This window comes from Kaistia dalseonensis (genome assembly GCF_030814715.1).
Taxonomy (GTDB): domain Bacteria; phylum Pseudomonadota; class Alphaproteobacteria; order Rhizobiales; family Kaistiaceae; genus Kaistia; species Kaistia dalseonensis.
Genome location: NZ_JAUSVO010000003.1, coordinates 445,784 through 503,043, shown reverse-complemented (window position 1 = coordinate 503,043; position 57,260 = coordinate 445,784). Strand labels below are relative to the sequence as shown.

General features: G+C 65.1%; 50 protein-coding genes, 1 tRNA gene and 1 pseudogene (2 of these 52 running past the window's edge). 32 read left to right on the top strand and 20 right to left on the bottom strand.

The window, feature by feature from the left end:
* The 5 genes from QO014_RS12865 to cydB form a co-directional block, all read left to right on the top strand.
* Nucleotides 1–110: the 3' end of a GlcG/HbpS family heme-binding protein gene (locus QO014_RS12865; protein ID WP_370877130.1), read on the top strand. The gene continues 262 nt to the left of window position 1, outside the view; 110 of the gene's 372 nt are visible here — the last part of the coding sequence; the start codon falls outside the window, past its left edge; the stop codon is at nt 108–110.
* Nucleotides 111–139: 29 nt separating this feature from the next.
* Nucleotides 140–1,597, top strand: a complete 1,458-nt coding sequence (locus QO014_RS12860) for an NAD-dependent succinate-semialdehyde dehydrogenase (protein WP_266349099.1) — start codon at nt 140–142, stop codon at nt 1,595–1,597.
* A 493-nt stretch (nt 1,598–2,090) separates the two neighbouring features.
* Nucleotides 2,091–3,827 carry a ubiquinone-dependent pyruvate dehydrogenase gene (gene poxB, locus QO014_RS12855; protein ID WP_266349098.1) on the top strand — a complete coding sequence of 579 codons (1,737 nt, stop codon included), beginning with the start codon at nt 2,091–2,093 and terminating at the stop codon, nt 3,825–3,827.
* 98 nt (nt 3,828–3,925) lie between these two features.
* On the top strand, nt 3,926–5,338 hold the full coding sequence (locus tag QO014_RS12850) for a cytochrome ubiquinol oxidase subunit I (RefSeq protein ID WP_266349097.1): 1,413 nt from the start codon (nt 3,926–3,928) through the stop codon (nt 5,336–5,338).
* A gap of 2 nt (nt 5,339–5,340) precedes the next feature.
* Nucleotides 5,341–6,324, top strand: a complete 984-nt coding sequence (gene cydB / locus QO014_RS12845; protein ID WP_266349096.1) for a cytochrome d ubiquinol oxidase subunit II — start codon at nt 5,341–5,343, stop codon at nt 6,322–6,324.
* Nucleotides 6,325–6,400: 76 nt separating this feature from the next.
* Here the strand turns inward: cydB and QO014_RS12840 are convergent, their stop codons facing one another.
* Nucleotides 6,401–7,117 (bottom strand): sensor histidine kinase, encoded by a 717-nt coding sequence (locus tag QO014_RS12840; RefSeq protein ID WP_266349095.1) that lies wholly within the window; start codon nt 7,115–7,117, stop codon nt 6,401–6,403.
* A 186-nt stretch (nt 7,118–7,303) separates the two neighbouring features.
* Between QO014_RS12840 and QO014_RS12835 the strand changes: the two genes are divergently transcribed.
* The 4 genes from QO014_RS12835 to QO014_RS12820 all read left to right on the top strand — a co-directional run bounded on the left by QO014_RS12835 (nt 7,304) and on the right by QO014_RS12820 (nt 11,695).
* Nucleotides 7,304–8,209 (top strand): helix-turn-helix domain-containing protein, encoded by a 906-nt coding sequence (locus tag QO014_RS12835; protein WP_266349094.1) that lies wholly within the window; start codon nt 7,304–7,306, stop codon nt 8,207–8,209.
* A gap of 331 nt (nt 8,210–8,540) precedes the next feature.
* Complete coding sequence (locus QO014_RS12830; protein ID WP_266349093.1) at nt 8,541–10,553, top strand: FUSC family protein; 2,013 nt, start codon at nt 8,541–8,543, stop codon at nt 10,551–10,553.
* Nucleotides 10,554–10,571: 18 nt separating this feature from the next.
* Nucleotides 10,572–10,778, top strand: a complete 207-nt coding sequence (locus QO014_RS12825; RefSeq protein ID WP_266349092.1) for a DUF1656 domain-containing protein — start codon at nt 10,572–10,574, stop codon at nt 10,776–10,778.
* Nucleotides 10,775–11,695, top strand: a complete 921-nt coding sequence (locus QO014_RS12820) for an efflux RND transporter periplasmic adaptor subunit (RefSeq protein ID WP_266349091.1) — start codon at nt 10,775–10,777, stop codon at nt 11,693–11,695. The genes QO014_RS12825 and QO014_RS12820 overlap by 4 nt, the downstream gene beginning before the upstream one ends.
* Nucleotides 11,696–11,807: 112 nt before the next feature.
* Here QO014_RS12820 and QO014_RS12815 read toward each other — a convergent pair whose 3' ends face one another.
* Nucleotides 11,808–12,539, bottom strand: a complete 732-nt coding sequence (locus tag QO014_RS12815; protein ID WP_266349090.1) for a YoaK family protein — start codon at nt 12,537–12,539, stop codon at nt 11,808–11,810.
* 561 nt (nt 12,540–13,100) lie between these two features.
* Between QO014_RS12815 and QO014_RS12810 the strand changes: the two genes are divergently transcribed.
* The 6 genes and pseudogenes from QO014_RS12810 (at nt 13,101) to QO014_RS12780 (ending at nt 20,116) form a co-directional block, all read left to right on the top strand.
* The gene (locus QO014_RS12810; RefSeq protein ID WP_266349089.1) at nt 13,101–14,234 is read left to right on the top strand and encodes a cupin domain-containing protein; all 1,134 of its coding nucleotides are present in this window, start codon (nt 13,101–13,103) and stop codon (nt 14,232–14,234) included.
* Between the two features lie 412 nt (nt 14,235–14,646).
* The gene (locus QO014_RS12805; RefSeq protein ID WP_266349088.1) at nt 14,647–15,807 is read left to right on the top strand and encodes an NAD-dependent formate dehydrogenase; all 1,161 of its coding nucleotides are present in this window, start codon (nt 14,647–14,649) and stop codon (nt 15,805–15,807) included.
* Between the two features lie 256 nt (nt 15,808–16,063).
* Nucleotides 16,064–16,240 (top strand): hypothetical protein, encoded by a 177-nt coding sequence (locus QO014_RS12800; protein WP_266349087.1) that lies wholly within the window; start codon nt 16,064–16,066, stop codon nt 16,238–16,240.
* Nucleotides 16,241–16,477: 237 nt separating this feature from the next.
* Nucleotides 16,478–18,247, top strand: a complete 1,770-nt coding sequence (locus tag QO014_RS12795; protein WP_266349086.1) for an amidohydrolase — start codon at nt 16,478–16,480, stop codon at nt 18,245–18,247.
* A 159-nt stretch (nt 18,248–18,406) separates the two neighbouring features.
* Nucleotides 18,407–19,135, top strand: a pseudogene (locus tag QO014_RS12790) (energy-coupling factor transporter transmembrane component T family protein); the annotation flags it as partial.
* A 264-nt stretch (nt 19,136–19,399) separates the two neighbouring features.
* The gene (locus QO014_RS12780) at nt 19,400–20,116 is read left to right on the top strand and encodes an energy-coupling factor ABC transporter ATP-binding protein (protein ID WP_266349321.1); all 717 of its coding nucleotides are present in this window, start codon (nt 19,400–19,402) and stop codon (nt 20,114–20,116) included.
* Between the two features lie 93 nt (nt 20,117–20,209).
* Here the strand turns inward: QO014_RS12780 and QO014_RS12775 are convergent.
* Nucleotides 20,210–20,286, bottom strand: a tRNA-Arg gene (locus QO014_RS12775).
* 521 nt (nt 20,287–20,807) lie between these two features.
* Here QO014_RS12775 and QO014_RS12770 point away from each other — a divergent pair.
* The 7 genes from QO014_RS12770 to QO014_RS12740 all read left to right on the top strand — a co-directional run bounded on the left by QO014_RS12770 (nt 20,808) and on the right by QO014_RS12740 (nt 29,137).
* A complete protein-coding gene (locus QO014_RS12770) occupies nt 20,808–21,962 on the top strand; it encodes an ABC transporter ATP-binding protein (RefSeq protein ID WP_266349085.1) in 1,155 nt (384 codons plus the stop codon).
* 29 nt (nt 21,963–21,991) lie between these two features.
* Nucleotides 21,992–23,104 (top strand): ABC transporter substrate-binding protein, encoded by a 1,113-nt coding sequence (locus tag QO014_RS12765; protein WP_266349084.1) that lies wholly within the window; start codon nt 21,992–21,994, stop codon nt 23,102–23,104.
* Between the two features lie 267 nt (nt 23,105–23,371).
* Entirely contained in the window at nt 23,372–24,280 is a 909-nt protein-coding gene (locus QO014_RS12760; RefSeq protein ID WP_266349083.1) for an ABC transporter permease, read from the top strand.
* On the top strand, nt 24,277–25,125 hold the full coding sequence (locus QO014_RS12755; protein ID WP_266349082.1) for an ABC transporter permease: 849 nt from the start codon (nt 24,277–24,279) through the stop codon (nt 25,123–25,125). Before QO014_RS12760 ends, QO014_RS12755 begins: the two co-directional genes overlap by 4 nt.
* 56 nt (nt 25,126–25,181) lie before the next feature.
* Nucleotides 25,182–26,285, top strand: coding sequence for a pyridoxal-phosphate-dependent aminotransferase family protein (locus QO014_RS12750; RefSeq protein ID WP_266349320.1), 1,104 nt, complete (start codon nt 25,182–25,184; stop codon nt 26,283–26,285).
* 27 nt (nt 26,286–26,312) lie between these two features.
* Entirely contained in the window at nt 26,313–27,683 is a 1,371-nt protein-coding gene (locus tag QO014_RS12745; RefSeq protein WP_266349081.1) for an LLM class flavin-dependent oxidoreductase, read from the top strand.
* Nucleotides 27,684–27,958: 275 nt separating this feature from the next.
* Entirely contained in the window at nt 27,959–29,137 is a 1,179-nt protein-coding gene (locus QO014_RS12740; RefSeq protein WP_266349080.1) for a M24 family metallopeptidase, read from the top strand.
* A gap of 23 nt (nt 29,138–29,160) precedes the next feature.
* Here QO014_RS12740 and QO014_RS12735 read toward each other — a convergent pair whose 3' ends face one another.
* The 3 genes from QO014_RS12735 to QO014_RS12725 form a co-directional block, all read right to left on the bottom strand.
* Nucleotides 29,161–29,658: a hypothetical protein gene (locus QO014_RS12735; protein ID WP_266349079.1), complete on the bottom strand. Its 498-nt coding sequence runs from the start codon at nt 29,656–29,658 to the stop codon at nt 29,161–29,163.
* A gap of 258 nt (nt 29,659–29,916) precedes the next feature.
* Complete coding sequence (locus tag QO014_RS12730; RefSeq protein ID WP_266349078.1) at nt 29,917–32,382, bottom strand: DNA translocase FtsK; 2,466 nt, start codon at nt 32,380–32,382, stop codon at nt 29,917–29,919.
* A gap of 379 nt (nt 32,383–32,761) precedes the next feature.
* Nucleotides 32,762–34,636, bottom strand: a complete 1,875-nt coding sequence (locus tag QO014_RS12725) for a sigma-54-dependent Fis family transcriptional regulator (protein ID WP_266349077.1) — start codon at nt 34,634–34,636, stop codon at nt 32,762–32,764.
* A 244-nt stretch (nt 34,637–34,880) separates the two neighbouring features.
* On the opposite strand from QO014_RS12725, the gene adh reads away from it, so the two are divergent.
* Both adh and QO014_RS12715 read left to right on the top strand, forming a co-directional pair.
* Nucleotides 34,881–36,401 (top strand): aldehyde dehydrogenase, encoded by a 1,521-nt coding sequence (gene adh, locus QO014_RS12720; RefSeq protein ID WP_266349076.1) that lies wholly within the window; start codon nt 34,881–34,883, stop codon nt 36,399–36,401.
* Between the two features lie 138 nt (nt 36,402–36,539).
* Nucleotides 36,540–36,941 carry a DUF779 domain-containing protein gene (locus QO014_RS12715; protein ID WP_266349075.1) on the top strand — a complete coding sequence of 134 codons (402 nt, stop codon included), beginning with the start codon at nt 36,540–36,542 and terminating at the stop codon, nt 36,939–36,941.
* A 90-nt stretch (nt 36,942–37,031) separates the two neighbouring features.
* Here QO014_RS12715 and QO014_RS12710 read toward each other — a convergent pair whose 3' ends face one another.
* From QO014_RS12710 to QO014_RS12700, 3 genes are read right to left on the bottom strand one after another with little or no spacing between them, the layout of a single operon-like run.
* Nucleotides 37,032–38,093: a DUF2955 domain-containing protein gene (locus QO014_RS12710; RefSeq protein ID WP_266349074.1), complete on the bottom strand. Its 1,062-nt coding sequence runs from the start codon at nt 38,091–38,093 to the stop codon at nt 37,032–37,034.
* Nucleotides 38,083–39,279: an HlyD family secretion protein gene (locus QO014_RS12705; RefSeq protein ID WP_266349073.1), complete on the bottom strand. Its 1,197-nt coding sequence runs from the start codon at nt 39,277–39,279 to the stop codon at nt 38,083–38,085. The genes QO014_RS12710 and QO014_RS12705 overlap by 11 nt, the downstream gene beginning before the upstream one ends.
* A gap of 13 nt (nt 39,280–39,292) precedes the next feature.
* Nucleotides 39,293–39,928: a MarC family protein gene (locus tag QO014_RS12700; protein ID WP_266349072.1), complete on the bottom strand. Its 636-nt coding sequence runs from the start codon at nt 39,926–39,928 to the stop codon at nt 39,293–39,295.
* Between the two features lie 206 nt (nt 39,929–40,134).
* Here QO014_RS12700 and QO014_RS12695 point away from each other — a divergent pair, with 206 nt between their 5' ends.
* Nucleotides 40,135–41,541, top strand: coding sequence for a L,D-transpeptidase family protein (locus tag QO014_RS12695; RefSeq protein ID WP_266349071.1), 1,407 nt, complete (start codon nt 40,135–40,137; stop codon nt 41,539–41,541).
* A gap of 18 nt (nt 41,542–41,559) precedes the next feature.
* On the opposite strand, the gene QO014_RS12690 is transcribed toward QO014_RS12695, so the two are convergent.
* Together QO014_RS12690 and QO014_RS12685 are read right to left on the bottom strand one after the other, a co-directional pair.
* Nucleotides 41,560–41,949: a lysozyme inhibitor LprI family protein gene (locus tag QO014_RS12690; protein ID WP_370877129.1), complete on the bottom strand. Its 390-nt coding sequence runs from the start codon at nt 41,947–41,949 to the stop codon at nt 41,560–41,562.
* Between the two features lie 87 nt (nt 41,950–42,036).
* Nucleotides 42,037–42,228 carry a hypothetical protein gene (locus QO014_RS12685; protein WP_266349070.1) on the bottom strand — a complete coding sequence of 64 codons (192 nt, stop codon included), beginning with the start codon at nt 42,226–42,228 and terminating at the stop codon, nt 42,037–42,039.
* Between the two features lie 291 nt (nt 42,229–42,519).
* Here QO014_RS12685 and QO014_RS12680 point away from each other — a divergent pair, with 291 nt between their 5' ends.
* Together QO014_RS12680 and QO014_RS12675 are read left to right on the top strand one after the other, a co-directional pair.
* Complete coding sequence (locus tag QO014_RS12680) at nt 42,520–43,278, top strand: acetoacetate decarboxylase (protein ID WP_266349069.1); 759 nt, start codon at nt 42,520–42,522, stop codon at nt 43,276–43,278.
* Nucleotides 43,279–43,466: 188 nt separating this feature from the next.
* A complete protein-coding gene (locus QO014_RS12675; protein WP_266349068.1) occupies nt 43,467–43,658 on the top strand; it encodes a hypothetical protein in 192 nt (63 codons plus the stop codon).
* An 84-nt stretch (nt 43,659–43,742) separates the two neighbouring features.
* Here the strand turns inward: QO014_RS12675 and QO014_RS12670 are convergent, their stop codons facing one another.
* From QO014_RS12670 to QO014_RS12655, 4 genes are all read right to left on the bottom strand, one after another.
* Nucleotides 43,743–44,942, bottom strand: coding sequence for an amidohydrolase/deacetylase family metallohydrolase (locus QO014_RS12670; RefSeq protein ID WP_266349067.1), 1,200 nt, complete (start codon nt 44,940–44,942; stop codon nt 43,743–43,745).
* A 268-nt stretch (nt 44,943–45,210) separates the two neighbouring features.
* Complete coding sequence (locus QO014_RS12665; RefSeq protein ID WP_266349066.1) at nt 45,211–45,693, bottom strand: DUF2165 family protein; 483 nt, start codon at nt 45,691–45,693, stop codon at nt 45,211–45,213.
* A 112-nt stretch (nt 45,694–45,805) separates the two neighbouring features.
* Nucleotides 45,806–47,041 carry a DUF763 domain-containing protein gene (locus tag QO014_RS12660; protein WP_266349065.1) on the bottom strand — a complete coding sequence of 412 codons (1,236 nt, stop codon included), beginning with the start codon at nt 47,039–47,041 and terminating at the stop codon, nt 45,806–45,808.
* A 93-nt stretch (nt 47,042–47,134) separates the two neighbouring features.
* Entirely contained in the window at nt 47,135–47,545 is a 411-nt protein-coding gene (locus QO014_RS12655; RefSeq protein ID WP_266349064.1) for a winged helix-turn-helix transcriptional regulator, read from the bottom strand.
* 85 nt (nt 47,546–47,630) lie between these two features.
* On the opposite strand from QO014_RS12655, the gene QO014_RS12650 reads away from it, so the two are divergent.
* Nucleotides 47,631–48,476, top strand: a complete 846-nt coding sequence (locus QO014_RS12650) for an SDR family oxidoreductase (RefSeq protein WP_266349063.1) — start codon at nt 47,631–47,633, stop codon at nt 48,474–48,476.
* 67 nt (nt 48,477–48,543) lie between these two features.
* On the opposite strand, the gene QO014_RS12645 is transcribed toward QO014_RS12650, so the two are convergent.
* The 5 genes from QO014_RS12645 to QO014_RS12625 all read right to left on the bottom strand — a co-directional run bounded on the left by QO014_RS12645 (nt 48,544) and on the right by QO014_RS12625 (nt 52,903).
* Nucleotides 48,544–48,969 carry a VOC family protein gene (locus QO014_RS12645; protein ID WP_266349062.1) on the bottom strand — a complete coding sequence of 142 codons (426 nt, stop codon included), beginning with the start codon at nt 48,967–48,969 and terminating at the stop codon, nt 48,544–48,546.
* Nucleotides 48,969–49,553: an FMN reductase gene (gene msuE, locus QO014_RS12640; RefSeq protein WP_266349061.1), complete on the bottom strand. Its 585-nt coding sequence runs from the start codon at nt 49,551–49,553 to the stop codon at nt 48,969–48,971. Before msuE ends, QO014_RS12645 begins: the two co-directional genes overlap by 1 nt.
* Before the next feature lie 65 nt (nt 49,554–49,618).
* Nucleotides 49,619–50,986, bottom strand: coding sequence for a type III glutamate--ammonia ligase (glnT, locus tag QO014_RS12635; protein ID WP_266349060.1), 1,368 nt, complete (start codon nt 50,984–50,986; stop codon nt 49,619–49,621).
* A 5-nt stretch (nt 50,987–50,991) separates the two neighbouring features.
* Nucleotides 50,992–51,810, bottom strand: a complete 819-nt coding sequence (locus QO014_RS12630) for a creatininase family protein (protein WP_266349059.1) — start codon at nt 51,808–51,810, stop codon at nt 50,992–50,994.
* Between the two features lie 340 nt (nt 51,811–52,150).
* Entirely contained in the window at nt 52,151–52,903 is a 753-nt protein-coding gene (locus tag QO014_RS12625) for an amino acid ABC transporter ATP-binding protein (RefSeq protein ID WP_266349058.1), read from the bottom strand.
* A gap of 464 nt (nt 52,904–53,367) precedes the next feature.
* On the opposite strand from QO014_RS12625, the gene QO014_RS12620 reads away from it, so the two are divergent.
* The 4 genes from QO014_RS12620 to QO014_RS12605 form a co-directional block, all read left to right on the top strand.
* A complete protein-coding gene (locus QO014_RS12620; RefSeq protein ID WP_266349057.1) occupies nt 53,368–54,288 on the top strand; it encodes a transporter substrate-binding domain-containing protein in 921 nt (306 codons plus the stop codon).
* Nucleotides 54,289–54,374: 86 nt separating this feature from the next.
* Nucleotides 54,375–55,367 carry an amino acid ABC transporter permease gene (locus tag QO014_RS12615; RefSeq protein ID WP_266349056.1) on the top strand — a complete coding sequence of 331 codons (993 nt, stop codon included), beginning with the start codon at nt 54,375–54,377 and terminating at the stop codon, nt 55,365–55,367.
* 25 nt (nt 55,368–55,392) lie between these two features.
* Entirely contained in the window at nt 55,393–56,493 is a 1,101-nt protein-coding gene (locus QO014_RS12610) for an LLM class flavin-dependent oxidoreductase (protein ID WP_266349055.1), read from the top strand.
* Nucleotides 56,494–56,580: 87 nt separating this feature from the next.
* On the top strand, nt 56,581–57,260 hold the 5' portion of the coding sequence (locus tag QO014_RS12605; protein WP_266349054.1) for an aromatic ring-hydroxylating oxygenase subunit alpha. It continues 496 nt past the right edge of the window; 680 of the gene's 1,176 nt are visible here — the first part of the coding sequence; it begins with the start codon at nt 56,581–56,583; its stop codon lies beyond the right edge, outside the window.

Here is a 57,260-nt window from a genome sequence, read left to right as displayed (position 1 = left end):
GCATCCCCATCGTCATCGATGGGCAACTGGTCGGCGCGATCGGCGTTTCCGGCTCGATTGAGGCCGATGACATCGCCTGCGCGGAGGCCGGGATCGCCGGCCTCGCCTGAGCGTCCGAAATCCTGAAGTCGAGACCCAGATGACCGAGCACCTTGAACTGCTGCGCCGCGACGCCTTCATCGACGGTGCGTGGATAGGCGCGCCGAAGCGGTTCGCGGTAACCAATCCGGCTGATGGCGCGATCATTGCCGAAGTGGCCGATCTCGAGGTCGAGCAGGTCCGCGAGGCCATCGCGGCGGCGCAGCGCGCGCTGCCCGCCTGGCGCGCAAGGTCCGGCAAGCAGCGATCCCGGATCCTGCGTGTCTGGTACGAACTGATCATGGACAATCAGGAAGCGCTGGCCCGGCTGCTCTCGGCGGAGCAGGGCAAGCCCCTGGCCGAAAGCCGCGGCGAAATCGCCTATGGCGCCTCTTTCATCGAGTGGTTCGCCGAGGAAGCGAAGCGCGTCTATGGCGACGTGATTCCCGCGACGACGCCGGACAAGCGGATCGTCGTGATCAGACAGCCGGTGGGTGTCGTCGCGGCCATCACGCCGTGGAACTTCCCCCATGCGATGATCACTCGCAAGGCCGGGCCGGCTTTGGCGGTCGGCTGCACCATGGTGCTCAAGCCGGCTTCCGCGACCCCGCTCAGCGCGTTGGCTCTGGCTGCGCTGGCCGAACGGGCCGGCGTGCCCGCAGGCGTCTTCAACGTCGTCACTTCGAGCCGCACTGCGGCTGTGGGGACCGAGCTTTCGACCAGCCCGGCGGTCGCCAAACTCACCTTCACGGGTTCGACCCCCGTCGGCAAGATCCTGCTCAAGCAGGCGGCCGACACGGTGAAGCGAACATCAATGGAACTCGGGGGCAATGCGCCGTTCATCGTCTTCGACGACGCCGATCTGGATCGGGCCGTCGAAGGGGCGATCGCGTCGAAGTTCCGCAATACAGGCCAGACCTGCGTCTGTTCCAATCGCATTCTGGTGCAGGCGGGCGTTTACGACGCCTTTGCCGACAGGCTGGCAGCGGCGGTTCGACAGCTAAGGGTCGGGTCTGCGCTCGGCGGCGACAGCGATCAGGGGCCGCTCATCGACGGCAAGGCGGCGAGCAAGGTCGAAGAGCACATCGCCGATGCGATCGGCAAGGGTGCGCGCATCGTGACGGGCGGAAAGCGCCATGCGCTGGGTGGCACGTTCTTCGAGCCGACGGTCCTCGCCGATGCGACGCCGGCGATGATGCTGGCCCAGGAAGAGACCTTCGGGCCGGTCGCGCCGCTTTTCCGCTTCGAAACTGAAGATGAAGCCGTGGCGCTGGCAAACAATACGGAAGTCGGCCTCGCCGGGTATTTCTATACCGAGAATGTCAGCCGAGCCTGGCGTGTGGCCGAAGCGCTCGAGGTCGGCATGGTTGGCATCAATGAAGGGCTGATCTCGACCGAAGTCGCCCCCTTCGGCGGCGTCAAGGAATCCGGTCAGGGCCGCGAGGGCTCCAAATACGGCCTCGATGACTATCTGGAGCTCAAATACATCTGCTTTGGGGCCGGCCGGGACACGCGCTGAAACGGCCTGCCGCACCACGCCGGCGTTGATCTCCGCTTGCGTGGCCCCTCTTCGATGCATTTGGGCTCGCCTCCAGAAACGGCCGGACCAACTCGCCCCGGGAGGCGCCGTTTCCGGCCCGCCCTTACCGACGTCGATGACTGCGTCCGGGAATGCCTCGCCTTTCTGGCGGATGCATCGCTGTCTCGCGGACAGAGGATGAGGCGGGGAGGGGACAGCCTCATCTGGTCCCGCCGCAATGGCGATTATCATCACCGTCTTTGCCAGCGGGCCCGCACATCGCGCCTTGGCAAGACGGCGAAGTCGCAAGGCAGATCCACCGTCAGCGGTACAGGCGGGATCGCAACGCCGACCGGTGCACTGTTCGGCGCGGTCGTTCGGCCCGATCATCCCAAGGTATGATCGTTCGACCGTAAGGTCTGACTGCGTGGCCGCCCGCCCGATCCTATTCTGTCGCCAGTACAACTCGGTACAGGCAGAGAAGGGGAAATTCATGTCTTCAAGGAATGTCGCAGATCTTATCGTAGAAACCCTGGAGCAGGCCGGTGTCGAGCGCATCTATGGCGTTGTCGGCGACAGCCTCAACGGCCTCACGGAAGCGCTGCGCGAGACGGCCACGTTGCGCTGGGTCCATGTCCGGCACGAAGAGGCCGCCGCCTTCGCCGCGGCGGGAGAGGCCCAGATTACCGGCAAGCTCGCCGTCTGCGCCGGCTCCTGCGGGCCGGGCAATCTCCACCTCATCAACGGTCTGTTCGATGCCCAGCGGAGCCGGACGCCGGTGCTCGCGATCGCGGCGCAGATACCATCCGCAGAGATCGGCAGCGGCTATTTCCAGGAGACGCACCCGCAGAACCTGTTCCAGGAATGCAGCGTCTATTGCGAGCTGGTCTCCGATCCGAAGCAGATGCCGTTCGTATTGGAGAACGCCATCAGAGCGGCCGTCGGCAAGCGCGGCGTCGCAGTCGTTGTCATTCCGGGTGACGTCTCGCTGAAGCCTGCTCCTGACCGCGCACCTTCGGCGCCGCAGGGCCTGCTTCCGCCGGCCCCGGTCGTGACCCCCGCCGCAAGTGAACTCGATGCGCTCGCCACGCTGCTCAACGACGCCGAGCGCGTGACGCTGTTTTGCGGCCGGGGATGCGCCGGAGCTCATGCCGAACTCATGCAGCTCGCCGAAGCACTGAAGAGCCCGATCGTGCATGCGCTCGGTGGGAAGGAATATGTCGAATACGACAATCCCTATGATGTCGGGATGACCGGGTTCATCGGCTTTTCCTCCGGCTATGAGGCGATGCACGCTTGCGATGTCCTGCTGATGCTCGGCACCGACTTCCCCTACAAGCAGTTCCTGCCGACCGAGACCAAGATCGCGCAAGTCGACATCCGGCCCGAGAATCTCGGGCGGCGCTGCAAGCTCGATCTCGGCCTGGTGGGCGATGTCGCGTCGACGATCAATGGCCTGCTGCCGCGCCTCGACGTCAAATCGGATCGGCTTCATCTCGACGACAGCCTCACGCGCTATCGCCACGCCCGGAAGGGCCTCGACAGCCTTGCGGAAGGAACGCCTGGGAGGAAGCCGATCCATCCGCAATATCTCGCCCGGATGATCAGCGAGCGCGCAGCGGATGACGCTGCTTTCACCTTCGATGTCGGCACGCCCACGATCTGGGCGGCGCGCTATCTGAAGATGAACGGCCGGCGCCGCCTGGTCGGGTCGCTGGCGCATGGTTCGATGGCCAATGCCCTGCCGCAGGCGATCGGCATTCAGGCGGCCCAGCCCAGCCGCCAAGTCATTTCGATGTCCGGCGACGGCGGCTTCTCCATGCTCATGGGCGATCTGATCACGCTCACGCAGGAAAAGCTCCCCGTGAAGATCGTCATCTTCAACAATGGCGTTCTCGGCTTCGTGGCGCTGGAGATGAAGGCGGCCGGCTTCGTCGAGCTCGGCACGGATCTCCAGAATCCCGATTTTGCGGCGATGGCCAATGCCATGGGCATCCTCGGCGTCCGCGTCGAGGACCCCGGTGATCTGCCGCATGCCCTGGACCGCGTCCTGGCCCATGATGGCCCGGCCGTTCTCGACGTCCTCACCGCAACGCAGGAACTCTCGATGCCGCCGACCATCGGCGTCGAGCAGGCACGCGGCTTTGGCCTCTGGATGCTGCGCGCCGTGCTGAGCGGACATGGGAGCGAGATCATCGACCTCGCCGAGGCCAATCTGTTGCCTCGCTGAAGCCGAACGGTCCGATCGCGGGGTCGGGACGATGACCTTCGTCCCGACCTCGCACTCTGGCTTGCAGACACAATTTCCTAGGAACGCGGGACGCTCTCATGGATCTCACGCCGCTGTTGCTGTCGCGAATACAGTTCGCCTTCACCATCTCCTTCCACATCATCTTTCCGGCCTTCACCATCGGCCTCGCCGCCTGGCTGACCTTCCTTGAAGCCTGCGGCATGATCACGGGAGAGCGCATCTATCGGCGGCTCTCGGACTTCTGGCTGAAGATCTTCGCGGTCGCCTTCGGGCTGGGCGTCGTTTCGGGCATCGTCATGGCCTTCCAGTTCGGCACCAACTGGAGCGAGCTCGCGCGGCGGACGGGTGCTATCCAGGGTCCGCTTCTCGGCTATGAGAGCTTCACCGCCTTCGCGCTCGAGGCGGCCTTCTTCGGCGTGCTCATGTTCGGCCGCGACCGCGTTCCGCCCATCGCGTATCTGCTCGCTTGCCTGATGGTCTCGCTCGGGACGAGCCTTTCGGCCTTCTGGATCATGGTCAACAACAGCTGGATGCAATATCCGACCGGCTACAGTCTCGGCGCGAACGGCATCTTCGTGCCGACGGACTGGTCCGCGATCATCTTCAGTCCTGCGGTGTGGACGCGCTTCCCGCATATGGTGCTTGCGGCCTATGTCACATCCGCATTCTGCGTGGCCGCGACGGGCGCCTGGTACATGCTGCGCGGCAAGGCCGTGCAGGAAGGCCGCGCGATGGCCGTCATGGGACTCCGGCTGGCAGCCATACTGGTACCCGTCCAGCTCGGCTTCGGGCATCTCGTGGGCGATTTCGTGCATGATAAGCAGCCGGCGAAGTTCGCCGCCATCGAAGGCCGCTGGAACAACGAGCAGCCGGCGAGCGAGATCCTCATTGCCTGGCCCGATCCGAAGAATGAACGCAATCTCTTCGAGATCGCGGTGCCCTATCTCGGCAGCATCATCGGTTCCATGAACCTGACGTCGATGGAGCAGGGGATCAAGAGCTTCCCTCCCGCGGATCGCCCGCCCGTCGCAATCCCCTTCTTCTCGTTCCGCATCATGGTGGGCTGCGGATTGCTGATGCTCGCCCTTTCCTGGTTCGGTACATGGCTCAGCTTCAGCGAGCGCATCCTGAAGGCCAAGGTCTTCCTGATCGCGACCTCGCTTTCCTTTCCGCTCGGCTTCATCGCGACGCTGACGGGCTGGTTCACGGCCGAAGTAGGCCGGCAGCCCTGGGTCATCTATGGCCAGTTGCGGACCGCGGACGCCGTGACGCCGTCGCTGACGTCGACCGAGGTCGCGATAACGCTCACGCTGCTCGCGGTGATCTATGCGGTCATATTCGGCTTCGGCGTTCTCTATATCTACAGGCTGCTCCGCGCCGGTCCGATCCCCAACGCTGATATTTCCCTTGGTGGCACCAATCCCAAGCGTCCTCTGTCCCTGCCCGGCGCCAGCCCGGGTGTGACGGGCGCTGCAGGCATAGGAGAATGATCATGGTCGAGTTTTGGGCCTTCGTGCTCGGGCTATCAATCCTGCTCTACATCCTGCTCGACGGCTTCGATCTGGGCGTCGGCATGCTCTCACCCTTCGCCGCAAATGAGGACCAGCGGCGCAGGATGCTCGCATCGATCTCCCCGGTCTGGGATGGCAACGAGACCTGGCTCGTGGTTTCCGCCGCCACCCTGTTCGGCGCCTTTCCGGCGGTCTTCTCCATCGTCCTCGCGGCCTTCTATCTGCCGCTCTTCATCATGCTGGCGGGCCTCATCCTGCGCGGAGTTGCATTCGAGTTCCGCTACAAGGCCACCCGCAGCCGGCCCCTCTGGGACGCCGGATTCGTGGTGGGATCCTATGCGGCAGCCTTCGTGCAAGGAGCGGCCGTCGGCGCCATCGTGCAGGGCCTGCCGATCGAGAACGGCGTCTTCACCGGCAATGCGCTGAGCTGGATCAGCCCCTTCGCACTCTTCTGCGGTGTCGGGCTTTGCCTCGGCTATGCTCTGCTCGGCGCGTGCTGGATCGCGCAAAAATCAGAGGGCTCGCTGCGGGCATTCGGCTTTCGCGCCCTGCCGGGGCTGATGGCCGCGCTGCTGGCCTTTCTCATAGCCGTCTTCGTCTGGTCGCTGGCGATTCGCCTGCCGGTGCTGCATCGCTGGATTGAACGCCCCATCCTTCTGCTCTGCCCCTTGCTCGGCTTCATCGCATTTGCCGGCCTCGTGCAGGCGGTCCGCCGCGGAAGCGATCGTTTCCTGTATCTCGGCGGCGCGACGATCTTCATCGCCGCCTTCGCTGCGCTGGCCGGGTCTTTCCTCCCCTATATGCTGCCGTTCTCGCTAACGATCTGGGAGGCCGCATCGCCGGCTTCCTCGCTCGAGTTCCTCTTCTGGGGCGCGGGTCTCTTCGTTCTTCCGCTTACGCTGGCCTATACGCTGATCGTCTACTTCGTATTCCGCGGGAAGATCGTCGAGGAGCGTCGTTACTGAGCGCCGTGCCAGAGGCTCCACAAACGAAGACAGGCAGACCAAGGGTCTGCCTGTCAATGTTGCAGGAGGATCAATGTCACCTTCGATCGAGGCCAGGTTCCGGCAGAGCCATTGCCCGGCAGGACAAGCCCGGCCTGAAACGTCGCAGGCGCTGGACCAGTTCGCCGGCGCGGCGCGCGGATGCGATCGAGTCGTCGATCGCGGCCCGCGCTTCTGCGAGGTCCGGAACGGGTTTGTCGAGCCAGTTGCGGCAGGCTGCGCTCCCGAGAATGGTCGCTGTCAGCTGTTGAATGGCCTCATCGGCGATCGACACCGTCTCTGCGAGGCGCGCGAACAGGGCGACACGTTCGGGATCGCGCATGGGGATTTCTCGATCTTCCGTTCGTGCTCTTCCGAGGAAGAGCCCCGGCCCATGCGTGTACAGGCCGATGATCAGCAAGGCCGTGATGGCGAGGGCGCCAAGATTGATGACGAGCCTCGCGACGTTCTCTCCCGAAGGTGTCCCGCCTTGGCCGATCACGAAGCCGAGCGCCGACAGCAACATGCATCCTGCTGTTATCCAGGCGATCTGGCGCTTGGATCCGCAAGGGATCATGGCGATCAGCAGGACGATATAGAGAACGTTCAGGCCATAGGCCGGCGCGACAAGCGCATCGATGCTGAAAATCAGGAGGCCGGCGACCACGGCGACAGGTGTGGATACGCCTTTCTCCAGATGTCGGAGGGGCCGGAAGCGCCGTCGGGTGAGCACTTCATTGTCGTTTCCGGACGTGGGGGGCCGGTCCATCTTCATGCTCCACTGCAGGACGTTCAGCGTGGCAATGTCCTGCCAAGCCGGGGGCCCCGTTATGGGCCCGTAAAAAACATAGCGACGTGCAATGGGAAGGGATTGAACGCATTGCGACGGTTTTGAAGAAATGCGAACAGATCGGGTCTGCGGCGCGGACGCTCCTGATCGGACAATCACGGGACGAGGGTCATGGATAAGGGTTCTTATGGCGAGCGCCTCGACCAGCATTGGCACAGCAAGACGATTGTCACGGCGCTCTCGGTTGGTGGATCGCTGGCGCCCGATGTCACCATTGCCCGCATCACCGGCGGCGCCGATTTCGGCTTCGTCGATCCCGTGCCCGCTCAGGAAGGCTATGCGCTCTCGCTCGAATTGATCGACTACGCGAAGGGCGAGCTCTGGCTCGACGGCCGAAGCACGTCGCAGACAGGACTGCTGCGGAACAACTGCGCCTTCTTCGATCTTCGCAACAGCGTCGAGGCGAAGCTCGAAGATCCGTTCGACACGCTGCATTTCCATATACCGAGGCGCTACTTCGACAATCTCGCGCTCGCCGGCGGTCGGCCGCCAATGGGCGACCTTCGCGTTGTGACGGGGCAGGGCTTCCACGACCCCGTGATCACCCATCTGGGACTCGCCATGACGGCGGCGCTCGAGCATTCGGCCGAGCTCAGTCAGCTCTTCCTGGATCAGGCAATGGTCGCGCTGTGCACGCATATCGCGGCTGCCTATGGCACGGAGCTCGAACCTCGCGCCGTCGCAAGAGGGCTCGCGGCCTGGCAATTGAAACGGGCCCAGGAGATGATCGCGAGCAGGCTCGACGGAAACCTCACAATCATGGAGATCGCGGCAGCCTGCGGCCTGACGCCCAGCTATTTCGCACGCCAGTTCGCCCGCGTGACCGGAATGACCCCGCATCGCTGGCTCCTCAAGATGCGCGTCGACAGGGGGCGGCAACTTCTCGTGGAGTCGCGGATGACTATCGCCGAGATCGCGGTGGCCTGCGGATTCGCGGACCAGAGCCATTTCACGAGAGTCTTCTCACGCGAGATGGGGGTGTCGCCGAAGGCGTGGCAGGATGCACAGCGACGCTGATGTCCGGCACCGATGCGACGGGGTGCCACCCGCGTCCCCGCCACGGCCCGATCTGCAAGACGATGGCGGTGGTCGAGAAGCCATCCAGACCGACCCGGACCGGCCGCTCCGCTTCCACCGGCGAGCTGCGGCGACCGTGCATCCGATGAGGCCTGTCGTCGGCGTGTCGGCGCGGGCGATGGGTCGGCCTTTGGTGTGACGTGCTGATCGCCTGATTGGCATCAGGCGGGGCAAACCAAGGTGCTATCGCCTGTTCCCATCGTATGATTTCGCTTGCGGGCCAAACGCCTAGTCTCACGCCATTTCCACGTGCATAGGAGATGGCGCATCAATGAGCGTGACGTCCCGCCTCGGTCTGCCGATGGGCTCGCAGGCCCATCGCCCGCTGAAAGTGATCCTGTATCTGCGGGGTTCGCTCGGCCAGCGCCTATTCTTCGCATTTCGCCTCGCGATATCAGTGTGCCTGGCACTTGCGATCACCTATTATCTCGAACTCCAGAACTCGTTCTGGGCCGCGACGACTGCGGCCATCGTCTGTCAGGCCAATTTCGGCGCCTCGCTGCAGAAAGGGCGCTACCGGATCCTCGGCACGCTGACGGGCGCTCTGGTCATGGTGGCGCTGCTCGGTCTTTTCGCCCAGGAACGCGACATGCTCATTCTCAGCATGGCGCTCTTTTGTGGGCTTTGCGGTTTCGCCGCGGTCGCCCTGCAGGGCTTTGCGGCCTATGCGGCGGCGCTGGCTGGCATCACGGCAACGATCATCTTCGCCGATACGCTCACCGATCCGACCAACGCCTTTTTCCTGTCCCTCATTCGCGTCAGCGAAATCGGCATTGGCATCGGGGCGGCGACGCTCGTGATGCTCGTCACCGATCTCGACCAGGCCGGCCGCCAGCTCGCTGGCCTTTTGGAGCGCAGCGCCGGCGAGGTCGCATCCGGCTTCGTCGCTTCGATGGCCAGCGCAACCGAAACCGACGACATGCGCGCGGCAAGGCGCGAGGCTACGCACGCGCTCGCGCCGCTGAATGCGGCCATCGAAGCGACGATAGCGGGCTCGCCGCATCGTCACGCGAGGCGCGGCAATCTCAACGCCGTTCGCGACGCCCTGCTTGCCGCTCTGGTAGGCTGGCGCAATGTGGGGCACCACCCCGGCCGCCCTGGCGCAGACGGAGCCGCGACACGGGCGCATCTCGCGGAACTGGTGAGGTCTCTCGCCGCCGCGACGATCGGGCGTGATCCCGCCACACTCAAAGCGGCGAGCGTCAGGACACTGCGCGACCTCGACGCCATGCCGGGCGCCGGATCGCTCGACGGCCTGTTGAAGAGCGCGACCCGCGATGTCGTCTGCTATCTGGCCACGACGGCGGATGCGCTCCTGGTACTCCGTGGCTGCGCGGCCGAGGTGCGGCCAATCCGAAGGCGTCGCCTCGTCATTGACGATCCGCTCCTCACATTTCTCGCGGGCTTCCGCGCCTTCGCTGCCGTCCTTGCGATCTCGATCTTCGCCATCGTGACGGGCTGGTCGAGCGGCTCCTTCGCCATCGTCTTCACCGCCGTGGTGACGCTCGTCTTCGTTGCACGCGATGATGCGGCGCCGGCGTTTGCCAGGGACAATGCAATCGGCACGACCTTGATGGCCGTCGCGGGGGGATTGATCTATTTCGGGCTTCTGCCAGCCTTCACGACTTTCCCCGCGCTGCTGTGCCTCCTGTTCCTGCTGTTCGCGATGCTCGGTTTCTTGCAGGCCGGCACCTGGCACCCGATCGTCTTCCTCGCCATGACGATCAGCGCGCTGCCGATGCTCGGCCTTGGCAACCCGACCACCTATGACGCGGCCGCCTATTTCAATCTCTGCCTGGCCATCATCGTTGGTAATCTCGCGGGGGTGCTCTTCTTCGTGGTTCTGCCGGTGCCCAGCCCGCAGCTTCGGATGAGGCGCCTCATCACGCACTCGCTGCACGAACTCCGCGCGTGCATGCGCCGCGAGACGCCGGATCGTATCGAGATCTGGACGCAGCGACTTGAAAGACGGCTCGAGACCGCTCCCGCCGGGGCCACCCTCGCCGATGTCAGCGCACTTCTTTCGTTGCTGGCCGTGGGCCAGGCCGTGATTTCACTGAAATCGGCACAGCTCGATGCCGTTGAGCGGCACTTTCTCCGCCAGGGGCTCGATGCTCTTGCAGATGCGCGTCTGGACGCTGCCCGCACTCATCTGGGGGCGATGGCGGGCGCCGCCGCGGCGTCTGCAATGGGCGACCGGATCGGGGCCGCGATCGCCGTGATCATCGACGCCATTGACGGTCATCCGCACCTGCTGACCTCGGGCGGCGCAGCAACCGCTTGAAGGCTAGGAGCATAATCCATGTTTACCGAGGTCAATATTCTCGGCGTCTTTATCTCACCCTTCGTCGTGATGATGTTCGCCGCCTGGCTGATCATCACGCCGGTCACCATGATCACGACGCGCTACCGGCTTTTCAGCCGTATGTGGCACCCGGGCCTGTTCAATCTCTGCCTCTACGTGATCACCCTTTCGCTTATCGTGATCTATTTTGGAGAATATCCATGAGTGCGTCCAATACTTCAGTCGAGCCGATGTCCCCACGGGGTGGGCGGCTGATCTCGTTGCTTCGGTCGCTGTCTGCTTTTCTCGTGACGATCGCGGCCGTCGCGCTGGCCGGCTATCTCGGCTGGCGCATGTGGCAGATCTACATGTCCACGCCTTGGACTCGGGACGGAACCGTGCGCGCCTATGTCGTGACCGTGACGCCGCAGGTCTCGGGGCGGATTACGGCGCTTCCCGTGAAGGCGGATCAGTTCGTGCACAAAGGCGATCTGCTCATGGCGATCGACCAGAGCGACTATGAGATCGCACTGGCCAATGCGGAAGCCGCGGTCACCGGCGCGCAGGCCGATCTCGACAACAAGAATCTGGAGGCGCAAAGGCGCGCCGCGCTCAACGCGCTCGTCGTCTCCAAGGAGGAACAGCAGAGCTTCGCCGCGTCGGCGGCCGTGGCTGCCGCCGCACTGCAGCAGGCGATCGCCGTGCGCGACAAGGCCAAGCTCGACCTCGAGCGCACGCGGATCGTCTCCCCCGTGAATGGCTATGTCACGAATCTGCAGACGCAGCCCGGCGACTATGCGACGAGCGGCCAGCGGGCGCTTTCCGTCGTCGACAGCGACAGCTTCTGGGTCGACGGCTATTTCGAGGAGACACTGCTCTCCGGCATCCGCGTCGGAGATGCCGCGAGGGTGTCGCTCATGGCGCATCCTGAACCGTTGCCGGGCCGTGTTGTCGGCATCGGACGCGGCATCGCCGTCGCCAATGCCGAGCCGGACGGCTCGGGTCTCGCCACGGTGAACCCGGTCTTCACCTGGGTTCGTCTCGCCCAGCGCGTGCCGGTCCGCGTCGTGCTCGACGCCGTGCCGCCCTCGCTTGAGCTGGTGGCCGGGCTCACGGCAACGGTGTCCATCGTTCCCGACTGAGGCGGCGATGACGTCGAGGGGCCCGGCCAATGAGGACGAGCTCATGAAAAGGGGGGCCGCGATCTTCGCGGCCCCCTTGCTCATCGAGATGCCGGCTACTCCGGGAGGGGCGTCACCGATGGCGCAACGGCACGACGACGAGCATGGCGACGATCAGACAGAAACCGATGACAAGGCATGCGGTGAAGTCGAGTAGCCGAATGGCCACCGCGCCCAAGGCCGCGCCGCCGACAAAGGCCAGCCAGTTCAAGAGCGAGGTCGATGCATTGGGCCATGTCACCTTGGCCTCCGATATGCGCGCGATCGACTGCCCGAAGCGGAAGAGCATGCCGGTCACGAAGCCCTTGCCGACATCGACCCCGCCAACCGCCTGATGCAGGACGTTCTGGATGCCCATCGTCAGGGCGACGATCATCACGCAGAAAAGCGAAAGCGAAGCGAGCGATGCCAGGATCGCGGCAGCGAACAGTCCAGCCTCGAGCGCGAGTACGCGAACGATCAGCCGGGCGCCGAAATGGTCGGCGACCCATGTGCCGACGGCAGAGCCCGCGACGAAAGCGGAGATGACGCCGAGAACGGCGACGAGGTCGGGCACCGCCCAGTCGGCGACGGAGATGCCGAGATGGGTGCTGTTGCCGCTCATGAACGAGACATAGAGGTGGTTGAAGCGGACATAGGCAGCCGCATCGAGAAAGCCGGCGAGACCCGTCAGCGTGAGGGCGAAAGCAAACGGGTAGCGCGCCGCCGAGCCTCCTTGAGGGGCGGTGGACGGCAGCGGCGCGCTGGCCGTCGGGGCCTTGAGGTCGGCAGCAACTGGGATTTGCAGGGGGATATTTGCGGTCATATCGATACGTCGCCTCGGGAGGTTGGGACAATGCGAAGCAAGCGCTTCGGCTCGGCTGGCACCGCCCACCTCTGGGACAGACATGTCGGGAAGACGGACCCGAATCCTGTCGGCCATGACGTCGACCACGACGTCGGTCATCCGGCGGCATGAGTGCCGCCGCGGCGGACCGACCCGCTGCGACGAGATGGCAGGAATTGGCCGAGAGCGTTCGGCCGTCACGCGGCGTCGTTTGACGATCGACGCTTCGAAACGGAAGCGGCGCGGTGCCTTGCCGAAGGTCGCACTCTGTGCCGACCGCTGCCATCATACTGATGTTGACGCGATCACCGGACAGTCAGATCGCAGTCATACGATCGTATAGGTAATTCATACCGCCATTCAATGGAGCCCTATATCCGGCCAGGGCTATCTTTATTGGGCAGAAACACCAGAGACATCCGACTGGGATTTCGCAAAATATCCAGATATAGGCGAAATCTATATTTGATACACGCTGTATCATCGGACGATCTGCTTGGAATTGCCATCAAATCTAGTCCCAATAGCGAGGATCTCTCGATGACTATCCTGAAGCAACCGATCGTTGGCACCAAAGGTGCGGACATCGTCGGGCCGCGCAATCCGGAAGTCGAGGCGCAGAACCCCGACATCCTGATCCCGCCGCTTTCCGACCATGGCGGCATCCCGAACCTCAAATTTCCCTTTGCCATGGCGCACAATCGTCTGGAGGACGGCGGCTGGGCACGCGAGGTGACACAGCGGGAGCTCGGCTCGCTCAAGGAACTCGCGATGGTCAACATGCGCCTGCCGGCTGGCGTGGTGCGTGAACTGCACTGGCATAAGGAGGCCGAATGGGCCTATGTGCTCAAGGGCCGCGTGCGCTTCTATCTCGTCGACGACCAGCGCCAGACGCTCATCGAGGATCTCGGTCCTGGTGATCTGTGGCTGGCTCCGGCCGGCTTCCCGCATGCGATCCAGGGCCTCGAGGAAGGCACGGAGTTCGTGCTCGTTTTCAACGACGGCAATTTCTCCGAGAATCAGACGCTGCTCGTGACGGAACTGTTCGCCCATACGCCGCGCGAGGTGCTGGCCAAGAACTTCGGCGTTCCCCCCGAGGCCTTCGAGGGCACCCCGGCTCAGGAGAAGTACATCTTCCGCCAGCCGGTCCCGCCGCCGCTCGACGAAGTGCGCAAGCAGCTCGGTGCCGTCACATTCACCGACAAATATGTCTTCCGCGCCTCCGAAGTCGCCGCGACGCCGTTCCCGGGGGGCGCCACGAAGGTGATCGACTCGAAGACCTTCGGCGTCACCAATCTCGCAGCCCTCTTCATCGATCTCGAGCCGGGCGGCCTGCGCGAGATCCACTGGCACCCGGATGCCGATGAGATTCAGTATTACGTCAGTGGCAAGGCCCGCATGACGGTCTTCGATGCGGTCGCCAATGCTCGCACGTTCGACTTCGTCGCCGGCGATGTCGGTTACGTTCCCAAGACGCTCGCCCACTATATCGAGAATATCGGCGACGAGCCGATGCGCGTCCTGAATGTCTTCCATACCGGCGAGTACAAGGATGTCTCGCTCAATAACTGGCTGGCGCTGACGCCGAAGCATCTCGTCGAGGGCCATCTCGATGTCGGTGATCCGCTGATGTCGTCACTCCGTTCCACGCGTCAGCCTGTGGTGAAGGGCTGACCCGAAGCGTCCGTGCCGGCGCAGAGGATACTCGGCCGGCACAATAACGCCCATGGCAAGCGGCGATGATCGGACGGTCCGGATACCGCTCCGCTCTGCCGCTTCGCCTCGGCGACGCCGTCTCCAGCGGATCGCCCGCCTGCCGAAGCCGCTCGATCAGCTTCGCGCGACGCGGCGGCTTTCGATCAGGAAACGACGCCGGATATTCGAGATATGCAGGGATCCGGCCCTGAAAATCCCCTCGCGCCCGGGATGCCACCGTCGTCCGCGTTCGGTTGGCCCGTCCTTCCCGGGGGGGCAACCGCCAGCGAAGCAAAGCCCTTCGCCGAGCCCTCCGCGTCCACCGCGCCGCCCCCGTCTCGGGCCATCCCGGTCGCGCCCCATTTTTCGTCCTCCCCGAAAGGAGCCCATCATGGCCAAGGTTCTCTGCGTTCTCTATCCCGATCCCGTCACCGGCTATCCGCCGGCCTATGCCCGGGACACAATCCCCGCGATCACCGCCTATCCCGGCGGCCAGACGACCCCGACCCCGGTCGGGCCGCTCGGCTTCAAGCCGGGCGAACTCGTCGGCTGCGTTTCGGGCGAGCTCGGCCTGCGCTCCTATCTGGAGAAGCTCGGCCACGAATTGATCGTCACCAGCGACAAGGACGGCGCCGATTCGGAGTTCGATCGCCATCTGCCGGATGCGGATGTCGTGATCTCGCAGCCCTTCTGGCCCGCCTATCTGACGGCGGAGCGGATCGCCAAGGCCAAGAAGCTGAAGTTGGCGCTGACCGCCGGCATCGGCTCCGACCATGTCGATCTGCAGGCCGCCGCCGCCCACGGCGTCACCGTCGCCGAGGAGACCTATTCCAACAGCATCAGCGTCGCCGAGCATGTCGTGATGATGGTGCTGTCGCTGGTCCGCAACTACCTGCCGGCGCATCAGATTGCGGCCAATGGCGGCTGGAACATCGCCGATTGCGTCAGCCGCAGCTATGATCTCGAAGGCATGCATTTCGGCACGATCGCGGCCGGCCGCATCGGCCTCGCCGTGCTGAGGCGCCTGAAGCCCTTCGATGTTCATCTGCACTATATGGACCAGCATCGTCTGCCCGAGGCGGTCGAGAAGGAACTGGGACTGACCTTCCACGAGACGCCGGAATCGCTCGTCGCGGCCTGCGACGTGATCAACCTTCAGACGCCGCTCTATCCCTCGACCGAGAACATGTTCGACGACCGCATGTTCGAGCATGTGAAGCGCGGCTCCTATCTGATCAATACTGCGCGCGGCAAGCTCTGCGATCGCGACGCGGTGGTGCGGGCGCTGAACTCGGGCAAGCTCGCGGGCTATGCTGGCGATGTGTGGTTCCCGCAGCCGGCCCCGGCCGATCATCCCTGGCGGACGATGCCTTTCAATGGCATGACGCCGCATATGTCCGGCAGCTCGCTATCGGCCCAGGCACGCTATGCCGCCGGCACGCTCGAGATCCTCGAATGCTTCTTCGAGGGCCGTCCGATCCGTCCGGAATATCTGATCGTCGATGGCGGCAAGCTCGCGGGCACCGGCGCGCAATCATACAAGCTGCGTTGAGGGCCGCGGATTACGACCGCCAAGAGGCGGCGGGATTGTCACGGCGCCGCGCATCTCGCTCTGGTGCTTGTCGTCTCCGCTGTCGTGAGCGCCTGGATCGGCCGGCTCCTGCTTTTTGTCGTGTCACCTCGGGGTCGATGCCATCAGCATCGATCCCGATACGCGGTCGACAACGGCCTCCAGCGGAAGGACGCAGCCGGGCTGCGGTGCACTCAAGACTCTCAACAGCCGCGTCATACGCTTGAGCGGGCTGGGCGTGTTTGACCGTATCTTCGTCGGACGCGCCGACGAGCGGCCGACGCCCGAGCGCATCATGATCGATGCGGCGCATCTGAAGGCTCACGACACTGCAGTGAGCGGCCAAGGGCGTCGACTCATGAACCTTCCCGCCCGTGCTTCAGCCGAGGGTTTCCACCCCATCCCGCTGCCATGATGATCTCGACCGTCGTCCGAGGCGTATCAGAAGTGGAAGCTCTTTGAAGAGCCGTGAGTGAGCCTTTTGGTGGCTCGGCCCCAACGTCTCCGATATTGATGCAAGTCAAAGTGGCAAAATGGTTCCGGTGCTAGCGTTCGCTGTCGAAGAGGGCATTTGATGCCGTGATGGGTCGCTCTATCCCGACCGGAGGATCGACTAGCGCGACACGAGAAATTCTTGGGGAGCGATCAATCCATGTGTATCGCTTGCAGTCCGTTCGCCGGCGCCCTCGCCAAAGCCATCTCGCGCCGAAGAGTTCTGAAACAAACGATCGCTGGCATCGCCCTTGCCGGCACGGCGCGTAGCTTCCTTTGCAGCCCGGCGCAGGCGGCGACTGAGAGCGTCGATACGCTCTATGTTGGCGGCCCGATCGTCACGATCAATGATTCTCAGCCGTCCGCCGAGGCGGTGCTCGTGCGTGGCGGCAGAATTGTCGCCGTGGGCTCCCGTGCCGAGGTCGAAAGCCAAGCGACAGGTCTGATCACGACCGTCAACCTCATGGGCAAGACGATGCTCCCCGGCTTCGTCGATCCGCACGGCCATGTCGTGATGGTCGGGCTGCAGGCCCTCGCAGCGAACCTTCTGCCGGCGCCTGACGGCGAGGGCAACAGCATTCCTGCGTTGCAGCGCATCCTGCGCGACTGGATCGCCAGGAACAGCGAGGTCATCAATCGCTACGGCGTCATCGTCGGCTTCGGCTACGATGACTCACAGCTTGAGGAGCAACGCCACCCGACCCGCGCCGACCTCGACGCCGTTTCACCGGCAACTCCGATCCTGATCGTCCACCAGTCGGGCCACCTCGGGGTCCTGAACAGCAAAGCCCTCGAGGATGCAGGTCTGATGAAGGGGGCGCCCAATCCGCCCGGCGGCGCGCTGCGTCGCGAAGCCGATGGAGAGACGCCAAACGGCGTTTGCGAGGAGGCGGCCTTCTTCGGTGCCGCCGGCAAGCTTCTCGGCCGTCTCGACGCGCAAGCCTATCTTGAAATGATCAAGGCGGGCGCCGCGTTCTATGCTTCTTTCGGCTACACGACCGTCCAGGAGGGTCGTGCCATGCCCGGCAGCGCGACCATGCTGGCGAGGGCAGGCGAGGCCGGGCTGCTCGATGTCGATGTCGTCGTTTATCCCGACATCTTTCAGTCAATTGGGGAGATTGCGCCGTCGCGCGACTACAAGAACCGCGTCCGGATCGGCGGCGCGAAGGCGACCATCGATGGTTCGCCCCAGGGCAAGACGGCGTTTCTCTCGCAGCCCTACTACAAGCCGCCGGAGGGGCAGCGCCCCGACTATCGCGGCTACGCGGCGATCACCAAGGAGCAAATCGTCGACGCCGTCGATCTCGCCTTCGCCAATGGGTGGCAGATCCTCACCCATGCCAACGGCGACGCGGCGGTCGACTGGTTGATCGAGGCGGTCGGGACGGCGACCGCGAAGCACGGTCCCGGCGATCGGCGCGCTGTCCTGGTACACGGCCAGACTGCGAGGCTCGACCAGTTGCCGAAGCTGAAAGAACTCGCTGTCCTGCCCTCCTTCTTCCCGATGCATACCTACTATTGGGGCGACTGGCATCGCAGTTCGGTCTTGGGACCAGAGCGGGCTGAACGCATCTCGCCCTGCAACTCGGCGCGGAAACTCGGCATGATCTTTACGAGCCATCACGACGCGCCGGTCGCGAACCCGGACGCGATCCGCGTGCTGTCGGCGACGGTTACCCGCGTGACGCGCTCAGGCTATGTGCTCGGGCCCGAGGAAAGGGTTGATACGCTGACCGCGCTCAAAGCCATGACGATCTGGCCGGCCATTCAGTACTTCGAGGAGGCGAGCAAGGGCACGATCGAGACCGGCAAGCTCGCCGACTTCGTGATCCTGAGCGCCAACCCGCTCGCCGTGAAACCCGAGGAGTTGATCACACTCAAAGTCGTCGAGACGATCAAGGAGGGAAAGAGCGTCTACCGCGCGGCCTGAGGGATCGGAGCAGAGCGTACGATCTCGGGCCGCAGGGCACGAGCATCTTGCTGAAAAGGACGCGGACGAAGGACAATCCCCAGCGCGATTGCAGCCGCTGAGGTCAAGGCCAGCCACGTGACGCCGAGGGAAGCCTGGAGCGCGGGCGGAACCGCACCGATGCTCGCGATAAGCTGCCTGCTTGACTGTGCCGCCGTGCGGGAGAACGCCTACAGTATCGCCGATATGCGCGCGAACACCTGGCTCGCGGGGCCGCCCGGCTGCGGCCACGACATGATAAACGAACAGCCCGAAGAACTGCGCTGCGCTGGTCGACGCTGCCGTCCAGCGACAGGTCGAGCCGCTGATGGAGCAGATCGACCAGATGGATTTGCGGCTGCGCCTCACCGATGCGGTCTCCGGCGTCTTCCTGATTCTCGGCTTGGCCGGCATGGCGAACTGGGTCTTGGGTCGTCGCAAGCGATGGCGGCGCACGATCTCAGACTGCAGATCGTCGCCGCCTTCATCCTCATCCTTTGCATCTCGCAGGTCCATCTGCTGCCTGTGGCGGCGATCGTCCTTGCCGTGTCTGTGACGGTCGCCTGGCTCATGCGACTGGAAAGGCACCTTTGGCATCGGCTGCAGCATGTCGAGGGCTTCATGGCGCTGCTCTTCCTGATGCTGCCGCTGACGACGCCGGCACAGCCGATCGCCTCGATCGGCGTCGTCACGGCCAGCCTCGAAGGGCTGGAGCGGGCCGCGCTGATAGCCTGCAAGGCTTCCGCCTGCGTTCTCGTGCTGATGGTGATGCTCGGGCAGGTCGAAGCGTCTCGCCTCGGCGCGGCGTTGCGCGATCTTGGATTGCCGGAGCCGGTAGCACGCCTCATCGCCATGACGGCGCGCTATCTCCAGTTGGTCCGCGACGAGGCCCGCCGGCTTCACGACGCGATGCGCGCGCGGCTTTCGACCCCGCTCCAGCCGTCACACATGGCGGAGCCACGGCAATCTGATCGGCATGCTGCAGGTGTGCGCGCTCGACAGGTCGCGCCGCATCGAGGAGGCGATGCTGTGCCGTGGCTATGGCGGGCGCTTCCCACGTCGTGCACACTCGCCGCCGACGGGGCCGGACTGGATGCGTTTCGCCGCCGTCGCCGTCGTCGGGGCAGACAGATTTTGAGCGCGCTCATCGCGTTGGAGGATGTCGGCGTCACGCGCGATGGCATCGCCGTATTGCACGGCGCCACCCTCAGCCTTGTCGCCGGCCAGCGCCTCGCGATCGTCGGCCCCAACGGCGCGGGCAAGACGACGCTGCTGCGCACGATCGTCGGCCTCGAAAAGCCTGCGAGCGGCACAGTGCGGCTGTTCGGAGCCGCCTGCGGCGAAGAGCGCCCGTTCCGGCAGTACCGGCCGCGGATCGGCTATCTCTTCCAGGACAGCGACGATCAGCTCTTCTGCCCGACGGTGATCGAAGACGTCGCCTTCGGCCCGCTCAATACTGGCTGCGATGAGACGGAGGCGGAACGACGCGGTGTGGCCGCACTGGCAGATCTCGGCATCGGCCATCTTGCGGAGCGCATTAGCCATCGCCTGTCAGGCGGTGAGAAACGCCTCGTCTGCTTCGCCGGACTCCTCGCCATGAAGCCGGATGTGCTCATGCTCGACGAGCCCACCAACGGCGTCGACAATAAGAACGGCCGCCGTCTGAGGTACGCACTCCGCGCCTTCCCGGGCGCGATGCTGCCCGTCTCGCACGACGCGGCCTTCGTGGCAGACTTCGCGACCCGCGCCATGATCATCGACGGCGGCACGCTTCAGCCTGCGGAGATCCACGCCCATGCCCATACGCACAGCCATCTCCATCTACATCCGGCCCCGCCATCCGCCCGGTGAGGCGTCGCTTCGCGCGGGCATGAGCCCACAGAGACTGTACGCTTCGAGCGGGAAAACGGCAGCGTTTGCGGTTCACAGTTCTGAATTGAAGTATGGTGCACCCGAAGGGATTCGAACCCCTGGCCTCTGCCTTCGGAGGGCAGCGCTCTATCCAGCTGAGCTACGGGTGCGGCCGGTCGCGCCAAGGCGCGTCGCGGTCTTCATAGCCGAACGATCTCGCCGCTTCAATGGTGAATGGCGATGGATCGCGCGCTATCCCCGGATCGCAGGCGGGGCGATGCGATGCATCCCAGAGGTGATCGCCTGGGGCGGGATCGCGCGGTACGGGCGGGGCGCGAGCCTCGGGAAGGGGCTTTTCATGCCTGCCGCAGACGGCCTGATCGCCGGCTCTCCATGAGGTTGGAACGCATTTGCGAGTTTCGCGACAAAATCGCGGTGAAAATTGAAATTCGGGGGCCGAATTGAAATCATACCCCTGTCAACTTTATGATTTTGAACAATAATGCTCGAAAGGTTTGCGAGGCTGGGCTGTCCTTGGGGCTGTTGATGCGTTCTGGTTGTCGTGATCGACCCGGGGCGCGTCCCTGTTCGATCGATCCCGGCCGACGGTTCTGGCCGATGGCGCGGCGGTGTCGAGGTCTTCGCCGAAGAATGGTCGCGGCGCCTGTTCGCGGCCTGGATATGGAACGACATGACTCTCGCGGCATCGAAGCCCCTCACCGACGCGGTCTCGCTTTCCGGGATCAGCAAGAGCTATGACGGCCGCCTGGTACTGAGCGAGCTGTCCCTCGATGTCGCGCCCGGCGAATTTCTCGCCATTGTCGGCCCGAGTGGCAGCGGCAAGACGACCGTCATGCGGATCATCGGCGGCTTCGAGACGCCGGATGCGGGCACGGTCGCGATTGCGGGCGAGGATGTGACCTTCCTCCCGGCCGAAAGGCGCAAGGTCAATACGGTCTTCCAGTCCTATGCGCTGTTTCCCCATATGAGCGTGCTCGAGAACGTCGCCTATGGGCCGCGCATGCAGGGCGCTTCGCGCGCGGCGCGGCGGGCCAAGGCGCGGGAATTGCTCGATCTCGTGCGCCTCTCCGAGGCGGCCGAGCGGCGGCCGCACGAACTGTCCGGCGGCATGCAGCAGCGCGTGGCGCTCGCCCGCGCGCTCGCCAACGGGCCGGCGGTGCTGCTGCTCGACGAGCCGCTCGGCGCGCTCGACCGCAAGCTGCGCGACGAGATGCAGCGCGAGCTGCGCCGGGTCCAGACCGAACTCGGCGCCACCTTCATCTATGTGACGCACGACCAGGACGAGGCCTTCGGCATGGCCGACCGGCTCGCCGTCATGCGCGATGGCCGCTTCGAGCAGATCGGTGCCCCGGCCGCAGTCTATGACGAGCCGGCCAATGCCTGGGTCGCGCTCTTCGTCGGCAGCGCCAATGTCTTTCGCGCGCGCGTCGAGCGGGCAGGGGGGGCACTGGTCTCCGATTACGGGCCGATCGCGGCTGGCTATGTCGCGCCGGAGCTTGGCGTCGGCGATGTCGCGCTGGTCGTCGTCCGGCCGGAGGCGACGCATTTTCTGCCGGCCGATGCCGGCGCGGCCACAGGCCCGAACCGCATTGCGGCGCGGATCGTCGACAGTGTCGCAATCGGGCCATCGCTGCGCCTGCGCGCGGTGACGGCGGGCGGCACGGCCTTCGAGGCGGTGGTGCAGCGTCAGTCCGATCGTCCTGGAGCCGATTTCGCGCCCGGTTCCGCCTCTTCTTCGCCCGAGGCGCTGGCGCCCGGCGATCCCGTTCTCGTCACCTTCGGCGCGGCGTCGGTCCGCGCCTATCGCGACGAGCCCACAGCCTGATTTTCGTTTTCAATAGAGGAATAACGCCGATGGTCGATCGCTCATCTCCTCCGAAATCCCTGCTCAGCCGGCGCACCATGCTCGGCCTGCTCGGTGCGGCCCCCGCAACGGCGGCGCTCTCCGCGGCCTTTCCCGGCTCGCTCCGGGCGAATGCGGCCGGCACGGGCCAGCTCAACATCTATAGCTGGCCGGACTATTTCTCGGCCGACAACCTCGCCACCTACGCCAAGAAGTCGGGCGTGACGCCGAACATCACGACCTATGATTCCAACGAGACGCTGTTTGCCAAGCTGAACAGCCCGGCCGGCGCCGGCTTCGATATCGTCATCCCGTCGTCGAGCTGGATCAAGCAGCTGGCCGATAAAGGCCTCTTGGCCGAGCTCGACCACACCCGGCTGAACCTCGCCTCGCTCGACCAGGACCTGCTCGATCGCGACTATGATCGCGGCAACAAATATTCGATCCCGAAGGATTGGGGCCTGCTCGGCGTCGTCTACGATCCTGAAGCGACCGGCGGCGAGATCAAGACCTGGGAGGATTTCTTCAAGGCCGGCGAGCGGCCCGAGGTCTCCGGCAAGATCCGCCTGTCGGATTCGGGCTGGGAGACGATCGGCACCGAGCTCTGGCTGCAGGGCAAGGACTGGAACACCGCGACCGTCGAGGAGATCAAGGCGGCCGGCGAGCGGCTGAAGAGCTTCGCCAAGCATGTGAAATCCTTCTCGGGCCTCGATCCGAACGCGGTCGCAAACGGCTCGATCGTGATGGCACAGACCAACCAGGGTACGGCGCGGGCCGCGATCGGCCTCAATCCGAAGCTGAAATGGTCGGTTCCGGGTCCGTTCAGCGAGCTCTGGGTCGACAATTACGCGATTCCCAAGAACGCGCCGAATGTCGACCAGGCCTATGATTTCCTGTCGTTCATGCTGCAGCCCGACGTCCAGCTCGCCGAGACGAAATATGTCGGCTTCCCGGCGGCGGTCGCGGGGCTGCGCGAGAAGATCGGCGCCGATACGCCGAATGCCGACCTGATTTTCGGCGGCAAGGATCTCGACTTCAAGAAGCTGACCTCCTTCGTCGTCAATCCCGAGACCATCGGCACCTATCTCCAGGTTCAGACGGAGATCCAGGCGGCCGCCGGCTGAGTTCCCGGAACGGTTCGGCAGCCCGCACAGCCTAACCCTCCCCTCGCGGGAGGGTTCAAGCGGAGTTTGGATCGAGCAGCGATGCTCTCAAGAAAGCTCCGTCATCCCGGGCGAAGCGGAGCTTCGACCCGGGACCCATTCAGCCGTATTGTTTGCCGCAAGGCGACCTTCGCTTCCGCTGAATGGGTCCCGGGTCAAGCCCGGGATGACGGACGCGAAAGGCGTTGGCGTCTGGTTGCAAATGCTGGAATGGAATAGATCTCGGCCGTGTCGACCCTCACCTCAGTACCTCTTGACGTAATCAAGCCTGCTCGCGGCCGGCTCGGTGCGCCCTCCGCCCGGTTGGTCGATCATCTTCTGGCGGGCATCCCGACGCTCTGGCTCGCGCTGTTCTTCCTGGCGCCGCTCGGCTTCACCGTCGTGTTCTCGTTCGGGCGCAATATTTTCGGTGGCGTCGAACTCGCCTTCACCCTCGACAATTACAGGACCGCGCTGTCCGGCTTCTATGGCGCGACGTTCATCCGCACCATCATCTTCGCCGCGTCGGCCTCGGCGCTTTGCCTCGCCGTCGCCTATCCGGTCGCCTATTTCATCGCGCGCCACACCAGCCGCCATCGCGTGCTGGCGATCGTGCTGATCCTCATTCCCTATTTTTCGAGCTTCCTGATCCGCGTGATGTCGCTGCACATGCTGATGTCGCGCGATGGCTTTGCCGAAGCGGTGCTGAACGTGCTGAATCTTCACTCGGGGCCGCTTGACGTGCTCGATACGCAGACCGCCGTCTTCATCGGCATGGTCTATGCCTATCTGCCGATCGCCATCGTGCCGCTCTATGTCGTGCTCGACCGCATTCCGCGGCCGCTCTTGGAGGCGAGCCGCGATCTCGGCGCCTCGCGGCTCGAGACCTTTTTGTTCGTGACGCTGCCGATGAGCCGGCCCGGCATCGCGACGGCCGTGCTCCTGACGGCCGTGCCCATGCTGGGCGAAATGGTGATCCCGAAGCTGCTCGGCGGCAGCCGCGGCGTGCTGATGGGGCAGGCGCTCTCCTCGCAATATCTGCAATCGCAGAATTATCCCCTCGGCTCCGCCATGGCGGTGCTGATCCTGCTCGCGATCGCGGTGATCGTCGCCGGCCTCGCGCGGCTCACCAAGGGTTTCGCGGAGGTCGGCCAATGAGCATTTCGACAGCCAGCCGGGGGCAATGGGGTCAGCGCGCCACCGATTGGGGGCTGTTCCTCTGGTATGTCGCCGCCATCGTCTTCCTGTTCGGACCGATTTTCGCGGCTCTCGTCTATTCGTTCAATCTGGGCGTCGTGAACAAGCAGACCGCGACCATCACCGGCTGGACGCTCAAATGGTACCCGGCGGCCTGGAACGATCTCTCGTTGCGCCGTGCCGTGCAGACGAGCCTCGTCCTGGCCTTCTGGTCGGCGCTGATATCGATCATCATCGGCTCGGCGCTCGGCTATGCGCTGGTGCGCCACCCGAGCCAGATCGCGCGCAAGGTTCTGGCCGGCTTGACCTATGTGCTGCTGATCGTGCCGGAGACGGTGATCGGCGTCTCGCTGCTGCTGGCCTATGCGGTGACGCGCATTCCGCTCGGCATGGCGACGCTCGTCGCCGGCATCACGCCGATGGCGATCGCCGTCGTGGCGCTGATCGTGCGGGCGCGCGTCTTGACGCTCGACCGGCGCGTGGAGGAGGCCGCCGCCGATCTCGGCAGTTCGCGGCTGAAGACGCTCTGGTTCATCATCCTGCCGCAGATCGCCCCGGCCGTCGCTGCGGGCGGCATCATGGCCTATACGTTTTCATTCGATAATCTCGTTGTCTCGGCATTCCTGACCACGCCGCAGGTCAACACGCTGCCGGTCTATCTCTATGGCAGCCTGCAATATGGCCCGTCGCCGGCCGTCTATGCTGCCGCCGCCGTCGTGTTCGTCTTCACGCTCCTGATGCTCGGCATCGCCGCACTGCTCTATCGGCTGGCGCGACGGTCGGGCGCCGCCATGACGATCGCCTGAGATGACGATCGCCCGAGATCATGACTATCGCCCCAACAAGGTCCGCGCCCGTGCCGATGCCGTCTTATAACGCCCTTCTCGACGTCCCGAACTATCCGGCCGATCGCTATGCCTCGCTCGCCGACCGGCTGAAGCGGCTACTCGCCACCGAGGCGGATCTTCTGTTCATCCAGGCCGAGGCGATCCTGGCGCTGGAGGCGGTCGCGGCCAGTATTGCGCGGCCGGGGCTCACCGCGATCAACATCATCACCAGCCCCTATGGCACCTATTTCAGTGCCTGGCTCAGGCGCGGCGGCGTCACGGTCCATGACGTGGTCGCCGAGCCGGGACAGCCGATCGAGCTCGTGGCGGTGAAGGCCGCGATCAACGATCTGCCGTCGCTCGATATCCTCGCCGTTGTCCATGGCGAGGCGGCGAATGGCGCGTTGAACCCGATCGCCGAGATCGCGGCGCTCGCCCGGGCGCGCGATGCCCTCGTCGTCGTCGATGCCGTCGCCTCGGTCGGTGCCCATCCGCTCGCCATCGATTCACTCGGCGTCGACATCGTCGCGATCGGGCCGCAAAAGGCGCTGGGCGGGCCGGTGGGGCTCTCGGCCGTGACGGTGAGCGAACGCGCCTGGGCGCACATCGCCGCGACGCCGCGCTTCTCGCCCTCGATTCTCTCGCTGCTGGACCTCAAGGAAAACTGGCTCGATCGCGGCCGTGGCGTGCTGCCCGGTACGCCACCGCCGCTCGACTTCTGGGCGCTGGAAGCCGCCGTTGACCGCGTCGAGGCCGAGGGCATAGACCGCCTCGTCGCGCGGCATCAGCTGGCGGCTCGCGCCAGCCGGGCAGGGCTGCGCGCGCTCGGCATCGAGCCATGGATCAGGGATGACCATGCCGCCTCGGCGCTCGTGACGGCTGCGCCGGTGCCGGAAGGGATCGACGCGGAAGTGCTGATCGCGACGGCGGCCGAATTCGGCATCGCGCTCGGCCGTGGCTTCGGCGATATCAAGGATCGGCTGGTGCGCTTCGATCATACCGGCGCGCGCGCGGCCTTTGCCTCCGTCATTGCCAGCGTCGTCGGCTATGGCGCGGCGCTCGGCAAGCTCGGCATCACGGTCGATGTCGGCGCGGCGGCCGAGGCCGTGGCGCTCACCTATGCGCTCGCCATTCTCTGAACCGTCGATCATCCGGAGCAAGCGCGCATGGCCGAACGGCTCATCCATCTGAACGCCTTCGAGAACGCCTCGCCGGTCAATATTTCCTCCGGCCTCTGGCGCCATCCGGAAGACCAGTCGCATCGCTACAAGGATGTCCGTTACTGGATCGAACTGGCGCAGATGCTGGAAGGGGCGGGCTTCGACAGCATCTTCATGGCCGATGTGCTCGGCATGCTCGACGTCTATCAGGGCAAGCCCGACGCGGCGCTGCGGACAGCGACCCAGGTCCCGATCAACGACCCGACCACGCTGGTTTCGGCGATGGCGGCGGCGACGCGGCATATCGGCTTCGCCATGACGGTCTCGCTCACCTATGAGCAGCCCTATGCCTTCGCCCGCACCATGACGAGCCTCGACCATGTGAGCGGCGGCCGTGTCGGCTGGAACATCGTCACCTCCTATCTCGATAGCGCCGCGCGCAATCTCGGCCGGGCCGAGCAGATGTCGCATGACGAGCGCTATGATCGCGGCGACGAGTTCATGGAGGTGCTCTACAAGCTCTGGGAGGGCTCGTGGGAGGACGATGCCGTCGTGATCGACAAGGCGAGGGGCGTCTATGTCGACCCGGCGAAGGTCCATCCAATCCGCCATCAGGGTCCGTATTTCAGCGTGCCCGATGCCTTCATCGCCGAACCGTCGCCACAGCGCACGCCGGTGCTGTTCCAGGCCGGCTCGTCCGCGCGCGGCCAGCAATTCGCGGCAACGCATGCCGAGGGCGTGTTCGTGCATGGCACGCGGCCCGAGGTGATCGCGCCGGTCGTCGCCAATGTCCGCGCGCGGGCCGCGGCCCTTGGTCGTGATCCCAGGAGCGTCAGGGCCTTCGCCGTGACGACCATCGTCGCGGCCGAGACGGATGAGGCGGCGCAGGCGAAATATGCCGAGCTGCTCTCCTATGCCGATTATGAGGGCGCGATGGTGCAGTTTGCCGGCCCGCTGGGTGTCGACGTGTCGAAATTCGACCCCGACCAGCCTCTGACCGAAATCAACCCGAACGCCGCCCATTTCACGCGGCACCTCTTCGCCGATGCCGATCCGGACCGCGTCTGGACGCTGCGCGACATCGCCGACTATATGGGCGTCGGCGGCATGGGGCCGAAATTCGTCGGCTCGGGCAAGACGATCGTCGACGAGATGCAGCGCTGGGTCGACATCGCCGATCTCGACGGCTTCAACATCACCTATGCGATCCGCCCCGGTACCTTCGCCGACACGGTGAAATATGTCGTGCCGGAACTGCGTCGCCGCGGCCTGATGCGGCCGGCCTATCAAGGCACGACGTTTCGGGAGAACATCTATGGCGCCGGCCAGGCACGGCTTCGGGATGATCACCCGGGCAAGAAATTCTGGCGGGGTTGATGTTCTGTGACGCCCCCTCCCTAACCCTCCCCCGCTTTGCGGGAGAGGGGACCCGCTTGAATTCGGCGGGCTCGACGCTTCGTAGAGCGCGGTATGTCCCCTCTCCCGCAAAGCGGGGGAGGGTTAGGGAGGGGGCATGCCACGCTCTACTGTCAACGCTTGAACCCCGTTCACGGATGAATGGGTCCCGGGTCTCCGCTTCGCTCCGCCCGGGATGACGGCAGCGCGTGGAGATGGCAGAGAAATGACGACCAGTATCCACAATGAGGCCAAACATGTTTTCGCTTCCCGCCGCGCAGTCCTTCATGAAGGCAGAGGGGATCGATGGCTGGCTGCTCTATGATTATCGCGGCAGCAATCTGTTCTTCTGGAGTCTGCTCGGCGAGAGCAGGGCGCCGACGCGTCGGGCCTTCCTGATCGTCCCGCGCGAAGGCGAGCCGGTGCTCGTGCTGCACACCGTCGACCAGATGTTCTTCATCGACTTCAAGGTCGAGAAGCGGATCTATCGCGGCTGGGAGGAGATGCGCGCCATCGTCCGCGAACTGCTGGGCAATACGAAGCGGCTCGCGGTGGAATATTCGCCGATGGGCGCCGTGCCGACCGCCTCCTTCATCGATGCCGGCACGGTCGAATGGCTGCGCGAGGTCGGCTACGATCTCGTTTCGTCCGCCGATCTGTTTCAGGTCTCGGCCTCCGCCTGGGATGACTTCGCGATCGACAGCCACCAGCGCGCCTGCGTCGCGGTCGCCGGCATCAAGGATGCGGCCTTCGACCTCGTGCGCAGCGCCATCCGCAAGGGCGGCGCGGTCTCGGAATATGAGGTGCAGAGCTTCATGGTGTCCGAATTCGAGCGGCTCGGGCTCGAGACCGAGGGTCATCCGGTCGTGCAGGTCAACGGCCATTCCGGCACGCCGCATTACGAGCCGCGGCCGGAGTCCTCGTCGCCGATCGGGCTCGGCGACTGGCTGCTGATCGATTTCTGGGCCCGCTATCCGGGCGAGCGCAACGTCTATTCCGATATTGCCTGGGGCGCCTATGCCGGCCGCGAGATCCCGGAGAAGCTGCAGAGCGTGTTCGACATCGTCAAGCACGCCCGCGACGCGGCGCTGGAGGCGATCCGCTCCGCCTGGGCGCGCGGCGAGACATTGGCCGGCTGGCAGGTCGACGACGTCGCGCGCGGCATCATCGCGACGGCGGGCTATGGCGACAATTTCCACCACCGCACCGGCCACAGCATGGGTCCGGGCAAAAGGCTGCACGCGCTCGGGGTCAATCTCGACAATCTCGAGACGCATGACACGCGCCGCATCCTGCCGCGCACGGGCTTCTCGATCGAGCCGGCGATCTACCTGCCGGAGTTCGGCGTCCGGCTCGAGATCAACGTCTATCTCGACCCCGTCGCCGGCCCGAGCGTCACCACGCCGATCCAGAACGAGATCGTCCTGCTGGTGTGACCGACAGCCGATGTGACAATAGATCAGATGCCGCAGGCTTCGACAAACTGCTTGACGGCTCGAGTCGAGCCACGGGCTGTCACAGTTCCAGAATACTTCATACCTGTCACAGGCTCTTGTAGACCGATAAGAACCTGCTTTTTGGTGTTTCCGATCGCCTTGATGGTTGCCAGCACATCATCCTGGTCTGTTGCCTCGACCTGCCAGGTTTCATCGTTGCGCTGGCTCGCCTTGCCGACAAATTCTCGCACAGCGCCCGCGTCGACCTTAACGAGCAGGCGGAACTTCAGAAGGTCCAATCCATCCACCCACTTGCCCTTTTCCGCATAGGCCAAGCTGACCGATCCATCAGTGACGCAGTCGGCAGTAAAAAATGATCCGGCTGAAATATAGCCGAGCATGGTCGCTTTCTTGCCGCCTGAGAAAATGTCGTCTTCGACGTTGGTGAGCCAATCGGCACGCGCGATGGACGGCAAGACGACAATGCAAAATGCCGCCAGCGGCAACACTATTCGTTTCATATGGGCCCCCGAAAACTCAGTGTCTCGGATCAAGAGAAGCGTGGAAATGAGATTGGTGCAACCGCAATCACTCGACTTGGCTGCAGCATACGATTGAAAGTGTCATTCTGTGCCACCTTGGCTGACACACCAGTTGGGACGCTTCTTTTAGCTAATCCCGACGGAAAACGACGCGTTGATGGAGTTCAGCTCAAACGCTCAAAAGAAAAGGCCGGTGCTAAGCACCGGCCCCTTCGTCGTTCCGACTGATCAGTTTGCCTACCGCCCGTCGACGAGGATCTCGCGCTTGCCGGCGTGGTTGGCCGGGCCGACGATGCGCTCGTTTTCCATCCGCTCCATGATCGAGGCGGCGCGGTTGTAGCCGATCTGCAGCCGGCGCTGGATGTAGCTCGTCGAGGCCTTGCGGTCGCGGAAGACGATCGCCACGGCCTGGTCGTACATGTCCGCGCCGTCGTCGCCGAATGCGCCCTTGTCGAAGACAGCGCCGTCTTCCGAGCCAGCCGCTGCGGGCGCCGGTCCGGCCCCAGCCTCCTCGTCCTCATCGGAGGTGACGGCATCGAGATATTCGGGACGCGCCTGCAGCTTCAGGTGCGCCACGACCTTCTCGACCTCGTGGTCGGAGACGAAGGGGCCGTGGACGCGCTGGATGCGGCCGCCGCCGGCCATGTAGAGCATGTCGCCCTGGCCGAGCAGTTGCTCCGCGCCCATCTCGCCGAGGATGGTGCGGCTGTCGATCTTGGAGGTGACCTGGAAGGAGATACGGGTCGGGAAGTTCGCCTTGATCGTGCCGGTGATGACGTCGACCGAGGGGCGCTGCGTCGCCATGATCAGATGGATGCCGGCGGCGCGCGCCATCTGTGCGAGGCGCTGGATCGCCCCTTCGATGTCCTTGCCGGCGACCATCATCAGGTCTGCCATCTCGTCGACGATGACGACGATGAAGGGCAGGGGCGTCAGGTCCATGATCTCGTCTTCGAAGATCGTGTCGCCCGACTCGCGATCGAAGCCGGTCTGGATCTGGCGCGTGATGATCTCGCCCTTGGCCGAGGCCTCGGCGACGCGGGCATTGAAGCCGTCAATGTTGCGCACGCCGAGGCGCGACATCTTGCGATAGCGCTCCTCCATCTCGCGGACGGCCCATTTCAGCGCCACGACGGCCTTGCGCGGATCGGTGACGACGGGCGTCAGCAGATGAGGGATGCCGTCATAGACGGAGAGTTCCAGCATCTTGGGGTCGATCATGATCAGGCGGCACTCTTCCGGGCGGTGCCGGTAGAGCAGCGACAGGATCATGGTGTTGATCGCGACCGACTTGCCCGAGCCGGTGGTGCCGGCAACGAGCAGGTGAGGCATCTTGGCGAGATCGGCGATGACGGGCACGCCGCCGATCGTCTTGCCGAGGCAGAGGCCGAGCTTGGCCTTGGCCTCCGCGAAGTCATGGCTCGCGAGCAGCTCGCGCAGCCAGACCGTGTCGCGGCGGGCGTTCGGCAGCTCGATGCCGATGACGTTGCGGCCCTCGACCACGGCGACGCGGGCCGAAACCGCGCTCATCGAGCGGGCGATATCGCCGGAAAGGGCGATGACGCGGGACGATTTGGTGCCGGGCGCCGGCTCCAGCTCATAGAGGGTTACGACCGGGCCGGGATTGGCGTCGATGATCTCGCCGCGCACGCCGAAATCGCGCAGCGTCTGCTGAAGCGTGACGGAGTTCTTGTTGAGCGCCTCTTCGGAAAGCTCCGAATCCGGCTCCATTTCCGGCGGCTCGGCCAGGAGTTCGAGCGAGGGGTGCTCGTAATCGTCGCCGTCATAATAGCGCAGCGCGTCGAGCGCCGCGCCTTCGGGACGATGATCCACGACAGGCGCCTCGTCCTCGACGATCTCTTCCGGCTCGACGACGACCAGCCGCGGCCGGGCGACAACCGGCGCTGCCGGCTCGATGGCCTGGACCGGCGGCGGCGGCGCGAGCGGCTCCTCGACGGGCCAGGAGAAGGAAACGCTGATCGAGGCGCGGAGCGGCGCCTGGATCGGCAGGATCGTGGGCTGCACCGGGGCGGTCTCGACGGGTTGCGCCGTCGCCATGCTCTCGGCGCGCCGTTCTGCCCTAATCTCGCGGATCGGCCGGTCGTCCTGCGTTTCCGGCTTGGCCGGCTCGCGGACGTCGGTCTGGATCATGCGCGCCAGCTTGCGGATATGCAGCGGCGGCGCCACCGGGCGCTCTTCTTCGGCCACGGGCGCGGCCGGAACCGGCGCCGGAGGAACGGGAGCGGGCCGTGCGGCCTGCGGCGGCACGGGGGCGCGCTGAACCGGCGCGACGGGAGCTGGCGCAACCGGCTGACGGTTCGCCATGCCGGGCGGCGTGCCCTGGACAGGTGCGGGTGGTGCCGTCCGTGCCGGCGTGCTGGCGGCTGGTGCAGGCGTCGGAGTGGCCGGAGCCGCCGGCATTGGCGCCTGCGGTTCGGGCCGCGAGCGGGCCAGAGTCGGCTCGGCCGGCTCCTCCGCCTGCGCGCCCTTCGACTTCATGAGATATTCGGGCGTGCGCGTAAAACGTGTGGTCGGCGTCGCCGTGAAGGGCCGCAACCAGCTCGGAACCGCTTCCGGATCGACGAGTTCGGTGACAGGCGGAACCGCCGCCGTGCGTAGCCTTGGATCGTCGGGCCGTGGCGCCTGCGGATTGCCGCGCGTGAGACCGACCTCCCTGCCGTTCGGCGAGGCGGTCTTGTCCAAGTTTTGACCGTCGATCAAATGTGGAGGCCGTGTCGAAGAACGCATGTTTACCGCTGACCCTGGCGCTCGTGCGCCATCTGTTTGAGACCCACTCAGGGATAAGGAGGACAGCGTTAACGAAGGGTTTGAATCGAGACCGCGAAAACGGAGCGTTAACCGTCGAAATGGCGGAAATCAGCCAATCGGCTCCGAAGAATTTTCTTTCTATGGCGCATAAGTCACAGATTGGTTCGGCGCGCCGGGCGGCCCCGGGACCATGCTGCGCGGCCGCCGGTTCGAGCGAAAACAAGGCCTTCGCCATCCCGTCGGGCGCTATGGCGAGCGTGCGCTCGAATCGGGCCGGTTCAGGTGACGACGTGCGTTCGGACGGTCCTTCGGCTCAGGATTGCGCGCCCCGCCAGAGCAGCCGGCGATAAAGCGTCGTGCGGTCGATGCCGAGGCTCCTGGCGGCGCGGGAGACATTGCCATTATGGGCCGCGAGCGCCTCGCTCATCGCCTCGCGCGTCAGTGCGGAGAGCGTATTGGCGGTGCGGGGCGGTACAACCTCTTCCTTGCGCGTGGCCGGCTTGTCGCCCATGCCGATATCAGCCGGCAGGGCGGAGGCATCGAGTGGCTCGCCCGGCTCGGCGAGGGCGAGCAGCGCGCGCAGCGTGCCGACCAGTTGCCGGAAATTGCCGGGCCAGTCATGGGCCGCGAGCCGCCGCAAGGTTTCAGGCGCCAATGTCACGCCGGCCCGCCGGCCGCCGAGCTCGTCCCACAGGGTGTCGATCAGGGCGGATCGATCGGCATGGTCGCGGAGCGGCGGCAGTTCGACGACATATTGCGCGATGCGGAAATAGAGATCGGAGCGGAAGGTGCCGCTCGAGACCAGATCGGCCAGCGGCCTGTGTGTGGCGCAGAGCAGGGCGAAATCGACGCTGACGGGCTTGTCGCCGCCGAGCGGCACGACCTGCCGGTCCTGCAGCGCTCTGAGCAGCCGACCCTGCAGGACGAGCGGCATGTCGCCGATCTCGTCGAGGAACAGGATGCCGCCATCGGCCTGGCGCAACAGCCCCTCATGGCCCCGCCGCCGCGCGCCCGTGAAGGCGCCTTCCTCATAGCCGAACAGTTCGGATTCGATCAGCCCCTCCGGCAGGGCCGCGCAGTTGATGGCGACGAGGGGCTTGGCCGAACGGGCGCTGCCGGCATGGATGCGGCGGGCGAAGACCTCCTTGCCGCTGCCGGTCTCGCCATGGACCAGCACTGGCACGTCGGCATCGACGAGGCGGATGGCGCGGGCAAGGGCTGCGCGGGTCGCCTGGCCGAAAAAGGGTTCGACCTCGGCCGAGGCGCGCGGGGCGACCGCGACGGCGCGCACCGAACGCTCCTCCGGCGCGGCGATCCGGCCGCGAAAATCCTCGCCGGTCCGGGTCCTGAGCTGGCCGAGTTCGCCGATCCGGTCGGGCTGCTCGAAGAGTTCGCTCAGCCGCGTCTGGTCGAGCGCGCTCCAATCGAGCTTCAGGAAGCCCAGCCCGCGCCGGTTGGCGGCGACCAGGCGATCGTCGCGGAAGACGAGCACGGCCTCCTGCGCGGTTCCGACCAGCTCCGCGTCCTGGTGGAAGCGCAGCACGGTGCAATCCTCGAAGCCGCGCTCGAACAGCCGATGCTCGACCTGCTCGACGGCAAGGCGCACCAGGCCGAGCGCATGGACATGGCGGACCGAGGCATGGCCTGACATGTCGAGCACGCCGGAGAGTTCACCGCGCGGTCCGAAGATCGGCGCCGCCGCGCAGGTCAGGATCCGGTGGGGATCGAAGAAATGCTCGCTGCCATGCACGCCGATCGGCCGCTTCTCGACCAGCGCCGTGCCGATCGCATTGGTGCCGATCGCCATCTCGTCCCATTGAACGCCCGGGCGCAGCGCCACGCGCGAGGCGCGGCCGGCGAATTCCGCATTGCCGACCATGTCGAGCACCAGCCCGCTATTGTCGGTCAGGATGACGACGCTGTCGGTCAACCGCGCCTCGGCGCGCAGAGCCGCCATTTCCGGCCGCGTGATCCGGCGCAGCAGATCGTTGCGCTCGTGCAGGAGGCGCAGTTCCGGTGCGCTCAGCGGCTCGACGCGCGGCTTGTCCTCGGCGTTCAGTCCCTGCGTGGCGCAGCGTTGCCACGACCGCAGGATCGGCGCGGCGACGAGACCCTCCGGCAACGAGCCTTCGTCGAAAAAGCGCCGGCGCGCCGTCTGGACAGTATCCTTGACGATCGTCGATTGCATGAGCCTGTCCTCCCGACTGTTGCGTTCTGCAACAGTCGTTGCAGTACACCCCAGTTCATCGGGAAACTGTTGCACCGATTTTCCCAGTACGTCCATAGGCGGCCGAATGAACATTCCGGCATCTTGGCGCCGCGTGTTCTATCTCAAGCTCTTACCGTCATGCAGCAACGATTGCTGCACTGCGCGGGACGGTGATGGCACGGCCGGTGCTGATGAGAGGGCGTGTTCACCATGGGAGGAAACCATGAACAAGCCCGAATTTCTCACCTCCAAGACCAAGTCGCCCTTCAAGGCACGCTATGAGAACTTCATCGGCGGCCAATGGGTCGCGCCTGTCGGCGGCCGCTATTTCGACAATACGACGCCGATCACCGGCGAGAAGCTGACCGAGGTCCCCCGCTCGCAGAAGGAAGACATCGAGCTCGCCCTCGATGCCGCCCATGCCGCCAAGACGGCCTGGGGCAAGACCAGCCCGGCCGCCCGCGCGCTGATCCTGAACAGGATCGCCGACCGGATCGAGGAAAATCTCGACCTGCTGGCCCTTGCCGAGACCTGGGACAATGGCAAGCCGATCCGCGAGACGACGGCGGCCGACGTGCCGCTGGCAGCCGACCATTTCCGCTATTTCGCGGGCGCCATCCGTGCGCAGGAAGGTTCGCTCTCACAGCTCGACGACGACACCGTCGCCTATCACTTCCATGAGCCCCTCGGCGTCGTCGGCCAGATCATCCCGTGGAACTTCCCGCTACTGATGGCGGTCTGGAAGCTCGCCCCGGCGCTTGCCGCTGGCAATTGCGTGGTGCTGAAGCCGGCCGAGCAGACGCCGGCCTCGATCCTGATCCTCGCCGAACTGATCCAGGACCTGCTGCCGGCGGGCGTGCTCAACATCGTCAACGGTTTCGGCCTCGAGGCCGGCAAGCCGCTCGCGTCCTCGTCGCGCATCGCCAAGATCGCCTTTACCGGCGAGACGACGACGGGCCGGCTGATCATGCAATATGCCAGCCAGAACCTCATTCCCGTGACGCTGGAACTCGGCGGCAAGTCGCCGAACATTTTCTTCTCCGACGTCGCGGCCGCGGACGACGATTTCTTCGACAAGGCGATCGAAGGCTTCGTGCTCTTCGCCTTCAACCAGGGCGAGGTCTGCACCTGCCCGAGCCGCGCGCTGATCCAGGAAGACATCTACGATCGCTTCATGGAGAAGGCGCTGCCGCGCATTGCGGCGATCAAGCAGGCGAGCCCGCTCGACCCGACCACCGCGATCGGCGCCCAGGCCTCCAGCGAGCAGCTCGAGAAGATCCTCTCCTATCTCGACATCGGCCGCCAGGAAGGCGCCGAAGTGCTGATCGGCGGCGAGCGCAACATCCTGCCGGGCGAGCTCGCGGGCGGCTATTACGTCAAGCCGACCGTGTTCAAGGGCCACAACAAGATGCGCATCTTCCAGGAGGAGATCTTCGGGCCGGTGGTATCGGTCACGACGTTCAAGACCGAGGAAGAGGCGCTCGAAATCGCCAATGACACGCTCTATGGCCTCGGCGCCGGCGTGTGGACCCGCGACGGCAACCGCGCCTATCGCTTCGGCCGGGAAATCCAGGCCGGCCGCGTCTGGACCAATTGCTACCACGCCTATCCCGCGCATGCGGCCTTCGGCGGCTACAAGCAGTCCGGCATCGGTCGCGAGAACCACAAGCAGATGCTCGACCATTACCAGCAGACCAAGAACCTGCTGGTGAGCTACAGCCCGAAGAAGCTCGGCTTCTTCTAAACGGGCTCGACGAAACGGGCGGGCCCAAGGGCCCGTCCGCCGCTCGGAGCCGCCCCCTTGCCGAGCGGGCATCGCCGAGCCCCGATCGCCGAGCCGGATATCGGCGCGGCACCTTCGACCTGAACAGGAGCCCCGGTCATGACCCCTGCCGTTCCTCGCGTGACCGTGACGCCCGCCGCACTCGACCTCCTCCATGTGTTGCGGGCAGAGCATGGCGATATCCTGTTTCACCAGTCGGGCGGTTGCTGCGACGGCTCGTCGCCGATGTGCTTCCGCAAGGATGAATTCATCATCGGTGACGAGGATATCCGGCTCGGCGAGATCGGCGGCGCGCCGTTCTACATGAGCCCCTCCCAGTTCGATTACTGGAAGCACACGCAACTGATCATCGACGTCGTGCCGGGCCGTGGCGGCATGTTCTCGCTGGAGAACGGCCGAGAGGTCAGGTTCCTGACCCGCTCCCGCCTGTTCGACGACGCCGAATTGCCGAACCTCACCCCGATCGAACGCTTCGGAACCCCAGCCCTCGCTGAGCGCTGATCAAGCCGCGTCGGTCGTATCGCCGATTTGGCCACCAGACAGTCCAACCATGAGACGGCGGGCCCGCCAAAGGCTGCCGCGTGGCTTCGGCTACCCCGTCATCGCCGGGGCCTCGGGCTTGGCGAGCGGTTCGGCGCGCCAGAGGAGGCCTATGCCGGTGATCGTGTAGAGGATCGCGAACAATACGAGGCCGATGCGCGTCACGAAGGATTCCGTGGCGGTGGTCGGGATCGGCGAGACGCCGAGGCCGAACAGGATCAGGAAAATGCCGAGCGCGCCGGCGAAGATCCTGCCGCTCTTCGGATCGGCCGCGCGGCCGCCAAAGAAGAGCGAGACGATCAGCAGGATCGGGAACAGGAACACCAGCTCGGGCCGCATCGACAGGATCGTGAAGGCGATCGACGCCACGATGCCGCCGATCATGTTGACGACCAGGAGGCCGGTGAAAGCGCGCTGGTTGGTGACGATGTCGGCCTGTCCGATCAGCGAGATCACGGTCAGCGGCACGACGATCGCGGTCGAGAAATTGCGGCCGACGAAGCAGATCAGCACCGCACCGAGCAGGATCGCCGTATTGGCAAGCGCGCGCAGCCCTGGCGCGGTCAGCACGTGCACCGGCTGCGCCGGCTTCGCGTTCGCGCCGTCCGGCTCCGGGAAGAAGGCGTGCGCGAACCAGACCAGCACCACGCCCATCAGGATCGATTTCGCCAGCGTCAGCACGATCGATTCGCCGAGATCGATATTCGCCATGCCGAGCACGAGCGTCACGGTCGAGATCGTCAGCACCAGGCCGACGATCGGCAGCGCCTTGCCCAGCGCCTGCGTCATGAAGCAGAGAAAATAGAGCAGCCCGATCATCACCAGCAGCACGGCGGGACGATCACCGAGCAGCGCCATGGCGATTGTCAGCGTCTCACCCAGAAAGACGACGATGCCGGCCATGGTGATGGTCGCGGCGAGCGTCGGCGGTTTCGGGCTGGCGGTGATGAACTGCAGCGCCAGCATCGGCGCGAGAAAGGCCAGCGGCGATCCGAGCAGCACCGAGACCGTGAAGCCGACCGAGACCACGAAGGCGAGGCGCAGGCCGAGATGCCGCGCGCGGATCAGTTGGGTCCGCGCGCGTGGGTCGGGCAGGGTGGCGTCAGGTTGCATAGCTCAGCACGGAGACGATGCGAATCCAGAGCCATCCGAGCGCATTCACGATCGGATGATCGCCGGTATAGATGACGATGTTCGCCTGCGAGCCGTAGCGGACGCCGCGCGGCATGCTATCGGGGAAGACCAGGCGGAGCGGGAAGAGCTGCGGATCGCGCACCCAGCCGCTCTGGTTGCTGATCTTGGGCAGGCCGGTGGCCGGGTCGATGCTGCCCTGCGAAACGCCCCAGCCGATGCTCTCCACCGAGGCGGCGAAGACCTGGCCCGGCAGGGAATCGAACACCACTTCGGCCGGATCGCCCGGCGCCAGATATTCGAGGCTGTTTTCCTTGATATTGGCGTTGATCCAGATCGTGCGGGCATCGATGAAGGTCATCGCGGCCTGGCCGACGGCGACGAACTGGCCGATGGCGAGCTGGAGATTGGTGACAGCGCCATCGGAAGGCGAGAGGACCGTGGTCCGCAGCAGGTTGAGCCGCGCCGTCTCGAGGGCTGCCAGCGCGTCGCGCAGCTGCGGATTGTCGTTGCCGGCCGGGCCGAGCTCGCTCTGCGCCCTGGCGAGATCGGCTTCGGTCCGCGTGACCGTCGCCTCGGCGATTCTCAGTGCGGCTTCGGCATCGTCCTGCTTCGTCTTGGCGTAGACGTTCCTCTTCACCAGTTCGACGGCGCGCTGCGTCTGTTCACGCTGGTTGTCGAGGGCGGCCTTGGCCTCGACGAGCCGGGCCTGTGCCGAATCGACGGCGGATGTCGAGGCGCCGATGGTCTGTCCGACCTGCGCCAGCCGTGCTTCCGCCTGCTCGACGGCGATTTCGAAGGGCTGCGGATCGAGGCGGAAGAGGACATCGCCGGCCTTCACCACCGCATTGTCGACGACGCCGATCTCGATCACCTTGCCGGCGACTTCCGGCGCGATACGCACGACATAGGCCTGCACGCTCGCCTGCGACGTATAGGGCGTCAGCCGCTCGACGACGATCGAGGCGATGAAGAGGATGATCGCGATCGCGAGCACGACGAAAGCGGTCCGCCGCAGCGGGTTTGCCGGTGTCGCCTCCTCCTCTGGTAGCGTCGGCTTCGTCTCGGGCTTCAGCTCCGGCGCCGCGCCGGGTGCGACGGGCTTCGCCTCGATCACCGTATATTCGGTGTATTCAGTATATTCGGTCGACACCGGGCCCTTCGCCATGGCAGCCCTCGCTTCAATGCGCCGCGGCGGCCAGCGGCGCGATCACGCCGAGGTCGCGGAAGGCGCTGATCATCAGCTGGATCGCCAGTGCCGAGAGCAGCAGCCCCATCACCTTGCTGACGACGACCTGTCGCCCGGACGCGTTGCCGCCCTTGAACAGGAAGCCGGCGGAAAGAAGGATGGCGAGATTGAGCGCCATGATGCCGAGCACGATCGCCGCGATGACCAGCTTCTGGCCGAAGGTCTGGGTCTCGGCGACGATCGCGGTGATGGCGACGAGGCCTTGCGGCGTCGCCATCAAAGGCATGGCGAGCGGATAGATCGCGATATCTGTCGATGGCAGCGCGTCGCCGACCTCGTCCTTGTGCTCGCCGATCACCATGTCGAGCGCGAAGAGCAGCAGGATCAGGCCGCCGGCGATCTTCAGGGCCGGCAGCGAGACATGGAAGAGGCTGAGCAGGTTCTGGCCGAGAAACACGAAGACGAGCGAGACGATCGTCGCCACGAACACCGTGTTGAAGGCGATCGTGCGCCTGAGCGCAGGACCGGCCTTGGCGGTGAGCTTCGCATACATGATCGCGGCCTTGAGCGGCCCGATCGTCACGAAGAGCAGAAGGATGACATCCGAAATGCCGAAACCATCGGTCATGATCCGCTCTTGCTCCCCGTGCTGCAGCGGACAACGCATAGAACAAAGCCGTGTGACAATACAGTCCCGGTCCAGGGCCGGATCGGGTCATCCACCGGGTCCTTTGCCGCCGCGGTGCCTCCGGAGACATCAGGGAAAATTAACCAAGTTTTCCTAGACTGTGCCTTGGTCTGGGCGGGCCGATCGGGCGTTGTGTGGAGTTGAGCGTGCTGAGTGCAGCCAGTCGCGTGGGACTTTTGTCCGTCGCAGCCCTATTCTGGGCGCAGACGGCGTCGGCACAATTTGTCGGCTCGCAATATTATCAGAAGTACCGCGCCGCTCAGAGCGAGGCGGTGACTGATACGGCCGCAGCCACCCCGGCCGATCAGGCACCGCTCGCGACGCCGGTCGATCCGCTCCCGCAGCAGAACGCGGCGCCGATTGCCGAAGCGCCCGCGCCGGTCATGCGCAATGTCGGTCCGACACCGTCGATGGTTCCCTTGCCTCGCGCCCGCGGCTCCGCCGTGAGGGCTGCCACAGCGTCGACACCGCCCGCCGCCTCGGTGCCGGCATCGCCCGCTGCGGCTGCCGCGATCATCCCGGCCGACAGCTTCCAGGCACAGCCGGCGCCTGTCGCCGCCATGCCGCCCTCCGGCTCGCAGGCCACTGATCCGGCGGCGATGCCGAAGCTCTCGCCGACCGAATTCGTGGCGCTCGCCGAGGAACGCGTCCTGCCGAAGGGGTTCAAGCGCAGCGACGATCCCGATCCGCGCGTCGCACGTCTGCAGATCCTGCTCGATCGTTCCAATGTCTCGCCCGGCGTCATTGACGGCTTCTCCGGCAACAATCTCGGCAAGGCGGTCGGCGCGCTGCAGAACATGCACGGCCTGCCCTCGACCGGGCGGATGGGGCCCGATATCGACGCGATCCTGGCCGCCGTCTCGGCCGAGCCGCTCTTCGTCTCCTACACGATCACACCGCAGGACCTCGCCGGGCCGTTCGTGCCCAATTTCCCGCGCGACTATGCCGAACTCGCCAAGCTGGACTGGCTCGGCTATCGCAATGTCGTCGAGGAACTGGCCGAGCGCTTCCACATGGATGAAGGCTTCCTGCGCCGCCTCAATCCGGGCGCGACCTTCGACGTGCCCGGCACGGTGATCACGGTCGCCGATGTCGGCCCGAACGCGACCGCCAAGGTGGCCCATCTCGTTGCCGATTCGAGCACCAAGCAATTGCTCGGCTACGACAATGACTGGAACCTCGTCGTCGCCTATCCCGCCACGATCGGCAGCACCGACATGCCGTCGCCCTCGGGCATGCATGCGATCAAGGCGGTGGCGGTCGATCCGGTCTATTGGTATCGCCCGCAGGTCAATTTCCAGCAGGGCAAGAACACCAAGGCGCTCAAGCTCGCGCCGGGGCCGAACAATCCCGTCGGCGAGGTCTGGATCGGTCTCGACAAGCCGACCTATGGCATTCACGGCTCGCCGGAGCCGAGCAAGATCGACAAGACCAACAGCCATGGCTGCCTGCGCCTCACCAACTGGGACGCGAAGGAACTGGTCAAGCTGGTGAAGCCCGGCGTCGTGGTCGAATTCGTCGACCCGACGACGACGGCCTCGATCGCGCGATAGGGGAGAAGGGGCGGCGCCCTAATAGGGGCCGCGGCTCACGATCTGCTGGAACTGGCTCTTGAGCGCGCCGATCCGCGCGGCATAGGCGCTCCTGAGGCAGGCGACATTGCCGCCGCACGCCTGGCGGCCCTGCAGCCACGCCTTCTGGTCGTCGCGGAGTGCGCCGGCGCCGCCCATCGGCAAAAGCGCCAGCAGCATCTGGTAGCGCGTCGCCATCTCGACATCGCTGTCGTTCAGGTCGGGATGGGTGCAGATCGCGATCTCGTCCGGGGCCGAAGCCTTGGCGCAGGGAAAGCTCGCGGCGCTCGCCGGCGGCGCGCCGGCGGAAAAGGCAAGCAGCAACATGGCCGGCGCGATCAGCCGGTAGAGCCCGGCGCGGGTCGGCTTCGTGGTGCGGTTCGTCGGCATGTCGGTCACTCCTCTTCTGTGCCGCGTAGGATCCCGTCGGCAACCGGATCGCGCCGTCCCGGGACGGCGGCGCCGGCATGCTCGGCGTCAGGCCGCGATCGTGTTCACGAACAGGCCGAGCAAGGCGAGCGCGGCGATGACGCCGGTCCAGTAGAGGCGCTGGTGATGCGCATCCTGAAGGATCTCGCTCGGCCAGAAGGCCTGCGCCATCATCACGGCGATCATGACTGCGCCACCATAGAGCAGGAAGGGAAACAAGGAGAAACCGACCTCAACCATGAATCACGCCTGCGATATTCACTGCATTTTACGGCCTGTCCAGCCGGTCTGGCGGCATGCCGTGGCGGCAGGATGGTCGAATTTTAGCAAAATCGTCGCGATCACGTCGTTCCGGGCTTCGGCATTCCGGTTGCGGCGCCGTTGTCATAGCCACGGGCAGGTTTCGGGCTATCCTGTCGGATGACGGCGGGGCGTGATCGATGCGATCGGATGCGCGCGGCCGGAGGCATGTCCGCTCGATCGGTCCGGGACGGGCTGTGCGCGAGCCGGACCGATCGAAAGGAAGTAGCGATGAAGATCTCCGACGTGCGCAGCAAGGCATTCGCCATGCCGCTGCACAACCCCTCCTATCCGCGCCCGCCCTACAAGTTCTACAACCGCGAATTCATCACCATTTCCTACCGCACCGATATCGAACTGGTGCGCGAACTCGTTCCCGAGCCGCTCGAGGTCATCGGCGACACCGTGACCTACGAATTTATCCGCATGCCGGATTCGACCGGCTTCGGCGATTATACGGAAACCGGGCAGGTGATCCCCGTCCGCTTCACCGGCGCAGACGGCGTGGTGCAGGAGGGCGGCTATGTGCTCGACATGTATCTCGACGATGATTCGCCGATTGCCGGTGGCCGCGAACTCTGGGGATTCCCGAAGAAGCTCGCCAAGCCGGAGGTCACGCATGAAGGCGAGGTGCTGGTGGGCAAGCTGCATTATGGCTCGATCCTCTGCGCCGTCGCGACCATGGGCTACAAGCATCGCGAAATCCCGCTGGAGCCGCTGCTGAAGTCGCTCGCCAAGCCGAATTTCATGCTGAAGATCATTCCGCATGTCGACGGCACGCCGCGCATCCTGGAACTGGTGCGCTATTATCTGGAGGATGTGACGCTGAAGGGCGCCTGGACCGGCCCGGCCGAATTGCAGCTCTTCCGCCATGTGATGTGCGATGTCGGCCGCCTGCCGGTGCATGAGGTCCTGGTCGCGAACCACTTCATCACAGACTTGACGCTCGGCCTCGGCGAGGTCGTCTACGATTATCTGAAAGAGGCCTGAGCCAGTCGCCTTCGCGCCCGGCCGGCGGTTCCGATCGTCGGCCGCGTGCGGCTGGCCCGCCCAATCCGCCCTGAGCGGAGGCACTTTCCAGAAGGCACGCCGGCAGTGGACGGTGCCGCAGGTGGATCCTGCGGCCCGGTCACCGGCATGCTAAGCTTCGCCATCACAAGCCTCATGGAGGAACGCCAATGACAGACTCGGCCACCCTGATCGAGCTCGACGAACGCATCGCAGCCGTGCGTGAGAACATCCGCACGCTGACCGAGCAGGCCGCCGCCTATTCTGGCGCCGCCGACGAGGACCTCGCCGCCACGCGGATCGCGGAGCAGGAGGAAATCCTCGCCGTCCTCCTCAAGGAGCGCGAGACGCTCGCGCGATAGCAGCGCGCCGGCGCCGGCCTCGCGCCATGAAGGCGAGGGCGGTGCCTTTATTCCCGCCGGCAATTCCGGCTCGATCGTCCCGCCTCAGCAGCAATTGCAGATGAAGCGTTCCTCGAAGGGGCGCCGGGTCGTTTCCATCTCCTGGCCGCCGAGATAGGTCGCGACCGGCTGCAGCAGGGTCTGGCCCTCGCGGATCGCGCCGCTCACGTCGGTGAAGGGATAGCGCGCCTCGACGAGCTTCAGGATGCTGATATCGGCCGGCGCGCCGATGCCGAGATGGCCGAGTTCCGGCCGTCTCATGGCGAGCGCGGGGCGGCTCGAGGCCATGCCGATTGCAGATTCCAGCGGCACGCCCGAATTGATCAGCTTGCTCATCGTGTGCAGCAGGTCGAAGGCGGGGCCGTTGACCGAAAGCTGGTGCACGTCGCTCGAGATCATGTCGGGCAGAAAGCCGGCCGCGAGCGCCCGGTCGACGCTCTCATAGCCGAACGCGCCCATGCCGTGGCCGATGTCGAACAGCACGCCGCGCGCCTGCGCCGCCTGGACGGCGGGCAACACGGCGCCGTTTTCGGTGAAGGCCGAATTCGGATCGGGCCGATAGCAATGGGTCAGGATGTCGCCGGGGCGCAGCCGCTCGACCACCTCCGCATAGGAGGGGGGCGGGCCACCAATATGCGTCATCAGCGGCAGGCCGGCCTTCTCGGCGGCTTCGAGCGCGATATCGAGCGCTTCGAGGCCGAGATCGCCCGAGGCCGGGCCGCCGATCCTGACCTTCACGCCGACGATGATCTCCGGATGCGCCTTGCAGACCTCGACGCAGCGATCGACGATCAGCAGCGCGCGCTCGGCCGCCTCGCCGACGAAGAGGTTCTTGTCGAAGGCGAAGATGCCGGGGAAGGAAATGTTGAGATAGGCGAGGATGCGATAGGGCGACGGGCCGATGATGTAGTCGCGCAGGCCCTCGAAATTGCCGGCGCCGGCGCTGCCCGCATCGACGAGCGTGGTGATGGCGGAACGCCGCGCGATCGGGTCCGGGGCAACGCTGAGCGATGTCGCCTTATGGTAGATATGGGTGTGGATGTCGATCAGGCCTGGCGCCACGATCGCGCCGGTGACGTCGCGGACGGTCGCAGCGCCGGTCTTGGGCAACTCGCTCGCAATGGCCGCGACGCGCCCGTCGCGCACGCCGATATCGAGAATGCCGTCAATGCCGTTGCGCTCGTCGAGAACGCGGCCGCCGGAGAGGATCAAGTCGAACGCGTCGTGCGACGCCGAACTGCCCATGATGAGAATTCCTGTCGGGCGAGACCGCTGCCTCGCCTCTCATGTTGTGGTTGGTGGAGAGATGACCGGACTATCAGTCCTATTTCACGGCGCCCATCGACATGCCAGCGATAAGGCTGCGCCGAAGGCGGATGAAGAGCGGGGCGCCGAGGCCAACCTTCGCCACGAGGCTGCTAGTCAGACTGCCCTCTTGGCGAGGGCGTCACCAACATAGCGCGATCGCGCCCGGATATCCCTGCCTGGATGCCGGTATCCGATCAACTCTTTCTCACAGCAGCAAGGCGAGCGTGACCGTGCCCCAGATCGCCAGCATGAAATGGGTGTGCTGCGCGTTCTGGTAGGCGGCCCAATAGTGGAACCACTGGCCGACGGCCAGGAAGCTGCCCCAGACCATGGTGAAGCCGAGCACGCCGAGGGCGGCGATGATGCGCGGGGTCTCGGCCGCCCAGAAGCCGAGGAGGGCGCCGAGCAGGGCGAAGGTGCCGACAATCAGGATCAGGGCGGCGACGCTCTCGCCGATGACGATGCCGGCGAAGAGCAGGCGCTGGATGAATGGATTGTCGATGCGGTGCGTCTCGCAGGCCGCATGGATATCCGGCGCCTCGATCTTCAATTGGCGCAGCGACAAGACATCGGCGACCATGTCGCCATTGGCTTTCGGTATGCGCAGATTTTCGAAGGCGCCGATCCCGAGCCAGACCGCCTGGGCGGCCACCAGAAGCGTTTGCGCCAGCAGCGTCACGAATTCCATAGAAAGTTCCCCGGTTCCCGTTTTTTGGTGACCGATTTCTGCATGCCGCATCGCAGTGCGAAAGGGGAAGCTGCGCCTTCGCACCGCGTCATACTGCCGTCGGGCCGACGCCCTATTCCCAGCCGAACACGCTGCGGCCGCCATAGGCCGGCGAGCGCTCCCGCTCGCGCATGATCTCCTCGCGGACATCGACGCCGCGCACTTCCTGCTCCAGCCGCCGCGATTGCTCATCGAGCCGTTTCAGCGCGGCGAGTTCCTCGTCATTGCCGAGCTTCGCCTTGCGCACGGCCGAGCGCATCACGTCGATCGTGTGGTCATAGACGCGCAGCGGCACGGGGAAGGGATGACGGTCCTTGCCGCCATGGGCGAAGGAAAACCGCGCCGGATCGTCGAAGCGGCAGGGCACGCCATGCACGACCTCGGCAACCAGCGCCAGCGCCTCGACCGTGCGGGCGCCGACGCCCGGCACGAGCAGCAGTTCCGTGAAATCGGCCGGGCCGGCATCGGCAGCCGCGGCGAGGTTGCCGGCTAGGCGGCGCGCATCGACATTTTCGGGCCGCACATCGTGATGCCCCGGCATGATCAGATGCGGCAGCATGGGCTGCTCGGGCTCTTGCTCGACCGCGGTTCCGGACGCGGCGCGCAGCATCTTCGCGTGTTCGACGGCGATCCGGTCCGGTCCGAGCGATTTGAGCAGACCGAGTTGCGCATTGCGCGAGGCGCCGGCGCGCTGGTCGGTCAGGTTGATGATGGCGCCCTGCGTCCGGCCTTCGATCGCGGCATGCGGTGCCTCGATGAAGCTCTTCAGGCCTTCCGAAAGCCAGTGATAGCGGCGGGCCTGCCGGCGTGCATCGTTCATGCCCTGCTGTACGACTACCCATTGGCCGTCATCGGTGACAATGAAGCCGTGCAAATAGAGATCGAAGCCGTCCTGGACGGCGGCGCTGTCGACCTTGGCGACGAGACGGCTGGCCCTTGCGAGTTCCGCCCCGTCGAAGCCGACGCGCTCGCCGATCGCGACCAGCTCATGCGGCGTCTGGCGGGAATATTTGCCGCGTCCGCCGCAGACATGGATGCCGAGCTCGGCGGAAAGCGGCGTCAGTCCGCGCTTCAGCGCGCCGATCACGCTGGTGGTGATGCCGGAGGAGTGCCAGTCCATGCCCATCACCGCGCCGAAGGACTGGAACCAGAAGGGATGGGCCAGCCGGCGCAACAGCTCGTCGCGGCCATATTCCTGCACGATCGCCTCGGCGATGACGGCGCCGAGGCGCGTCATCCGGTCGGCCAGCCAGCGCGGTACCTGGCCGCTATGGAGCGGAAGGTCGGCGCTTCCCGTTCGCTTCGCCATGATGGCCTTGTCTTCTCGAAAAGGGCCGGCACCACACAGGCGGGCCTTCAGGCCATCCTATCGCTTCGCCGTCGCAGGCGGTAGCGAGATGGTTCAGGCCGGGGCGCGCTCGGGGCGCTGGGCCCTTGCGATGCGTGGCATGCTGATCTCGATCCAGTCGGCGAGGCTGCGGACCTTCTCCGCCGCCTCGCGGCCGAGCGGCGTCAGGCTGTATTCCACATGCGGCGGCACGACGGGATAGGATTTCCGGTCGAGCATGCCGTCGCTCTCCAGCCATTGCAGCGTCTGCGACAGCATCCGCTCGCTGACGCCGCCGATCTTGCGCCGCAAATCGCTGAAGCGGTGCGTGCCCGAAAGCAGCGCGATCAGCACCAGCACGCCCCAGCGGTTGGTCAGGTGCTTCAGCACGTCGCGCGAGGGGCAATTGGCCGCCAGAAGGTCTCCGCGCCCCAATTGCTCGGAAAGGGTGGTCGCCGTCTCGTCGGCCTGCATCACCGCGCTCATCAAGCTAACCTTTTTGTGCGTACTTACGAAAAGTAATTGTCTGGTCTATATCGCATCCAGTTCCCACCGCAACAAGGACATGCAGATGATAGGCATTACAGGGGCGACCGGCCAGCTCGGCCGCTTGATCGTCAAGAAGCTTCTGGCCAAGGTTCCCGCCTCCGAAATCGTGGCAATCGTCCGCGACCCCGCCAAGGCGGCCGATCTCGGCGTCGTCGTCCGCAAGGCCGAGTATGACAATCCCGAGACGCTCGACGCGGCGTTCGCCGGCATCGATACGCTGCTGCTGATCTCGTCGAACGAATTCGGCAAGCGCGCCGCGCAGCACGCCAATGTCGTTGCGGCCGCCAAGCGCGCCGGCGTTAAGCTGATCGGCTATACGAGCATCCTGCATGCCGACACGTCGGAGATCGGCCTCGCCGTCGACCATCGGCAGACGGAAGCCGACATCAGGGCGTCGGGCCTTCCCTTCGTCTTCCTGCGCAATGGCTGGTACACGGAAAACTATGCCGGCTCGATCCCCGGTGCCGTCGCGGGCGGCGCACTGATCGGCAGCGCCGGCGAAGGCAAGATCTCGGCCGCTTCGCGCGCCGACTATGCCGATGCGGCCGTCGTGGCGCTGACGTCGGAAGGCCAGGCCGGCAAGGTCTATGAGCTTGCGGGCGATACGGCCTTCACCCTCGCCGATCTCGCCGCCGAAATATCGAAGCAGACCGGCAAGGTCATTCCCTACAACAATCTGAGCGAGGCCGATTATGCCGCCGCTCTCGCGAGCTTCGGCCTGCCCGAGGGTCTCGCCGCGACGATCGCGAGCTGGGACGTTCCGATCTCGAAGGGCGCTCTCCATGACGAGAGCCACACGCTGTCGAAGCTGATCGGCCATCCCACCTCGCCGATCTCCGAGGTCGTCACCCAGGCGCTCAAAGGCTGAGGCGCCGAAGGGCCGATAAAATAAGCGCGTGCGCCGCAATCCGGCGCACGCGCAGTCTCCTGGCGCGTTACTTCGCGAAGATCTGGCTCATATCGGCAAACGACTTGAACTCCAGCGCATTGCCGGCCGGATCGTAGAAGAACATTGTCGCCTGCTCGCCGACCTGTCCCTTGAAGCGGACATAGGGCTCGATCACGAATTTGATCCCGGTAGCCCGCAGCCGCTCGGCCAGCGCTTCCCAATCCGCCATTTCCAGTACGACGCCGAAATGCGGCACCGGAACGTCATGACCGTCGACGGGGTTGTGGTGCGGGCCTTTGGCGGTCTCGTCCTTGGGCTTGTAATGGGCGACGATCTGGTGGCCGAACAGGCTGAAATCGATCCATTGGTCGGAGCTGCGGCCCTCCTCGCAGCCGAGCACGGACCCGTAGAAGGTGCGGGCCGCAGCCAGGTCGTCGACGGGGAAGGCGATGTGGAAGGGGGTTATGGCCATCAGGCTGTCTTTCGGGTTTGGCGTTGAAGCGTGGATGGGATCGGTGGTGTGAGCAGTCGATCAACGTCGGCGAGCGCGAGATCGAGCCGGGCGCGGAAGCCGGCGCTTGCCGGCTTGCCGTCGATGAAATCGGCGGCGGTCGCGAAGATCCCGGTCGGGATCGTATGCGTCATGAAGAAGCCGAGCAGCGGCCGAAGCTGGTGGTCGAGCGCGAGCGTGTGGCGGTCGCTGCCGCCGGTCGCTGCGAGTACGACCGTCTTGCCGGCGAGCGAGGCCGGATCGAGCAGGTCGAACAGATGCTTGAAGAGGCCGGAATAGCTGCCCTTGAAGATTGGCGAGGCGACCACGAGCAGATCGGCCGAGAGGATTTCGGCGACGATCGCCTGGCCGTGCGCATCGAGCCCGGCGAGGCTGGTCGCGGCACCGAGCGACGGGCCGAAATCGACGAGATCGAACACGTGCGGCGCGAGCTCGTGCCGTTCGCCGATCGCCGCCGCGATCGTCTCGACGAGGGCGCGTGTCTTGGACGGCCGCGTGATGTTGCCGCTGATGCCGACGATCCTGCCGGCCGAGGGAACGACCATGGTCTCTTGTCCCGGTTGCGAAGGGGGCCCGCACGGCACGAGGCCGCGCGGGCGGGGGGCATAGACTAGAAGAAACGCAGGTAGCGGTCCTGCTCCCACTGCGAGACATGGGCCATGTAGGAGAGCCATTCGCCGCGCTTGTAGTTGGTCCAGGAATCGGCCATCGCGTCGCCCATAACCTGGCGCGACAGCGGATCGGCGGCGAAGGCCTCGACCGCTTCGCCGAGCGTGCGCGGCAATTGCTTGATGCCGCGTGCGGTCAGCTCCGCTTCCGAGCTTTCATACATGTTGCCGCGGTTCGGCTCGCCCGGATCGAGCTGTTCGCGAATGCCCTCGAGGCCGGCGGCGAGCACCATGGCGGCGCCGAGATAGGGGTTGCAGGCGCTGTCGGCGGCGCGCAGTTCCACGCGGCCGCCTGAGAGCGGAATGCGCAGCGCATTGGTGCGGTTGTTGCCGCCATAGCAGGCGAAGATCGGCGCCCAGGTGAAGCCTGACATCGAGCCCTGCTTGACGAGGCGCTTGTAGCTGTTGACCGTCGGCGCGACGACCGCGCAGATCGCGGGCAGATGGCGCAGCACGCCGGCGATGAACTGGTAGCCCAGCTTGGAGAGGCCGCAGCCGCGCGGATCGGCGCGGTCGGCGAAGGCGTTCTTGCCGCTCGCAATATCGGCGAACGACATGTTGAAATGGGCGCCGCTGCCGGTGCGGTCGGCATAGGGCTTGGGCATGAAGCTGGCGAAGGCGCCATTCTGCCGCGCAATGTTCGAGGCCATCAGGCGCAGGAAGGTGAAGCGGTCCGACATCGTCACCGCGTCGGCATAGGTGAAATCGATCTCGAACTGGCCGAGGCCGTCTTCCTGATCGAAGGAATAGACGTCCCAGCCGAGATTGTTCATGGCCGAGACCATTTCCTCGATCCAGTCCATGTTGTCGAGCAGCATGGAGCCGTCATAGCAGGGCTTGGAGAGGCGGCGCTCGGAGAGGGGCATCGGGCCGTCGGGCGTGTCGGCCATGACGTAGAACTCGGCTTCCATGCCGAGATTGAAGGTATAGCCGAGCTTGGCGGCCTCGCTCATCTGGCGCTTCAGGATACCGCGGCTGCAGGATTCGAACGGCGCGCCGGCGAGCCAGAGGTCGCTCGCAAACCAGGCGACGTTCGGCCGCCAGGGCAGGACCGTCAGCGATTTGGCGTCGGGATGGGCCGAAACCTCCTCGTCATTGACCTCCTGCGGCACGCCGTCGAGGGCGGCGCCGGTGAAGAGCTCGGAGCCCTCCATCATCTGCGGCAGATGATCGACGGGGACCATCTTCGCCTTCGACACGCCATGCATGTCGACATAGCTCGCCATCAGATACTGGACCGAGGAATCGGCCAGCTTCGTCTTTACATCGGCTATCTCGACGGAGGCCGTGCTCTCGAGCTTCGCATCCATTCTCATCAGACTCCATCAGCAATCATGCGGGACAGGGGGCGAGGCGGGAACGGCATGGTGTCCGCGGTCCAGTCCTCGAGCGGTGTACGTTCGACGAGCGCGCTCTCGAGCTGCCCGGCGAGGCTCGTGACGCAGAGATCGAGCAGCCGGGCGCCGAATTCGGCGGTGCCGGCGCTCGGGCGACCGACAGTGCCGGTCACGCTCTCCTTGTCGACGGTGTAGGAAAAGAAGCAGCAGCCGGCGCGGTTCGGCTCGTCTACTGCCTTGGCGAGGTCGACGAGCTCCGGCCGCAGATGCAGCATCAGCGAGGTCTCTGCATCATTGGCGTGCCAGTTGGTGCCGCCGTCATATTCATAGATCGCGCGCACATCGGCCGAGATCTCCCAGATCGAGCGCAGCGCGATGCGCATGTCCGGCAGGTCGGCGCGGATATTCTCCAGCGCGCAGCGCAGCGGCGCCCAGTTGGTGACATGGCCATTGAGCAGCACCAGCCGCGTGAAGCCCGAGCGGCACAGCCAGCCGGCTATTTCGAGCACCAGCGCCGCGAGCGTCTCGGGACGGAGCGACAGCGTGCCGGGCCATTTGTCGGAATGGCCCGGCGAGCAGCCATAGGGCAGGGCGGGCAGAACGGGGATTCCGGTCCGCGCCGAGACGCCCTCGGCGACCGCGGTCGCCGAGAGTGTGTCGACGCCGGTCGGCAGATGCGGGCCGTGCTGCTCGGTGGCGCCGACGGGCAGGATCGCCATGTCGATGCCGCCCTCGCGCAGCGCCGCGATCTCTTCCCACGAGAGTTCCTGCCATCTGACCGGTGTGCCGAGCTGCATGAGATTGTCCTGAAATCTGCCCCTGGCGGCTGCCCGCGGGCCCGTCGCATCGGCTGTCGAGACCCTTGCGAACGAGGCCTTGCGAGGCTCTTGCGAGCGCGCCGCCTGTCGAGGCGTTGAGTTGATCCTAGCGACAATTAACCGAACGTTCAATTAATATCGCGGTGTTTCTTGCGGTCGTTCCGGCCCGGTCGTTCTGACCGGCGAATGACGGGTCGGTGAAGTAACGGTCTATCTATCCAATTGATAATAAATGGGGAATATCGATTTCCTGACGGGCATGGCCCGAGCCGGGCGCTTCAGGATGCGTGTCGCCGGGAAGACGGGTCCGTTGCGCATTTCAGAGAATTTTCGAAAGGAAGGCGCGGGTACGCGGGTGGCGCGGCGCGCTGAAGAACTCCTCCGGCGGATGCGATTCGACGATGGCGCCCTGATCCATGAAGGCGACCGTGTGCGCCACCTCGCGCGCGAAGCTCATCTCATGCGTGACGATGATCATCGTCATGCCGTCGGCGGCGAGGTCGCGCATCACGTCGAGCACTTCGCCGACCAGTTCCGGGTCGAGCGCGCTGGTCGGCTCGTCGAACAGCATCAGCTTCGGCCGCATGGCGAGCGCGCGGGCGATGGCGACGCGCTGCTGCTGTCCGCCGGAGAGCTGGTTCGGATAGGCGTTGATGCGGTGGCTGAGCCCGACGCGGTCGAGCAGTTCGCGGGCATGCTCGCTCGCCTCGCGCGGGCTCTCGCCCTTTACATGGATCGGCGCCTCGATGACGTTTTCCAGCGCCGTCATATGGGCGAACAGGTTGAACCGCTGGAAGACCATGCCGATTTCGGCGCGCCGCGCGGCGACTTCATGGTCGCGCAGCTCATAGAGCCGGTTGCCGTGCTGGCGATAGCCAACCAGCATGCCGTCGACATAGAGGCCGCCGCCGTCGATCTTCTCAAGATGATTGATGCAGCGCAGGAAGGTCGATTTGCCGGAGCCGGACGGGCCGATCAGGCACATCACCTCGCCATGGCGCACCACCAGGTCGACGCCACCGAGCACCATGGCGCCGTCATAGCTCTTCTTCACCTGCTGGGCGAGGACCATCGGTGTGTCGGCTGCGCGCGGGGTGGGGGCCTGTGGGCGGGCTCGTGTGGTCCAAAGCAATTGTCGGTCTCCTCGGCAAGATGGACGGTCACGGCCGTCGCTGCCCTTTGCACCGGTTGGAAGCGAAACTCGTGCCAGTCGCCGAAGCGCTCGAAACGCGCGGCCTCCGCGCCATCCCATGCGCTGTTCGGAGCGAATTCAATAATTGAATGATTAATTAATTTGCATTGATGTCTGTTATTTCGGCGACATCCGGCAAAGTAAAGCCGGGCTGCCGTTTCAAAGGGGCAGACTCCCTCACTAATTAATCGTTCGATTAATTGGCACGGCGCTTGCTACCCTGTTTTCGGAAGTCCGGGGCGGTCTCCGCTGCGGGTCTCGAACAAACAATAGCAGGGTTCTCTCAAGCACTCCGATCCATCCAGAGGCGCCTCGTGGCGCACCCATGAAAGGCAAGGAAGTCAATGCTCTTCAAGGATTTGTCTCGTCTGCTGCCGGCTCTCGGCCTCGCCGTCTCGTTCCTCGTGCCCCTGGCCGCCCAGGCCGAGGACGCCTACGCTCCGCTCCAGAAGGATCCTGCCGCCGCGGCGCTGCTGCCTGAATCCATCAAGGCATCCGGCATTCTGAAGCTCGGCACCGACGCGCACTATCCGCCCTGCGAATATTTCGCCGACGACAACAAGACGATCCTCGGTTTCGGCGGCGAATTGTGGCGCGCCATGGGCCAGAAGCTCGGCGTCGAGGTGAAGCCGGAATCGATTGATTTCTCCGGCCTGATCCCCGGCATCAAGAGCGGCCGCTTCGATCTCGCGATCGAATGCATCACCGATACGGCCGAGCGCCAGAAGGAAGTGACCTTCGTCGACTATTCCTATGATTACGGCAACTCCGTCTACTACATGGCGTCGAACACCGCGATCAAGGAGAAGGATTTCGAGTCCCTCTGCGGCCTGAAGACGGCCGGCCAGTCGGGCACGAACTTCATCGACGGCCTCAAGGTCTTCTCCGATTACTGCATCGCCAAGGGCAAGCCGCCGATCCAGATCAGCGAAGTGCCGCAGGCTTCCGCCGTCATGATCGGCGTCTATGCCGGCCGGTTCGATTTCGCGCTCGGCGCGCTCGTCGCCTTCGACGAATTGCAGAAGGCGGCTCCGGCTCCGATCGCGAGCTTCCCGAACACGCTCGGCATCAACAGCTACATGGGCGCGATCGTGAACAAGGACAACAAGGCGCTCGCCGACGCGCTGCTCGCCGCGCTCAAGGGCGTCATCGCCGACGGCGCCTACGACAAGATCTGGGACAAGTACAAGGTCGCGCACGCCAAGCTGCTCGATCCTGGCATCAATCTCGCAACGGAGCGTCCGATCAAGGCCGCCGCCAACTGAGACGTCACTCGGGAGGGCGCCGGCTCAAAGCGGGGCCGGCTCCCTCCACCCCGTGAATACCACCACCTCACGAGGAGAAGGGGACCATGTTGCAGGATACAGCCAGACGGGCGCGCGAGCCGATCGCGGACGCAGCCGTGAACGATGGCCGCGCGGGCGACGATCTCATCGTCGTGCCGGGTCGCCATATCGGGCGCTGGGTCGCCGCCGGATTTCTGCTTGCCATTGTCGGACTGGTCGCCTGGTCGGTTTCCACCAATCCGAACTTCAACTGGCCGATCGTCGCGCATTATCTGTTCGATCCGCTGGTGTTGCAGGGCGCCTGGATGACGCTCTGGCTTACCATCGTCGTCATGATCGTCGGCATCCTGCTCGGCATCGTGCTGGCGGTGATGCACATCTCCGACAATGTCGTGCTGTCGAGCGTCAGCGGCGCCTATATCTGGTTCTTCCGCGGCACGCCGGTCATGGTCCAGCTGATCTTCTGGTACAATCTGGCCGCGCTCTATCCACGCTATTTCCTCGGCATTCCCTTCCTCGGCATCACGCTGGCGGATGGCTCGGTCAACGACCTGATCACGCCCTATACGGCGGCCGTGCTCTGCCTCGGCCTGAACGAGGCGGCCTATATGGCCGAGATCATCCGCGCCGGCATTCTCTCGATCGAATCCGGCCAGGATGATGCGGCGCGCGCGCTCGGCATGCGCCGGGGGCTGATCATGCGCCGCATCATCATCCCGCAGGCGATGCGCACGATCATCCCGCCCACCGGCAACCAGGTGATCGGCATGCTGAAGGGCACGTCGATCGTCTCGATCATCGCGCTCGGCGACCTGCTCTATTCGGTGCAGATGGTCTATTCGCGCACCTACCAGACCATCCCGCTGCTGCTCGTCGCCTGCTTCTGGTACCTCGTCATCACCACGGTGCTGACGGCGATCCAGAGCCGGATCGAGCGCCGCATGGGCCGCAGCCAGCATCGCAGCTCGGCGAAGCGCAACCCGCTCCTGTCCCTGATCCCCTTCATGTCGGCCCGGACCAAGGGCGCCAGCGCCGTGCCCGGCCTGCCGACCCCCTGATCCAGCATTTCCGAGAGGCTTTCCCATGCAATTCGGCCTGTTCAACCTCATGACCTACCGCCACAATCCCGGCGGGCTGCAGGGCGTCGTCTCCGACACCCGCTCCATGGTCAAGCTCGCCGAGGATATCGGCTTCGGGACGGCCTGGTTCGCCGAGCACCATTTCACCAATTATTCGATCAGCGTGTCGCCGCTGATGATGGCCGCCCACATGGCGGGCGAAACCAGCCGCATCAAGGTCGGCGCGGCGGTGGTCGTGCTGCCGCTCTATCATCCGATGCGGGTGGCGCAGGAGATCGCGCTGCTCGACCAGCTCAGCAATGGCCGCGCCATGCTCGGCGTCGGCACGGGCTACCAGCCCTATGAGTTCGAGCGCTACAATGTGACGGTCAAGAACAAGACCGACATCTTTCTCGAATATTGGGACATCGTCGAGCAGGTCCTGACCGAAGGCCGCGCCCATTATCAGGGCCAGCACATTTCGGTGCCGGATTCGGTGTTCCTGCTGAAGCCGCAGCACAACATCCTGTCGGAAATCTTCCTGACGACGAGCGAGGCGCGCGTGCTCGGCCGGCTCGCCCATCTCGATCCGATCCCCTTCATCACCACGGGATGGCGCGGCACGCCGGCGCTGATGGTCGAGGCACCGGCCATGCTCAAGCGCTGGGAGGAAGTGCTCGGCCGCCCGTCATCGCCGATCTCGGTCCAGCAATATATCCATGTTACCGACAATGCCGCCGACGGGATCGTCGCGGCGGAGCATGCGCTGTCGGTCGGCCGCATCGCCGGGCATCTCAAGGTTACCGAACCGCAATTGAACGGCTCCATGCTCGATGCGCCGCCCCTGCCGGGCGAGCCGCCGCTGGAAACGGTGCGCGACAACATCATCGTCGGCGACCCGCATTATGTCGCCGAGCGCATCGTGCGCGAGATCAGGGCCTTCAACCCCTATCACTACAGCACGTTCTTCCAGTTCGGCGATTTGCCGATCGCGCTGGCGCGGCGCTCGTTGGAGCGCTTCGGCGCCGAGGTGATGCCGCTGATCGAGCGCGAAGTCGGCCCGCTCGACCGCATCGGCCTGCGCCAGCCCTTCAGTGCTCCGCTTCGCCAGGCCACCATGGCCTGACGTTCTCCCATCGCCCTTGTCCCCGTTCCGAACCCATCCCGTGCGCCAGCCCACGCTATGGCGCAGAAGCCCAAGGAGGTCCCACCCATGAATCCGCGCGTCAATCCCGTGCTCGGCGAGAGCGAAGCCGTCGAGGTCGAAGGCATCACCCAGGCGGTTCTCGCCGGCTCCAACCAGGACCTCGCCCATTCCGAGACCCTCCCGCCGAGCTCCTATACGTCGGAAGCCTTTTTCGACGCCGAGGTCGAGAAGATCTTCCGCACCGACTGGATCGCCGTCGGCCATGTCGCCCAGATCCCCAATGTCGGCGACTATGTCACGATCGACATTCTGGACGAACTGCTCGTCATCGTGCGTGGCGCCGATCGCATCCGCGTCATGTCGCGCGTCTGCCTGCATCGCTGGGCGCCGGTCGCCTCGGGCGAGGGCAATACCAAGCTCTTCTCCTGCCCGTTCCATCGCTGGGCCTATGGGCTGGACGGCCAACTGAAGGCCGCGCCGCATATGGAGCAGGCCGATGGCTTCGAGCCGAAGGATTGCAAGCTGCCGGAGGTCCGCAGCGAGATCTGGCACGGCACGATCTACATCAACCTCTCGGGCGATGCCGACCCGCTGAAGGAGCGCCTGGCCGATCTCGACGCGACCTTCGCGCGCTACGACATGGACAAGCTCGTCCTTGCCTTCAGCTACAAATATGAGTGCAATTTCAACTGGAAGATCGCGGTTGAGACCTTCATGGAATGCTACCACCACATCGGTGCGCATTC

Coding starts and splice junctions, on each gene's coding strand:
- QO014_RS12670 (WP_266349067.1), bottom strand. CDS start 44,942: ATGGGCAGTTCGGCGTCGCACGACGCGTTCGACTTGATCCTCTCCGGC.
- QO014_RS12770 (WP_266349085.1), top strand. CDS start 20,808: ATGACTCTCGCGGCATCGAAGCCCCTCACCGACGCGGTCTCGCTTTCC.
- QO014_RS12745 (WP_266349081.1), top strand. CDS start 26,313: ATGGCCGAACGGCTCATCCATCTGAACGCCTTCGAGAACGCCTCGCCG.
- QO014_RS12765 (WP_266349084.1), top strand. CDS start 21,992: ATGGTCGATCGCTCATCTCCTCCGAAATCCCTGCTCAGCCGGCGCACC.
- glnT (WP_266349060.1), bottom strand. CDS start 50,986: ATGGATGCGAAGCTCGAGAGCACGGCCTCCGTCGAGATAGCCGATGTA.
- QO014_RS12810 (WP_266349089.1), top strand. CDS start 13,101: ATGACTATCCTGAAGCAACCGATCGTTGGCACCAAAGGTGCGGACATC.
- QO014_RS12700 (WP_266349072.1), bottom strand. CDS start 39,928: ATGACCGATGGTTTCGGCATTTCGGATGTCATCCTTCTGCTCTTCGTG.
- QO014_RS12625 (WP_266349058.1), bottom strand. CDS start 52,903: ATGGTCCTCGCCCAGCAGGTGAAGAAGAGCTATGACGGCGCCATGGTG.
- QO014_RS12685 (WP_266349070.1), bottom strand. CDS start 42,228: ATGGTTGAGGTCGGTTTCTCCTTGTTTCCCTTCCTGCTCTATGGTGGC.
- QO014_RS12650 (WP_266349063.1), top strand. CDS start 47,631: ATGATAGGCATTACAGGGGCGACCGGCCAGCTCGGCCGCTTGATCGTC.
- QO014_RS12820 (WP_266349091.1), top strand. CDS start 10,775: ATGAGTGCGTCCAATACTTCAGTCGAGCCGATGTCCCCACGGGGTGGG.
- QO014_RS12705 (WP_266349073.1), bottom strand. CDS start 39,279: ATGGCGAAGGGCCCGGTGTCGACCGAATATACTGAATACACCGAATAT.
- QO014_RS12680 (WP_266349069.1), top strand. CDS start 42,520: ATGAAGATCTCCGACGTGCGCAGCAAGGCATTCGCCATGCCGCTGCAC.
- QO014_RS12620 (WP_266349057.1), top strand. CDS start 53,368: ATGCTCTTCAAGGATTTGTCTCGTCTGCTGCCGGCTCTCGGCCTCGCC.
- QO014_RS12690 (WP_370877129.1), bottom strand. CDS start 41,949: ATGCCGACGAACCGCACCACGAAGCCGACCCGCGCCGGGCTCTACCGG.
- QO014_RS12815 (WP_266349090.1), bottom strand. CDS start 12,539: ATGACCGCAAATATCCCCCTGCAAATCCCAGTTGCTGCCGACCTCAAG.
- QO014_RS12715 (WP_266349075.1), top strand. CDS start 36,540: ATGACCCCTGCCGTTCCTCGCGTGACCGTGACGCCCGCCGCACTCGAC.
- QO014_RS12660 (WP_266349065.1), bottom strand. CDS start 47,041: ATGGCGAAGCGAACGGGAAGCGCCGACCTTCCGCTCCATAGCGGCCAG.
- QO014_RS12665 (WP_266349066.1), bottom strand. CDS start 45,693: ATGGAATTCGTGACGCTGCTGGCGCAAACGCTTCTGGTGGCCGCCCAG.
- QO014_RS12805 (WP_266349088.1), top strand. CDS start 14,647: ATGGCCAAGGTTCTCTGCGTTCTCTATCCCGATCCCGTCACCGGCTAT.
- QO014_RS12740 (WP_266349080.1), top strand. CDS start 27,959: ATGTTTTCGCTTCCCGCCGCGCAGTCCTTCATGAAGGCAGAGGGGATC.
- QO014_RS12850 (WP_266349097.1), top strand. CDS start 3,926: ATGGATCTCACGCCGCTGTTGCTGTCGCGAATACAGTTCGCCTTCACC.
- QO014_RS12795 (WP_266349086.1), top strand. CDS start 16,478: ATGTGTATCGCTTGCAGTCCGTTCGCCGGCGCCCTCGCCAAAGCCATC.
- QO014_RS12750 (WP_266349320.1), top strand. CDS start 25,182: ATGCCGTCTTATAACGCCCTTCTCGACGTCCCGAACTATCCGGCCGAT.
- QO014_RS12735 (WP_266349079.1), bottom strand. CDS start 29,658: ATGAAACGAATAGTGTTGCCGCTGGCGGCATTTTGCATTGTCGTCTTG.
- QO014_RS12675 (WP_266349068.1), top strand. CDS start 43,467: ATGACAGACTCGGCCACCCTGATCGAGCTCGACGAACGCATCGCAGCC.
- QO014_RS12860 (WP_266349099.1), top strand. CDS start 140: ATGACCGAGCACCTTGAACTGCTGCGCCGCGACGCCTTCATCGACGGT.
- QO014_RS12835 (WP_266349094.1), top strand. CDS start 7,304: ATGGATAAGGGTTCTTATGGCGAGCGCCTCGACCAGCATTGGCACAGC.
- QO014_RS12755 (WP_266349082.1), top strand. CDS start 24,277: ATGAGCATTTCGACAGCCAGCCGGGGGCAATGGGGTCAGCGCGCCACC.
- cydB (WP_266349096.1), top strand. CDS start 5,341: ATGGTCGAGTTTTGGGCCTTCGTGCTCGGGCTATCAATCCTGCTCTAC.
- QO014_RS12655 (WP_266349064.1), bottom strand. CDS start 47,545: ATGAGCGCGGTGATGCAGGCCGACGAGACGGCGACCACCCTTTCCGAG.
- QO014_RS12630 (WP_266349059.1), bottom strand. CDS start 51,810: ATGCAGCTCGGCACACCGGTCAGATGGCAGGAACTCTCGTGGGAAGAG.
- QO014_RS12610 (WP_266349055.1), top strand. CDS start 55,393: ATGCAATTCGGCCTGTTCAACCTCATGACCTACCGCCACAATCCCGGC.
- QO014_RS12615 (WP_266349056.1), top strand. CDS start 54,375: ATGTTGCAGGATACAGCCAGACGGGCGCGCGAGCCGATCGCGGACGCA.
- QO014_RS12725 (WP_266349077.1), bottom strand. CDS start 34,636: ATGCAATCGACGATCGTCAAGGATACTGTCCAGACGGCGCGCCGGCGC.
- msuE (WP_266349061.1), bottom strand. CDS start 49,553: ATGGTCGTTCCCTCGGCCGGCAGGATCGTCGGCATCAGCGGCAACATC.
- poxB (WP_266349098.1), top strand. CDS start 2,091: ATGTCTTCAAGGAATGTCGCAGATCTTATCGTAGAAACCCTGGAGCAG.
- adh (WP_266349076.1), top strand. CDS start 34,881: ATGAACAAGCCCGAATTTCTCACCTCCAAGACCAAGTCGCCCTTCAAG.
- QO014_RS12830 (WP_266349093.1), top strand. CDS start 8,541: ATGAGCGTGACGTCCCGCCTCGGTCTGCCGATGGGCTCGCAGGCCCAT.
- QO014_RS12645 (WP_266349062.1), bottom strand. CDS start 48,969: ATGGCCATAACCCCCTTCCACATCGCCTTCCCCGTCGACGACCTGGCT.
- QO014_RS12840 (WP_266349095.1), bottom strand. CDS start 7,117: ATGAAGATGGACCGGCCCCCCACGTCCGGAAACGACAATGAAGTGCTC.
- QO014_RS12710 (WP_266349074.1), bottom strand. CDS start 38,093: ATGCAACCTGACGCCACCCTGCCCGACCCACGCGCGCGGACCCAACTG.
- QO014_RS12825 (WP_266349092.1), top strand. CDS start 10,572: ATGTTTACCGAGGTCAATATTCTCGGCGTCTTTATCTCACCCTTCGTC.